A 55,894-nucleotide genomic window follows, 5' to 3' on the forward strand; every position below is an offset into this window, starting at 1 on the left:
ACGTGGTAGTCGCCGAACTGGACGTGCATCAGGCCCGGCACCTTGGACGCCGGGTCGGCGTCCTTGTAGTACTCGACTCCCTGTACCAGCGATGCGGCGCAGTTGCCCACACCGACGATGGCTACGCGAACCGAACCCATTCCGGTTGCTCCCTGTGTGTACGAGTGAGGCCCTGAGTGGGCTCTCACGTGGCGGTGTCGTCGGGCGAATCCGGCCGGGGGGCGTCCCCCGGCCGGGGCAGGTCGCCCGACGCTCCAGATGTGGTGTCACGCGAAGCGGGCTCCCCGGTGGCCGGACCCTTGAGGTCCCGCCCCGCCCGCTCGCTCTCGATGAGCTCGTTCAGCCAGCGCACCTCGCGCTCCACGGACTCCATCCCGTGGCGCTGGAGTTCGAGCGTGTAGTCGTCGAGGCGCTCCCGGGTGCGGGCCAGGGAAGCGCTCATCTTCTCGAGCCGCTCCTCCAGCCGGCTGCGGCGGCCCTCCAGCACGCGCATGCGGACATCGCGTGAGGTTTGCCCGAAGAAGGCGAAACGGGCTGCGAAGGTTTCGTCCTCGTACGCATCGGGCCCGGTCTGCGAGAGCAGCTGCTCGAAGTGCTCCTTACCCTCCGCCGTCAATCGGTAGACGATCTTGGCGCGGCGCCCGGCGAGAGGGGCGGCGAGGGCGTCCTCGGTGGTGTTCCCCGTTTCCTCGATCAACCAGCCGTTGGCGACCAGTGTCTTGAGGCACGGGTAGAGCGTCCCGTAGCTGAACGCACGGAACACGCCCAGTGATGTGTTGAGCCGTTTGCGCAGCTCATAGCCGTGCATCGGAGATTCGCGGAGCAGGCCGAGTACGGCGAACTCGAGGATCCCGGAACGCCGGCTCATCGTCGCCTCCTCTCGCCGCGGTGCGCATGTATCTGTCCGATGTGTCGGGCCGATGTGTCGAGCTGATGTATCGACTCGATACATCACGACGATAGAACGGCCTTCCGGATGCGACAAGAGGGGGTCGGGTGAACGGGGTCACATCACCGATTCATCGGATGCGAGTTGCCTGATTTGAGGTGAACTTGGGGGCTCGGCGGGTTTTGGCGGTGCGTAGTCTGTGCGCCATGCACATCACCGGGAACCGAGTGACGCCTGAGAGCGTCGTCGTCTGCGGTGTAGTACGGGTGCATGCGGGACCGATGAATGCGGAGCCGACCGCATCCGTACTTCGGGGGGACCGGAAACCAGCCGCCGTTTCCAGGCGCGCAGGGGTGCGCCTGCCCGAGGAGTAGTCGTTCGATGAGCGAGCACCGTCGCAAACCGCCGCAGCCGCAGGGAGGCGGACGTGCCGCGGCCCGACGCGGCCAGTCCGGCTCGGCCTCCGGCCGCCGTGCGGCACCGCGAGGCGCCACCGGGTCTCCGTCCGACTCCTATGGGTCGGACTCTTACGACTCGGGGGGTGAGGAGCGTCAGTACGGCGGCCGTGCCGAGGCCCGGCGTGCGGCGCAGAGAAGTACGGGGGGCGGCCGCCGGAGAGCTGCCGAACCGACGAGAGGTGGCCGGCGTGCCGGTCCTGGCGGTCCGAACGGGCCCGGCCGGGGCCGAGGACGCGTGGCCGCCGTTCCCGACAAGAAGCGGATGATCGACTATCCGCGCGCCGGCAAGTACGGCTGGCAGCGCTGGATGCCGTCCTGGAAGCTCGTCTCCGGACTGTGCATCGGCTTCTTCGGCAGCCTGGTGGCCGTGGCGGGCATCGGCTACGCCATGGTGGGCGTCCCCAATGAGGAGAACGCGGCGGCCCTGTCGCAGAACAACGTCTACTACTGGGCCGACGGCACCCAGATGGTCGCGGCCGGTAGCGGTCAGAACCGGCAGAACGTCACGATCGACCGGATTCCCAAGGCTATGCAGTGGGCGGTGATCTCGGCCGAGAACAAGACCTTCTACCAGGACTCCGGTGTCGACCCCATGGGTATCGCCCGTGCCGTGGCGAACATGGCGCGGGGCGGTGACACGCAGGGTGGTTCGACGATCACCCAGCAGTTCGTCAAGAACACCTACCTGACCCAGGAACAGTCGGTCTCCCGCAAGTTCAAGGAGATGTTCATCTCGATCAAGGTGGGCACCAAGCTCAAGAAGAGCGAGATTCTCCAGGGCTACCTCAACACCTCGTACTACGGTCGAGGCGCCTACGGCATCCAGGCCGCCGCGCAGACCTACTTCGGCAAGGAAGCGAAGGACCTCAAGCCGAGCGAGTGCGCCTTCCTCGCCGCTCTGCTCAAGGGCCCGACGTACTACGACCCGGCGGGCAACGAAGGCTACGACAGGACGGCGACCAGAGAAGCCAACACCAAGCGCGCCAAGGATCGTTGGAGCTGGATCCTCGAGCAGATGCACAACGACAAGAGGATCACGGACCAGCAGTACCAGGACGCGATCAAGACCTTCCCCAAGCTCCAGGGCCGCAAGGCGTCCAGGGGCATGTCCGGCCAGATCGGGTACCTGGCGGACACGGCCAAGAAGTACGTCCTGAGCCACTCCAACATCTCCGAGAAGCAGTTCGACCAGGGCGGCTACCAGATCAAGACGACCTTCAAGAAGGCCAACGTCGAGGCGCTGGCGAAGGCCGTCAAGAAGGTCGAGAAGGAGAAGCTCGACCCGAAGAACCGCGAGCTGGACAAGCACGTCCAGTTCGGTGCGGCGTCGGTGAAGCCCAACGACGGCGCGATCGTCGCGCTCTACGGCGGCGCCGGGTACGAGAACGGCCACTTCAACAACAACGCGGACACCTCAGGTGTCCCCGTCGGTTCGACGTGGAAGCCGTTCGTGCTCGCGGCGGCGATGGAACACGGCACTTACAAGAGCGAAGGAGTCGGGGTCTCGCCGCTGAGCAAGTACAACGGCAACGACCATCTCAAGGTCCGGAAGAACGACGGCACCTACGTCCTGAAGAAGGACAACACGCCGTTCTTCCAGGAGAACGAGAGTGACTATCCCTGGGGCTACATCACCTTGCGCAAGGCGATGGAGCAGTCCGTGAACACGCCGTTCGTGCAGCTCGGCATGGACGTGGGGATGAAGAACGTGGCCGACGTGGCCGAGAAGGCCGGCATCCTGGACGGCAGCTTCGCCGAGCTCAACGCGTCGTTCGCGCTCGGTACGTCGACTCCCAGTGCGATCCGTATGGCCGATGCCTACGCGACGTTCGCCGCAGCGGGTAAGCAGGCCGCCCCGTACTCGGTGACCAGCGTCAAGTTCAACGGTGAGGAGATCGACGGCTTCAAGAAGCCGAGGGTCACACGGGCGATGCCCGAGAACGTGGCCAACAACGTCACGGACACTCTGGAGAACGTCATCCAGAACGGTACGGGTAAGAACGCGCTGGCCCTGGGCCGTACAGCGGCCGGCAAGACCGGTACCACGGACGAGAACAAGTCGGCCTGGTTCGTCGGTTACACCCAGCAGCTGTCGACCTCGATCGCGATGTTCCGTGAGGACCCCAAGAGCGCCAAGTTGCTCTCCATGAACGGCACGGCCGGTGAGAAGTCCATCCACGGTGGTGACACTCCCACCGAGGTGTGGACCGAGTACATGAAGGCCGCGCTGAAGGGCGAGCCGGACCTCGGCTTCCCGGAACCCGAAAAGATCGGCGAGATCCAGAACGAGGTGGGTGCCCCGTCACCGACGCCGACGCCCAGTGCGGAGCCCAGCGAGACCGTGACCGAGTCGCCGAGCCCCACGCCCAGCGAGAGCACGTCTCCGTCGCCCACCCCTAGCGACACCTGTGGGTTCTTCGGATGCGAGAGCGACGGTGGCACGGAGAACGGCGGCACGGAGAACGGTGGGACGGACGGCGGAGTGAGCCCCCAGCCCACGCCGACCGGTACCGCCGAGAACGGCGGCAACACCAGAGGCAACGGCAACGGAGGCCTCTTCGGGGGCGCCGAAGGATAGCCGCCGCCGACAGATCGCCCGGCTTGGGTGTTTCACGTGAAACGCGAGGGTGTTTCACGTGAAACAAGGGCCGTCGTCCCCCTTGGGTACGGCGGCCCTCGGCGTTTTCCTGGGGACGTACGGCAGGATGTGCGGCATGCCCAGTGCAGAATCGACGCGAGCGAGCGTCCACGAGCCGGACCCGGTGCGGCCGACCAAGGAGGACGAGGTCGCCGCGGCCGGCAGCGAGCTGATCGGCGGCCCGCTCGGGCGGCGAGCCCTGCTCGGGGCGTCCTGGTGGACTCCCGTGCGGGTGATCGCGTTGGTGGCGATCGGCATGTTCGCCCTCGGACTGGTCCAGAAGGCGCCCTGCTACAACGGCGCCTGGTTCTTCGGCGCCAGCTCCCAGTACACGCATGCCTGCTACTCGGACATCCCGCACCTCTACCAGGGTCGCGGCTTCGCCGACGGGCTCGTGCCGTACTTCGACAGGCTGCCCGGTGACATGCAGTACCTGGAGTACCCGGTGCTCACCGGTGTCTTCATGGAGGTCGCCTCCTGGCTCACCCCCGGCAGCGGCACCATCCAGTACCAGGAGCAGTGGTACTGGATGGTCAACGCCGGAATGCTCATGGTGTGCGCGTCGGTCATCGCCGTCTGCGTGACCCGAACCCACGCCCGGCGTCCCTGGGACGGCCTGCTGGTCGCCCTGGCGCCCGCCGCCGCTCTGACGGCGACCATCAACTGGGACCTGCTCGCGGTCGCTCTGACGGCCGCGGCGATGCTGATGTGGTCACGGGGCCGCTCCCTCGCCTTCGGTGTGCTTTTGGGGCTAGCCACGGCCGCCAAGCTCTATCCGTTCCTGCTTCTCGGGCCGCTGATGGTGCTGTGCTGGCGTGCGGGCAGGTGGCGTGCGTTCGGGACGGCTCTGGGTGGCGCCGCCGCCGCCTGGGTCGTCGTGAACGGGCCGGTGATGCTCTTCGCGTTCGAGGGCTGGTCGAAGTTCTACACGTTCAGCCAGGAACGCGGCGTGGACTTCGGTTCCTTCTGGCTGATCATGGCCCAGAACTCGGACGATCCGCTCAGCACCGACACGGTCAACACACTGGCCACGCTGCTGATGCTGGCGTGCTGCGCGGCTGTCGCGGCGCTCGCACTGACCGCCCCACGCCGCCCGCGGTTCGCCCAGCTCGCGTTCCTGATCGTCGCGGCATTCATCCTCACCAACAAGGTCTACTCGCCGCAGTACGTCCTGTGGCTGGTCCCGCTGGCCGCCCTCGCCCGGCCGAAGTGGCGGGACTACCTGATCTGGCAGGCCTGCGAGGTGGCGTACTTCCTGGGGATCTGGCTGTACCTCGCGTACACGACCAGCGGAGACGCTCACAAGGGGCTGCCCACTGACGGGTACCACTGGGCCATCGCCCTGCATCTGCTGGGGACGCTGTACCTGTGCGTGATGGTCGTGCGTGACATCTTCCTGCCGGAGCGGGACCCGGTGCGGCGGTCCGGTGACGACGATCCCTCGGGCGGCGTGCTCGACGGTGCCGAGGACGTCTTCGTTCTCGGTCCGGCCGCTCGCCCCCGACGGCAGGTGACCGCCCAGTTCGAGGGCCCACCGGTCGAGTGGGGAAAGCCGGGCGCTACGGAGGGTTCGCTCTGAGCGAACGGCGTGAGATGCCGTAGCCGGGACATGCGGAAGGCCGTACACGGCATCGTGTACGGCCTTCTTGCTGCGCTGAGCAGGTCGGTGCCCGTGACGGTCAGCGGTCCATGATCCGGTCGAACTGCGTGGTGGTGTGCCGCAGATGGGCCACCAGCTCGTCGCCGACCTTCGGCTCGGGCGCGTCTGCCGGCACGAACAGGATCGACACCTGCATGTGCGGCGGCTCCGCGAACCAGCGCTGCTTGCCGCCCCAGACGAACGGAGAAAGGTTCCGGTTGACCGTCGCGAGGCCGGCGCGGGCGACGCCCTTGGCACGCGGCATGACGCCGTGCAGCGCCTTGGGGGCCTCCAGGCCCACCCCGTGCGACGTACCTCCCGCCACGACCACCAGGAAGCCGTCGGAGGCCGCCTTCTGCTGCCGGTAGCCGAAACGGTCGCCCTTGGCGACACGCGTGACGTCCAGGACCGCTCCGCGGTACTCCGTGGCGTCGTGGTCCCCCAGCCAGAGCCGCGTGCCGATGCGAGCCCGGAAACGCGTCTGCGGGAACTGCTGCTGGAGCCGGGCGAGTTCCTCGGCCTTGAGGTGGCTGACGAACATGGTGTGCAGGGGCAGCCGGGCGGCACGCAGCCGGTCCATCCAGCCGATGACTTCCTCGACGGCGTCCGAGCCGTCGGTACGGTCCAGCGGCAGGTGGATGGCGAAGCCCTCCAGACGGACGTTCTCGATGGCCGCGTGCAACTGGGCCAGGTCCTGCTCGCTGATCCCGTGCCGCTTCATCGAGGACATCACCTCGATCACCACACGGGCACCGACCAGGCCGTACACACCGTCTATCGACGAGACGGAGCGGATGACCCGGTCCGGCAGCGGTACCGGCTCCTCGCCCCGCCGGTACGGCGTGAGCACCAGCAGGTCCCCGCCGAACCAGTCCTTGATCCGCGCGGCCTCGTACGTCGTGCCGACGGCGAGGACGTCCGAGCCCAGCCGCGTGGCCTCCTCCGCCAGCCGCTCGTGCCCGAAGCCGTAGCCGTTGCCCTTGCAGACCGGTACGAGGCCCGGGAACTGCTCCTGCACGTGCTTGTGGTGCGCACGCCAGCGCGCGGTGTCGACGTAGAGCGTGAGCGCCATGGCCGGACCTGGAACCTTTCTCGCGGTGCCGTGTATCGGCGGTTGCCGTGTATCAGGGGTATAGAAGCACTGAACGGGACATCAGCGACGCGACATGTAGATGTCGAGCGCCTTGTGCAGCAGCTTGTTCAGCGGGAAGTCCCACTCGCCGAGGTACTCGGCCGCCTGCCCGCCGGTACCCACCTTGAACTGGATCAGGCCGAAGAGGTGGTCGGTCTCGTCCAGCGAGTCGGAGATGCCGCGCAGGTCGTAGACGGTGGCGCCGAGCGCGTAGGCGTCGCGCAGCATGCGCCACTGCATCGCGTTCGAGGGCCGGACCTCGCGGCCGATGTTGTCGGAGGCGCCGTAGGAGTACCAGACGTGTCCGCCGACGATCAGCATCGTGGCGGCCGACAGGTTCACGCCGTTGTGCCGGGCGAAGTACAGCCGCATGCGGTTGGGGTCCTCGGTGTTGAGGGCCGTCCACATGCGCTGGAAGTACGACAGCGGACGCGGCCGGAAATGATCGCGCACGGCCGTGATCTCGTACAGCCGCTGCCATTCCTCAAGGTCCTGGTAGCCGCCCTGCACGACCTCCACGCCGGCCTTCTCGGCCTTCTTGATGTTGCGGCGCCACAGCTGGTTGAAGTTCTTGTGGACCTCTTCAAGGGAGCGGTTCGCCAGCGGCACCTGGTACACGTAACGGGGCTGGACGTCTCCGAAGCCGGCGCCGCCGTCCTCGCCCTGCTGCCAGCCCATGCGGCGCAGCTTGTCGGCCACCTCGAAGGCGCGCGGCTCGATGTGGTCGGCCTCGATGTCACGCAGGCGCTTCACGTCCGGGTTCTGGATGCCCTGCTTGATGGAGGGGGCCTCCCAGCGCCGGATGATCACCGGCGGGCCCATCTTCACGGAGAAGGCGCCCTGCTGCTTGAGGTGCGCCAGCATCGGTTCGAGCCATTCCTGCAGATTCGGCGCGAACCAGTTGATGACCGGGCCCTCGGGCAGGTAGGCCAGGTATCGCTTGATCTTGGGAAGCTGCCGGTAGAGAACCAGGCCGGCACCGACCATCTCGCCGGTGCGGTCGTCGAACCAGCCGAGGTTCTCGGAGCGCCACTCCGCCTTGACGTCAGCCCAGGCCGGGACCTGCATGTGGCTCGCCGACGGCAGGCTCTGGATGTATGCCAGATGCTGCTCGCGACTGATGGTCCTCAGGGTCAGGCTCATTTAGGGGCGCTCCTCGGGCTGGTGTGTCCCCATGGGTACAGGGGCTCCGGCTCTCGCGCGAAGCCTACTGCGCCTTGGAAGCGCGCCGGTTGGGCGTACGGGACCTTCGCCCCGGCCCGAGGCCGGCCGGGGCGTGATCCGGTGTTCAGCTGAGGGGGTGTCCTGGCGTCAGCCGATGAGGCCGCCGTGCGCCATGCCCAGGAAGAACCCGACCCCGGAGGCGCCCAGGCCCAGGATCAGGCCGAAGCGCTGCCGGGTCGTCTCCGAGATCCACTGGCCGTACGCACCCGTGAGGATGCCCACCAGGCCGGCCCAGGAGCTGAGCAGATGCAGGTCTTCGTCGATGAGCGCCGTGAGGAACGACAAGAGGCCCAGGACCAGGGTCACGGCAAGCAGGGTGTCCTGGAGGGGATGGGGTTTGCCGTCCGTGGCGAAGAGACCGCCGGCGGTGTTGGGTCGCAATGCCTGTGCCATAGGGCACCTCCTGCGAAAGGCGGCGCATCGTAGCGCCATACACACCCGATGCGTACAGATTGGCTGCCCCGGCGGCCGGATTTCAACCGCAAGCCGCTGTGCGGGTACTCTGTACCGTCCGCACCGGTGTCTGCCCATGTCACGGCAGGGGCTTCTCTCCAGAACCCCTGACTGTCAGTGGTCGCCGATACCGTTGCCTACGCATCACAACCCTCCTGCCACGGAACGACCGTGGCCGCTGAGTCCAAAGGAGGTGGGTTCCACATGCGTCACTACGAGGTGATGGTCATCCTCGACCCCGAGGTCGAGGAGCGCGCTGTCTCTCCGTTGATCGAGAACTTCCTGTCTGTCGTCCGTGACGGCGGCGGAAAGGTCGAGAAGGTCGACACCTGGGGCCGTCGTCGTCTCGCGTACGAGATCAAGAAGAAGCCCGAGGGCATCTACTCGGTCATCGACCTGCAGGCCGAGCCTGCGGTCGTCAAGGAGCTCGACCGCCAGATGAACCTGAACGAGTCGGTCCTCCGGACCAAGGTCCTCCGCCCCGAGACCCACTGAGCTTCCCAGCTCAGCTGATCCCGGGATTCGAGTAGCAAGCAGCCAGAGCAAACCCGCCGAGAGGTTCCCCCATGGCAGGCGAGACCGTCATCACGGTCGTCGGCAATCTTGTCGACGACCCCGAGCTGCGCTTCACCCCCTCCGGTGCGGCGGTCGCGAAGTTCCGTGTCGCGTCCACCCCCCGCACCTTCGACCGCCAGACGAACGAGTGGAAGGACGGCGAGAGCCTGTTCCTGACCTGCTCGGTCTGGCGTCAGGCGGCGGAGAACGTCGCGGAGTCGCTCCAGCGAGGCATGCGCGTCATCGTGCAGGGCCGGCTGAAGCAGCGGTCCTACGAGGACCGTGAGGGCGTCAAGCGCACGGTCTACGAACTGGACGTCGAGGAAGTCGGCGCCAGCCTGCGCAACGCCACGGCCAAGGTCACCAAGACCAGTGGCCGGGGTGGCCAGGGCGGCCAGGGTGGCTTCGGCGGCGGTGGCGGCCAGGGTGGCGGCGGCTGGGGCGGCGGCCCCGGTGGCGGCCAGCAGGGCGGCGGCGCTCCCGCCGACGACCCGTGGGCGACCGGCGCTCCCGCCGGTGGCAACCAGGGCGGTGGCGGCGGCTGGGGTGGAAACTCCGGCGGCGGCCAAGGCGGCGGCTACTCGGACGAGCCCCCCTTCTAGGGACGGGTTCGCACTCACACTTCTTGATCACACAGGAGAAACACCATGGCTAAGCCGCCTGTGCGCAAGCCGAAGAAGAAGGTCTGCGCATTCTGCAAGGACAAGGTCACGTACGTGGACTACAAGGACACGAACATGCTGCGGAAGTTCATTTCCGACCGCGGCAAGATCCGTGCCCGCCGCGTGACCGGCAACTGCACGCAGCACCAGCGTGACGTCGCCACGGCCGTGAAGAACAGCCGTGAGATGGCGCTGCTGCCCTACACCTCCACCGCGCGATAAGGGAAGGGTGACCGACTCATGAAGATCATCCTCACCCACGAGGTCTCCGGCCTCGGTGCCGCGGGCGACGTCGTCGACGTCAAGGACGGTTACGCTCGCAACTACCTGATCCCGCGGAAGTTCGCCATCCGCTGGACCAAGGGTGGCGAGAAGGACGTCGAGCAGATCCGTCGTGCTCGCAAGATCCACGAGATCCAGACCATCGAGCAGGCCAACGCTGTGAAGGCCCAGCTCGAAGGCGTCAAGGTCCGTCTGGCCGTTCGCTCCGGCGACGCCGGTCGTCTCTTCGGTTCCGTCACCCCGGCCGACATCGCTTCCGCGATCAAGGCCTCCGGTGGCCCCGAGGTCGACAAGCGCCGCATCGAGCTCGGCTCGCCGATCAAGACGCTGGGCGCTCACGAGACGTCCGTGCGTCTGCACCCCGAGGTCGCCGCGAAGGTGAACATCGAGGTCGTCGCGGCCTGAGTGCCGCGCGCGTGCTGAAGCAGTAAGCGATGGGCCGCACCCCCGCGGGGTGCGGCCCATTCGTGTCTCCGGGGCTGGCGTCCTCCGAGGGCGCGCGTGTTTCACGTGAAACACCGATTCTGTGGGGCACACCGCGTTCTGTGGGGCAGGGCACACTGCGTTTCACGTGAAACAGGCAGCGTTTCACGTGAAACGGTCAGCGAGTCGCGCCCGTCACGATCCATCGACCCGAGCGAGTGCGAAGCCACAGGGTCAGCATGCGCACCGTCATCATCAGCGTCATCGTGGCCCAGAGCGCGGTGAGCCCGCCGCCCAGTGCCGGGACCAGCAGGGCGGCCGGCGTGAAGACAGCCAGAGTGATCAGCATCGCCCAGGCCAGGTAAGGGCCGTCGCCGGCACCCATGAGGACTCCGTCCAGGACGAAGACGACGCCTGAGATGGGCTGGGAGAGAGCGACGATGATCAGGGCGGGCAGCGCCACATCCTTGACTGCCGGGTCGCTGGTGAACAGGGGCAAGAACGCCGGTCGGGCAATGATCACCAGAATGCCGAGAACGACCCCGACAGCGATGCCCCACTCGACCATGCGGCGGCAGGCTTCCCGGGCGCCCTGGGCGTCACCGGCTCCGAGATACCGACCGATGATGGCCTGCCCCGCGATGGCGATGGCGTCGAGGGCGAAGGCCAGCAGGCTCCACAGGGAAAGGATGATCTGGTGGGCGGCGATGTCGGCATCGCCCAGCCGGGCCGCGACGGCCGTGGCGATCATCAGGATCGCCCGCAGCGAGAGGGTGCGCACCAGCAGGGGCACACCGGCTTGAGCGGAGGCCCTGATCCCGGCGGCATCCGGGCGCAGCGAAGCACCATGCTTGCGTGCGCCTCGCAGAACCACCACGAGATAGACCGCGGCCATGCCGCACTGGGCGATGACGGTGCCCCACGCGGAGCCGGCGATCCCCAGATCGGCGCCGTAGACGAGCCCGGCGTTGAGGGCGCCGTTGGCGACGAAGCCGGCGATGGCGACGTAGAGCGGGGTCTTGGTGTCTTGCAGGCCGCGCAGGACGCCAGTGGCGGCGAGGACCACGAGCATGGCCGGTATGCCGAGTACGGAGATGCGCAGGTAGGTGACCGCGTAAGGGGTCGCAGCGTCCGAGGCGCCGAAGAGGTCCACGAGATGGGGTGCCGTCGGCAGCGCGACGGCGACGACGGCAGCGCCAAGGAGCAGTGCCAGCCAGATTCCGTCCATGCCTTGCCGGATGGCGGCTTGAAGGTCTCCCGCTCCGACGCGACGGGCAACCGCGGCCGTCGTGGCGTAGGCAAGGAAGACGAAGACGCTCACGGCGGTCATCAGCAGGGCCGAGGCGACGCCGAGACCGGCGAGTTGGGCAGTGCCCAGGTGGCCCACGATGGCGGTGTCAGCCATGAGGAAGAGGGGCTCGGCGACGAGGGCACCGAAGGCGGGCACGGCCAGCGCGACGATCTCTCGGTCGTGCTGTCTCCGGCCGGTTCGGCGGCGCGCGGGGGCCTGTGTCATGTGCACCAATCTAATCGTCCACAGGTAAGAGATGCAAAGCTTTTGTGGCCCTTACTTTCCGTCCTGGGGTGTGCACTGCTGTGCACTGTTCGAGGCGATCTTGGTCCGGTTGGGAAAGTTTTTCTTCTGCACAGCCGGTGGACGGCAAACCCGCAGGTCAGGGTGGTTCTCTTCGTGAGATCCGCTGCTTGTTCACAGGCCTGTCCACCGGCTCGTGCACAGGTTTCGCGGAGTTCTCCACAGCATCTGGGCCGTCGTCCACATGGCCTGTGGATAACCAGATTGGCTGACGGTGCCGACAGGCCTACGGTGGTCCGGCGCCCGCTCCGTCCGCCGGTTTTCAAAACGCCACAAAACCGGCGCGTGCCAACCGGAGTTGGGCCTCTTATTTGTCAGTGCCGTGCCGTAGAACAGAGGGGCACGGCTAGGTCTGCTCCGGCGGACGGGAGGAGGTGGCTCGGTGAGCATTTCCGAGCCCTTGGACGATCCGTGGGCCGACAGCGGTCCCAGTGATCGTCTGCCCGCCTCCCGCCGGCGTGGTGACGGAGCCCGCGGCCGTGACGAACAGCACGAGCGCGGCAGGGACAACGGGGCGTGGGACAGCGGATCGGCTCCGTCCTTCGAGCGGGTACCGCCGCAGGACATCGACGCGGAGCAGTCCGTCCTCGGCGGCATGCTGCTGTCCAAGGACGCCATCGCCGACGTCGTCGAGATCCTCAAGGGCCACGACTTCTACAAGCCGGCGCACGAGACGATCTACCAGGCCGTCCTCGACGTCTACGCCAAGGGCGAGCCGGCGGACCCCATCACGATCGCGGCCGAGCTCACCAAACGCGGCGAGATCAACAAGGTCGGCGGCGCTTCGTATCTGCACACCCTCGTCCAGACGGTCCCCACGGCGGCCAACGCGGCGTACTACGCGGAGATCGTCCACGAGCGGGCCGTCCTGCGCCGACTGGTCGAGGCCGGTACCCGCATCACACAGATGGGGTATGCGGCCGACGACGACGTCGACGAGATCGTCAACCGCGCCCAGGCGGAGGTCTACGCGGTCACCGAGCAGCGCACCAGCGAGGACTACCTGCCGCTCGGCGACATCATGGAGGGCGCGCTCGACGAGATCGAGGCGATCGGCTCCCGCAGCGGTGAGATGACGGGCGTTCCCACGGGGTTCACCGACCTCGACTCCCTCACCAACGGTCTGCACCCGGGGCAGATGATCGTCATCGCGGCCCGGCCCGCCATGGGTAAGTCGACGCTCGCTCTGGACTTCGCCCGCGCCGCGTCGATCAAGCACAACCTGCCGAGCGTCATCTTCTCTCTGGAGATGGGGCGCAACGAGATCGCGATGCGTCTGCTGTCCGCGGAGGCCCGCGTCGCCCTGCACCACATGCGGTCCGGCACCATGACGGACGACGACTGGACACGCCTGGCGCGCCGGATGCCCGAGGTCTCGTCCGCACCGCTCTACATCGACGACTCACCGAACCTGTCGATGATGGAGATTCGCGCCAAATGCCGTCGGCTGAAGCAGCGCAACGACATCAAGCTCGTGATCATCGACTATCTGCAGCTGATGCAGGCCGGTGGTTCCAAGCGCTCCGAGAGCCGGCAGCAGGAGGTCTCGGACATGTCCCGGAACCTCAAGCTCCTGGCGAAGGAGCTGGAGGTTCCCGTGATCGCGCTCTCCCAGCTCAACCGTGGTCCTGAGCAGCGTACGGACAAGAAACCGATGGTGTCCGACCTGCGTGAGTCGGGTTCCATCGAGCAGGACGCCGACATGGTGATCCTTCTGCACCGCGAGGACGCGTACGAGAAGGAGTCGCCGCGCGCGGGCGAGGCGGACATCATCGTGGGCAAGCACCGTAACGGTCCGACGGCGACGATCACGGTGGCCTTCCAGGGGCACTACTCACGCTTCGTGGACATGGCACAGACCTGATCCGCGTCCTTCGGACTGACGGCGCGCCGAGTCGCGGTCGCCCGGCTAGGGCTCGGTCCGCCAACGGGTCCGCAGGACCCCGTCGTCGTCGGTCATGACCGCAGTGCACAGGGCCGCGCGTTCGAAGTCGTCATGCGCGGGCCGCTGGATGTACTGCCGTTCTGCCTCCTCGGCTTCGAAGACGGAGGGGGAGGCGTCCAGGCGTTTGCGACGCCCTGTGCCACCGGTCGTGAGACCCTGCACCCGGTCTCACGGGCTCCGGCCCCTGAATGTGCTCGACGCGGGGCTGCCCGGACGGGTGGACTGGGCCCATGACGACATCTCAGGGAGAACTCCTTCCCGCTACCCGTCGCGCTCTGTTGCACCGGATCGCCGTTGCGCAGGCTGAAGGGCGGGCTCCGTCGCTCGTCGCGGCCGTCGTGCGGGACGGGACAACGGTGTGGACGGGTGCCCGGGCCTCGGTGGAAGGGCACGCGCCGGACGAGAACGTCCAGTACCGGATCGGCTCGATCACCAAGACCTTCACGGCCGTCCTGGTGCTGCGACTTCGCGATGAGGGTGCCCTGGATCTCGGGGATCCGCTCGAGAAGCATCTGCCGGGCACCGGTGTGGGGGAGGCGACCGTCGCCGAACTCCTGGCGCACACCGGAGGGCTGGCGGCCGAGACGCCGGGACCGTGGTGGGAGCGGAGCTCCGGATCCCTGCGGCCCGAACTCGCCGACGTTCTGGGTGAGCGGCCCCTGCTGGCCCCGCCCGGCCGCCGGTTCCACTACTCGAACCCGGGATACGCACTGCTCGGGGCGCTCATCGAAAAGCTCCGCGGAGCCCCTTGGGAGGAGGCCCTTCGGCGTGAAGTGCTCGAACCTCTGGGCCTGCACCGCACGAGTGTGCTGCCTCAGGCGCCCCATGCGGGTGGCTGGGCCGTGCATCCCTGGGCCGATGTGATGCTTCCCGAGCCCATCGAGGATCTGGGGCGCATGGCGCCAGCCGGTCAGCTCTGGTCGACGACCGGCGACTTGGCGAGGTTCGCTGCCTTCCTGGTCCAAGGCGATGAGCGGGTGCTGAGCGCCGCGTCGCTGCGGGAGATGAGGACGCCGGCCGCGCCTCACGAGGCGGCGGACGTGGCGAGCGGATACGCCTACTGCCTGGGCATGGAGATCCGGCGACGGAACGGCCGGTCCCTCGTCGGCCACACCGGCTCGCTGCCCGGGTTCCTCGCGTGTCTCATGATCAGCGTCGAGGACGACGTGGCAGCGATCGTCATGGCCAACTCCACCTCCGGGCCGCTGCTGTTCGCCGTCGCCGCCGACCTGGTCCGCATCGTCGCCGAGGCGGAGCCGCGCATCCCGGCACCGTGGAAGCCGCTGGCTGACCCCGACCCGTCGCTGCTGGAGCTGACGGGGCAGTGGTACTGGGGGACGCACGCCTTCGCTCTGCGGCTGACGGCCGACGGACTGGTCTCCCTGGGGCCGCTGTCCGGCGCCGGGCGCCGTTCACGGTTTCGGTCGAACGGCGACGGCACCTGGACGGGGCTGGAGGGCTACTACGCCGGCGAACTCCTGAAGGCCGTACGACGGCCGGACGGGGCCGTGAGCCATCTGGACCTCGGCTCGTTCGTGTTCACGCGTCAGCCGTACGACGAGGGTGCTCCTGTGCCCGGCGGGGTCGATCCCGGGGGATGGCGCGGTATCGGTTAGGCGGTGATATGCCGGGGCGTTGTGTTTCACGTGAAACACAACGCCCCGGCATACCGGTCACAGCTGGAGCTTGAAGCCTGTGTGGGAGGCCGTGAACCCGAGCCGCTCGTAGAAGCGGTGGGCGTCGGTGCGCGTCCTGTCGGATGTCAGCTGGACCAGCTGACATCCCTGCTCCCGGGATGTGTCGATCGCCCACTCGATGAGCTGTGTTCCCAGGCCGCTGCCGCGCTCGTCCGCGTGGATGCGCACTCCTTCGATGATCGACCTGGTGGCACCGCGTCGGGAGAGCCCGGGAATGATCGTGAGCTGGAGCGTGCCGACGACCCGTCCCTGCCGTACCGCAACGACCACACGCTGGTTCGGGTCGGCGCTGAGCCGCTCCAGCGCGGCAAGGTACGGGCCGAGGTCATCCGGTGACTCGCGCTGTGCGCCCAGCGGGTCGTCCGCGAGCATGGCGACGATCGCCGGGACGTCGTCGCAGACGGCGGAACGTATCTCAAGATCTCCCATGTACGCACCCTAAGCAGAGCCGGCCGGTGCGGAGACGTGTATGTCCCGCGCGGGTGCCCTAGGCGGGCACCGGAGCCTTCAGGGTCTCCACGACCCGGACCAGCGGGGCCAGTTCGGGGTTCTTCGCGGCCTCGTCGAGGGCTTCGCGCAGGGCGGCGTCATTGGTCGGCCGCGCCGCCTCCAGTAGTTCGAGGCCCGCTTCGGTGACGTTCGTGTAGATGCCCCGGCGATCCGTGGGGCACAGGTAGCGCTCCAGGAGCCCGCGGTCCTCCAGCCGGGTGACCAGGCGTGTGGTGGCGCTCTGGCTGAGGACGACCGCGTCGGCGACCTGCTTCATCTGCAGATGTCCGCCGTCCCCGTCGTGCTGTCGGCTGAGCACGTCCAGCAGGGAGTACTCGCGCGCGCTGAGGTCGTGCCCGGCCTGTAGGGCGCGCTCGATGTGGGCCTCGATCCTCCCGTGGAGCAGGGAGAGGGCGCACCAGCTCTGGGCGAGAGCGGTGAGCGCGGGGTCCGTCGCTGTCATTGGCGTTTCCTCCGTCCCGGAGCGGCTGCAACCCAGGATAGAGCAGGCCCGCAATTGACGGCGGTTGCACATAGCCCGCGTCTGCAACTATTGTGGACGCTTGTAAAGCGCTCCTGCAATCGTCTGGGAAGGTAACCCTCCATGCCTCTCGCGCTTCTGGCCCTCGCGATCGGGGCCTTCGGGATCGGAACGACGGAATTCGTGATCATGGGCTTGCTGCCCCAGGTCGCGGGCGACTACGGGGTCTCCATCCCCACTGCCGGATACCTGGTGACCGGCTACGCGCTCGGCGTCATGTTCGGCGCGCCGCTGATGACCGTGCTCGGCACCAAGGTCTCCCGCAAGCGGATGCTGATGCTGCTCATGGGCCTGTTCATCGTCGGCAACCTGCTCTCGGCACTCGCCCCGGCCTTCTCCGTCATGCTGATCGGGCGGATCGTCGCCTCGCTGGCCCACGGCGCCTTCTTCGGTATCGGCTCGGTCGTCGCGGCCGACCTCGTCGCCCCCGACAAGAAGGCCGGAGCCATCGCGATGATGTTCACCGGCCTGACCGTCGCCAACGTGGTCGGTGTCCCGCTGGGCACCCTCGTCGGGCAGTCCGTCGGCTGGCGGTGGACCTTCGGCATCGTCGCCGCCCTCGGCGTCGTAGGCCTGGCCGGCATCGCCCGGCTCGTCCCCGACATGCCCAAGGCGGAAGGCGTGCGCCTGCGCCACGAGCTGGCCGCCTTCAAGAACGTGCAGGTGCTGCTCGCGATGGCCATGACCGTCCTCGGCTTCGGCGGTGTCTTTGCGGCCATCACCTACATCGCGCCGATGATGACCCACGTCGCAGGCTTCGCCGACGGCTCCGTCACCTGGCTGCTCGTCCTCTTCGGCCTCGGCATGGTCGGCGGCAACCTCGTCGGCGGCAGGTTCGCCGACCGCGCCCTGATGCCCATGCTGTACGTCTCCCTGGGCGCCCTGGCCGTCGTCCTGGCGCTGTTCACCGTCACCGCCCAGGACAAGCTGCTGTCGGCCGTCACCATCGCGCTGATCGGTGCCCTGGGCTTCGCCACCGTGCCGCCGCTCCAGAAGCGGGTCCTCGACCAGGCGCACGGCGCCCCGACTCTGGCCTCCGCCGTGAACATCGGCGCCTTCAACCTCGGCAACGCGTTGTCCGCCTGGCTTGGCGGCCTCGTGATCGCGGCAGGCCTCGGCTACACCGCGCCCAACTGGGTCGGTGCCGCTCTGGCAGCCGGCGCCCTGCTCCTGGCCCTTGTCTCGGCCGCCCTGGAGCGCCGTGCCGGTGAGCCCAGCACCGTCGTCACGGGCGGCGCACCGGCCGACCAGCGGGCCGCCCTCCACCACTGAGCAACCGGACCACCCCCACCCACGCCATGACCCAGCACCACCAGCACGCCGTCCAGGAGAACTCCCTCATGAACACCACCACCGCCGTCGCCCCGCTGACCACCCAGGACGCCGACGCGCTCGTCGCCGCGGCCCAGCGTGCCGCCGAAGCCGCAGGCGTCACCATCAGCGTCACCGTCCTGGACGCGGGCGGCCATCTACTCGCCTTCCGGCGGGACGACCGCGCCGTGCTGATCTCCGGCGAGACCAGCACCCGCAAGGCCTACACGGCTCTCCAGCTGAACGCGCCCACCGCCGACCTGGTCGACGCGGTGCAGCCCGGGGGCCTCTTCCACACGCTGCCGACCGCACTCGACCGGCCGCTGCTGTTCATCGCCGGCGGCGTACCGGTGCACCGCGACGGCCGGCTGATCGGCGCGATCGGCATCGGCGGCGGCGCCCCGGAGCAGGACCACGGCTTCGCCACGGCCGCCCTGGAGACCCTCGCCTGACCGGACGTCTTCAGCACAACGATGAGGGCTCCCCGGTGTCCGGGGAGCCCTCATCGTCGTATCGAAGCTCCTCAGCCCGCCGCGACCGTGACCGGCGCGAAACGCCGGCTCCAGTCTCCGGGCAACTCGGTGATCCCGTACGACATCACCGAGTTGAAGGCGATGGATTGCAGGCCTCGCTCCTTCACCCACGCGAGGAGCTCTTCGTGCCGCACATCGATGTCCGTGCGCAGCGGACGGTCGGTGCGAGCGGCAAGAGAGGCGATGAGGGCCTGCGCCACCGACGTGTCGCGTGCGATGAGCGGCCCCACGACGTGAGTGTCCATGTTCGGCCAGGCGCCCGCGTACCCGATGATTCGCCCGCCCTCCTCGGCCACGCGCAACTGGTCGGCAAAGGCGGGGAGGCGGGTGACGATGTGAGTGCGGTCGGCCCCGAACACCTGCTCGTCGAGCCGGAGGATCGCGGTCAGGTCCTCGGCGGTGGCGGCGCGCGTGGCGACTGTCGACTCCGGCCCACCGGGAGTGAAGCGCCCGCGGACCATTTCGGCCCGCCCGGTGACCTTGAAGCCGAGTTCCTCGTAGAGGGGCCGGCCGTACGGCGTGGCATGCAGGGTGAGCGGGGTGGCACCCAACGCAGAGACGACGTGGCGCATCAGCCGGCGTCCTACGCCCTGCCGGGCATGCCGTCCGGCGACCAGGACCATGCCGATCGCGGCGAGGGCGGGGTCCTGCGGTCCGTACTCGGTGACGACGCAGGCGCTGACCAGGCCACCGTCGGGGTCGTCGATGCCGTAGCCCTTACCGGCCGTAAGAAGGAAGCCCCACTTGTGCTCCTCCCGTGGCCACCCCCGGTCCTCGGACAAGTCGGCGCAGGCGGCTTGATCGCGGAGCGTCAAACGACGGATGGGCAGGGAGGCAAGGGAAGGAGTCGGCACGCAGGTCAGGCTGTCCGACGCAGGCGCCTGGCGTCCACCTCTTTCCGTGGAGACGTACGAGCTTTTGGCCAGTTGTCGCCACCCGTACACGGCGTGGGCCGGTGCTGGATGTTTCACGTGAAACACGTAAGAACATCGCGTGTCCGATCAGCGCCGGGAACGGTGCTTAACCGCAACACAGTTGACCTCTTGATGATTCGCGCGGTGACCGCATTCGTGGCGAGGGAAGGGGGGACTTGTGTGCACGACGGGGCCCGGTAGGGTCGACTCCGGTTCGCATCCGGGACGGCACACCCCTGTGGGGGCCGAGTGCAGGGCTGTGCAGCCTAACGGGACGGAGAGATCGAAGACCCACGTTTCCGGTTATGCGACGGAAGCGTCCAGGCGGGTGGGAAGCTCGACGAGAGTTACTGCGGCCAATGTCACACTCTCGCCTTACTTGTCCGTACGGGGCCGGAATACGGGTTGAATGTGGCCGCATTGGCCGCGACAAGGATGGGAACGCAGACCGTCCACGGGGGAAAGCAGGCACCTTCCGACTGGGAAGTGCGCAGACCGACCGAAAGATGCTCGAGGCGAGGCACACCATGGACGCTCCGACCACCACGTCGGCCGACAACGGCACTTCTGGCGGCGGGGGCGGCTGGTTCACACCCCGCAAGGACCCCACGACGGCGCCGGACGGCGACGCAAGGACGCCCGACAGGACGGCAGAAGGCCGGCGACCGGCGGCGATCCGCCCGGTGGGCAGGCCCGGAACCGTCCCGGAACCGCCGGCAGACGGCATATCGGCGCCGCCCGGCGCGACACCCGGCAGAGTGAGCACCGGCGGGCCGGAGCGCGGGCGTGAGACCCCCGATGCGATATCGACGCCCGCTCCTGACGCCGCGCAGCACGCCCCTTCTCCCGCGGTCTCCAGCTTCGTCGGCGCTTCCTCGCCGGGCCCCGCACCGACCGCGCTGACCCCCGCGCCCTTCGCCTCCACGCTGGCTCCGCCCCCAACTGCCGCTGCCGAGCAGCCCGTATCCGCCCAGCGGCACCCTCCGGGGTCATCCCCGGGCGAGGCCGCCACCGCCCCGGCCGAAGAAGGCTCCCCGGACGCCCTGCTCATCCGCCGCGCCATGGCCGAGGTGGCCCCGGTCGCGGACAAGGTCACGTCGTACTTCTACGCCCTGCTCTTCGTCCGCCACCCCGACCTGCGGTCGCTGTTCCCTGCCGCGATGGACACCCAGCGGGACCGGCTGCTCAGAGCGCTGCTCACCGCCGCCGAGCACATCGACAACAAGGAAGTCCTCGTCGACTACTTGCAGAATCTCGGCCGGGGGCACCGGAAGTACGGGACGCGGGCCGAGCATTACCCGGCCGTCGGTGAGTGCCTCATCGGTGCGCTGAGCAAATACGCCGCCGGGGTCTGGAACACGGAGATGGAGGCGGCCTGGGTCAGGGCCTACACCACGATCTCCCAGGTCATGATCGACGCGGCGGCCGCGGACGAACTGCGCGCTCCGGCCTGGTGGTACGCCGAGATCGTCACGCACGACCTGAGAACCCCGGACGTCGCGGTCGTCACCGTCCGGCCCGACCAGCCGTATCCCTTCCTCGCAGGGCAGTACACGAGCGTGGAGACGCCCTGGTGGCCCCGGATCTGGCGGCACTACTCCTTCGCCTCGGCGCCCCGCTCCGACGGTCTTCTGTCGTTCCATGTGAAGGCGGTTCCGGCGGGCTGGGTCTCCAATGCCCTGGTGCACCGCGCCCGCCCCGGTGACATCATCCGGCTCGGCCCGCCCGCCGGGTCCATGACCGTGGACCACACCACCGACAGCGGTCTGCTCTGCCTGGGCGGAGGCACGGGCATAGCGCCCATCAAGGCCCTGGTCGAGGACGTCGCCGAGCACGGGGACCGCCGGCCGGTCGAGGTCTTCTACGGCGCCCGCACGGACCACGACCTGTACGACATCGACACCATGCTCCGCCTCCAGCAGAGCCACCCCTGGCTCTCGGTCCGCGCGATCATCGACCAGCAGGCGAACCAGCAGCTGCCGGACGCGATACGCGCCTACGGGCCGTGGAACGAGTTCGACGCCTACCTCTCGGGGCCGCCCGGGATGATCCGCAGCAGTATGAACGCCCTGAGGGACATCGGCATCCCGTCGGACCGCATACGGCACGACTCCGTCGAGGAACTGGTCGCAGCCGGAAGCTGACCAGGTGCCTCAGCCCAGGTCGGGCGCGTGCATGGCGAGTACGCCCTCGATGTTGCCGTCCAGGTAGTGGCGCAGCGACAGCGGCACGAGATGGACGGAGGCGATGCCGACGCGGGTGAAGGGCACGCGCACGATCTCGTACTCGCCGACGGGCTCGTCCACCTCGGGGCCATGGCGCAGCGAAGGGTCCATGGACTCCAGTCGGCAGACGAAGAAGTGCTGCACCTTCACACCGGTCGCGCCGCCGTCCTCCCCGATGTGCTCCATGGTGTCCACGAAGCAGGGCACCACATCGGTGATCTTGGCGCCGAGTTCCTCGTACACCTCGCGGTGCAGGGCGTCGACGACGGTCGAGTCGCTGGGTTCGACCCCGCCGCCGGGGGTGAGCCAGTAGGGATCCACACCCGGCTTGGTGCGCTTGATCAAGATCAGGTCGGCACCGTCCAGCAGAACGGCGCGGGCGGTGCGCTTGACCACGGGTCGGACGGTCATGAGTGAAATGTGGCCCGGCTGGTTCCACGTGAAACATCGCGAAACGTCACCGGCCGAGCTCCCAGAGTGAGGCCCGGTCCCGAGCGCCCCGACACCTACGCCGAGGCGCCCCGGTGCGCCCCCGTCAGGGCGCACCGGAAACTCACCTCACGCAGCTCCAGGGCTGATCGGAAGGGCCTCAGCACCAGTCGGCCGAAGCCCGCTGCAACCACTCGTGGGCCCGTGCGATGTGGGGCATCGCCAGCGTCCCGGTGCGGACCACCAGAAAGTACGTCCGCAGCGGCGGCACCGTCGGCTCGTGCAGGGCGACCACCTCGCCCCGCTCCAGCGCCGGCGCACACAGATAGCGGGGCAGCACCGCCAGGCCGGCGCCGGCGGCCGCGCAGGCCAGGACCGCACGCAGGTCGGGGACGATCACGGTGCCCGGGGCGGCCGGGTGCGAGTCGAAGACGGAGGCCCAGTAGCGGGAGACGAAGGGCAACGACTCGTGCACCTCCACCACGGGCACCTTCTCCAAGGCCGGTTCCGGCTTGTGGTCCGGTTGCCCGGTGCCGATCTCCTCGGCCCAGCGCGGGGCGGCGACCAGGACGTGCTCCTCGTCGCAGAGCGCAGTCGCCGTGAGCAGGGCGCCCCGCGGCTGGGCGGTGCTGATGGCCAGATCGTGATGCCCGGCGGAAAGCCCTTCCAGTGTTTCCTCGGCCGTCCCGAAGGAAGCGCGCAAGGCGAAGCCCTGCCCGTCCTCACCGGTCAGCTCCGTGAGGGCGGGCAGGGCTCGTTCGGCGGTGAACTCCGGAGGTCCTGCGAGGTGCAGCGTCCGTAAGGAGGAGTCGTCGTCGAGGCCGGTCTCGGTGATCTCCACCAGGGCGTCCAGATGGGGCGCGGCCTTGTGGGCGAGTTCGTCGCCGATGCTCGTGGGGGTCACGCCGCGGGCCTGCCGGAGGAACAGGGGGCGGCCCAGCTGCCGTTCTAGCGTGCGTATCTGCGAGGTGACGGCGGGCTGGGAGAGACCGAGGAGGGCGGCTGCGCGGGTGAAGGAGCCGGCCCGGTGCACGGTCACGAAGGTCCGCAGCAAGGCCAGATCCACCGCACACTCCCCTCTCCGGCCTCCGTCACCTGCCCACGGCCGTGCTCAACTATAAATAAGTCGATAGGTCTCTGTCGCTACTGTGATTGGACACTGACAGAGAGTCAACTAGCCTTGGTCGGGCGGTTCTTGCGCGCGGAACCGGGGGACGGTCCGAGCCACGAGGGGGGAGGCTCGGACCGTCCGTGGGAACGGTCAGGCGGCCGACGCGTCCAGTGCACGCAGCACATCCGCCACCAGGTCCTCCGGGTCCTCGGCACCGACCGACAGGCGGATGAAGCCCTCGGGAACCGCGTCCCCGCCCCAGCGCCCCCGCCGTTCGGCCGTGGACCGCACGCCGCCGAAGCTCGTCGCGTCGTCCACGAGCCGCAGCGCGTCGAGGAAGCGGTCGGCATGCGCGCGCGTGGGCAGGGTGAAGGACACCACGCAGCCGAAGCGCCGCATCTGCCGCGCGGCGATCTTGTGCGAGGGGTCGTCGGGGAGGCCCGGGTAGCGCAGCCCCGTCACCTCGGGCCGCTCGCGCAGCGCCTCGGCGACCGCCAGGGCCGTCGCGCTCTGCCGGTCGACCCGCATCTGGAGCGTCGCGATCGAACGGTGCGCGAGCCAGGCCTCCATGGGCCCCGGAATCGCACCGGCGATCTTGCGCCAGCGGCGCACGGCGGCCATGGCCTCGGCGTCCCGGCCGACGACATAGCCCAGCAGGACGTCGCCGTGGCCGGTGAGCTGCTTGGTGCCGCTGGCCACCGTGAAGTCGGCACCGAGCTCCAGCGGACGCTGACCGAGCGGCGTCGCGAGGGTGTTGTCGACGGCCACGAGGGCGCCACGCGCGTGTGCCGCCTCGGCGAGCCGCCCGATGTCGCACACGTCGAGCCCGGGGTTCGACGGCGTCTCGATCCACAGCAGCCTCGCACCGTCGAGGACGTCGAGCTGGGCGTCGCCGCCCGTCGGCGCGGTGCGCACCTCGATGCCGTACGCCTCCAGCTGGGCACGTACCAGCGGCAGCGCCTGGTAGCCGTCGTCGGGCAGGACGCACACGTCACCGGTACGCAGCTGGGAGAACAGCGCCGCCGAGATCGCGGCCATGCCCGACGCGAAGACGAGCGTCTCGGCGTCGTCCCGGCCGGGCGCCTCCAGCTCGCCGACGGCGCGCTCCAGCAGCGTCCAGGTCGGGTTCTCGTCGCGGCCGTAGGTGTAGGGACCGGTCGGGTCGCCCGGCAGGTGGAAGTGGGCGGCGAACACCGGGCCGGGCAGGGTGGGCTCGTGTTTGACCGGCTCGGGCAGCCCGGCCCGCACCGCGCGCGTACCGTCACCGGTTCCCGCGGTCGCCCGTCCGGCGGTGCCCGCCACTTCGTCGCCGCTCCGCGTCGTCCCGCTCGCGTCATCCGTCACGGAATCGCTCATGCCGCCCGTCCCTCCACGTCCTTGCGCACGGCGGCGAGCAGACCGATGCTCGTCGCCTCCACCATCTCAAGGCACTCCGCGAAGCCGTCCATGCCCCCGTAGTAGGGGTCCGGTACGTCGAGGTCGTCTCCCGCAGCGGGATCGTACGAGCGGAGCAGCCGTACCTTCCGGGCGTCCTGCTCCGTCGGCGCGAGGCGGCGCAGCGCCCCGAGGTGGCCGGAGTCGAGGGCGATCACCAGGTCGAGGCGGGAGAACCAGGACGGCCGGAACTGCCGGGCCGTGTGGCCGCCGGCGTAGCCGTTGTCCTCCAGGACGGCCACCGTGCGCGGGTCGGCGCCGTCACCCTCGTGCCAGCCGCCCGTGCCGGCGCTGTCGACCTCCACCAGCCCGTCGAGACCGGCCTCCGCCACACGGGCGCGGAAGACGATCTCGGCCATCGGCGACCGGCAGATGTTGCCCGTGCAGACGAAGCAGACCCGGTACGTCATGTCCGCTCAGTCCCCGTCGGGCAGGACGACGTGCAGCGCCCAGGAGACGACCGAGATGATCAGGCCGCCCACGACAGCCGTCCAGAAGCCGTCCACGTGGAAGCTCAGGTCGAGCTTGTCCGCCAGCCACGAGGTGAGCAGCAGCATCAGCGCGTTGACGACCAGCGTGAACAGACCCAGGGTCAGTATCAGCAACGGCAGACTGAGGAGCTTGACCACCGGCTTGACCAGGAAGTTCACCAGGCCGAAGAGCAGCGCCACGATGATCAGGGTGGCGAACTCCTTGCCCGTGCTGTCACCGGTCAGGGTGATCTTGTCGAGCAGCCATACGGCGACCGCCAGAGCGCCCGCGTTCGCGATCGTCTTGACTAGGAAATTCATCATGTGTCTGATCGTGGCAGACCTGATCGGACACGGGCACAAGAGGCAGGGGCGGACAAGGCGATGAAAGCATTCCGGCTGGACGAACTGGAGGCCGAGCGCGCCGCCAACGAGGGCGCCTACCTGCAGTTTCTGCGGGAGCAGAACATGTCGGTCGGCTTGTACGCCCTCGACGCGGGCGAGCAGGATCCACAGAAGCCGCACAATCAGGACGAGGTCTACTTCGTTGTGAGCGGCCGTGCCGCGATCACCGTCGGCCTGGAGACGACCCAGGTGGCGCGCGGCAGCGTGGTCTACGTGCCGGCCGGCGTCGCGCACAAGTTCCACCACATCACCGAGGACCTGAGGGTGATGGTGGTCTTCTCTCCGCCCGAGAGCTGACGCACCGCCTCAGGGTTCCCTAGGGGATCGGTCAGGGGAGGACAAGGGGTGCGAGGCCCCCGTTCGACCCCCTCACGCACCTAGCATCGAGTGCAGGACATCAGAGATCCAGAAGGACCGACAGGGCCCGGCACTCCAACGGGTGGGAAGGTAAGGACGAGGGCGATGCGAGAGATCTTCACGGGACTGCCGTGGTGGGTGAAGTGGATCGCGGTGCCGGTCATCGCCCTGGTCGTGTTCGGCGGGCTGATCGCCAGTGTGGTCGGCTTCGTCATCGGACTGCTCTTCAAGGTGCTGGTCTTCGTGGCCCTGGTCGGTGGACTGATCTACGTCGTACGGAAGTTCACTTCGAGCTCCTCGTCGCGCAGCGACTGGTGAGGCCGGTGGGAAACCGGTGGGGGTAGCGGGAAACACCTGGAATCACCCGTTCCCTCGGGCGAGGGAAGTTTCCCGTCCGGACCGTCTGCGTGCGGTGGCAGACGAATAGAGTCCGGAACTCGACGCGGGGACTTCCCCGCGAGCGGCATTCATCCCCACCGTGTTCCTCCGCACGGTCTGCCCCCTCGCGTTTCGGGAGAGACCCTTGGTCCCGGCTGACACCGCACCCGTCCAGCTCCACACCGTCCCCGCGCAACCGCGCTCGGCGGCGCCGTCCGGGCCACCACCCCGCTCCGCACCGCCGCCCGCGCCGACTCTCATCGGTTCCGTGCAGCGCGCGATGCGCCTGCTGGAGACCGTCGCCGTACACGAGTACGGGGCACCGGCCAAACAACTGGCCCGTGAGACCGGGTTGGCGCTGCCCACGACGTACCACCTGCTGCGCACGCTCGTGCACGAGGGCTATCTGCGCCGGGACAAGGGCCTGTTCTTCCTCGGCGAGGCGGCCGAGCGGCTGAGCAGCAGCGGAGCACGGCAGAAACGTCGCAGCACGGTCGTCGACGCGCTCGCACACTGGCGGGACGTCCTGGGCGTACCCGTGTACTACGCGGTGTACCGCGAGGGCGAGATCGAGGTCATGTGCGTCTCCGACACCCCGGGCAACCCGGCGGTCGAGGAATGGGCGGACTTCCGTGAGACCGGGCACGCGCACGCCGTCGGGCAGTGTCTGCTGTCCCAGCTGGACGAGGAAGCACGCCGTGACCACCTCGACCGCTACCCGGTGCAGCCCCTCACGCCGTACACGGTGCGCGACAACCACAGTCTGCTCCGGCGTCTGGAGCGGGTCCGGCGGATGGAACTCGTGACCGAGCGTCAGGAGTACGCCCTGGGCGCGGTGTGCGCCGCCATCCCGCTCACCCTCGGCACCACGGCCGCGACGATGGCCATCTCACTGCCCGCACACCAGGCCGACCGACTGCTCCCCGCAGCCCGTCAGTTGCAGACCGAGATCGGGCGGGTGCTCGGCTCGCTCGCGCTCTCTATCAGTATGTGAAAACTCACTCCTTGTGATCTGCTGTGTACGTTCAGCAAGATTCCACCAAGTGTCAGAGGTTCGTTCCCGGCCAGTCACGGCGAATGACGGGGTTATCGATGCGCGAGTCCGTACAAGCAGAGGTCATGATGAGCTTTCTCGTGTCCGAGGAGCTCTCCTTCCGCATTCCCGTGGAGCTGCGCTATGAGTCCAGTGATCCCTATGCCGTCCGGCTGACCTTTCACTTGCCCGGGGACGCCCCGGTGACATGGGCCTTCGGGCGGGAGTTGCTGATCGACGGGGTCGGCCGGCCGTGCGGAGAGGGTGATGTGCGGGTAACGCCCGTCGACCCTGACGCGCTGGGCGAGGTGCTGATCCGCCTTCAGGTGGGCAGCGATCAGGCGCTGTTCCGGTCCTCGACGGCACCGCTCGTCGCTTTCCTGGACCGTACGGACAAGCTGGTGCCGCTGGGCCAGGAGGGCTCGCTCGCCGACTTCGACGCGCACCTCGACGAGGCCCTGGACCGCATCCTCGCCGAGCAGGGCGCTGGTTGAGACATGGGCCCGGCGGCACGGTGGAGTAACGCTTCACCGGATGCCGCCGAGCTGTGCAGGAACGCTTCTTCCTGCGATCTTCGTATGACCCGGCGATCTTCGCGCGGTCCGAGGCGGTCGGGACGAGGCGGTCCGAGGCGTCGAGGCGGTCGGGGCCAACGGGCCGGACGCAGGGGCGTCGGGGCCCCAGGAGTCCGGGCCCGCACCAGGCGCCGGTGCACTCCCTCGTAGCCGACCGCAGCACAGAGGTGTCAGCGCTTGCGGCGCCGGCCCCTCCCCCCGCGCGCCGGGACCGCTGCGGTCTCCGGGGCGGGCTCCGTGCCGGGCCGGTCGGCCGAGACCACCAGTGCCGCCAGGGCCGTGGTGACCGGCACCGAGGCGACCAGACCGATCGAACCGACCAGCGTGCGCACGATCTCCTCCGCGACCAGCTCGCTGTTGGCGACCGTCCCCACACTGCTCTGCGCGATCGAGAAGAGCAGCAGCAGCGGCAGCGCGGCACCCGCGTAGGCGAGGACGAGCGTGTTGACGACCGAGGCGATGTGGTCGCGGCCGATCCGGATACCCGCCCGGTAGAGCCCGCGCCACCCCACCGACGGGTTGGCCTCGTGCAGCTCCCAGACCGCCGAGGTCTGGGTGACCGTCACGTCATCGAGCACGCCCAGCGAGCCGATGATGATGCCGGCGAGCAGCAGACCGCTCATGTCGATCGTCGGGTAGAGCCCGTGGATCAGGCCGGTGTTGTCGTCGGTGTTGCCGGTGAGCGCGGCCCAGTCGATGAACACCGAGCCGAGGATGCCGATCAGCAGCAACGAGATGAGGGTGCCCAGCACCGCCACGGACGTCCGGGCGGACAGACCATGACAGAGGTACAGGGCGATGAGCATGATGGCGCTCGCACCGACCACCGCCACGACCAGCGGGTTCGAACCCTGAAGGATCGCGGGCAGGATGAAGAAGTTCAGCACCATGAAGCTGATGGCCAGCGCGACTAGTGCCATGACGCCCCGCAGCCGCCCGACGACCACGACGGCGACGGCGAAGATGCCGGCGAGCAGAGCCATGGGCAGCCGACGGTTGACGTCGGTGACCGAGTACTGCAGGTCCTTCGGCGCCGACGGCTCGTAGGCGACGACGACCTTCTGGCCCTCGTGCAGCTGCCGGGACTGGTCGGGCTGGACGATCTCGGTGAACGTACGGCCCTTGTCGTCGCCGGTGTCGACCCGGATCGTCGCCCGCTTGCAGGTGCCCTGCTCCTGCTGCACCGCGGAGGAGCCCTCAGCGGTGGAGGTGTCGCCGGTCGGGGGAACGCCCGAAGCGCCGGCCTCCTTGCAGCTCACCTCGACCACTTTGGTGACTGTGGCGTCCTGCGTCTGCCGGTCGAAGCCGACGCCGGTGCGCTCGTGAGCCGGGGCACCGCCCGGCCACAGTACGACGAGCCCGATCAGCACCGCCGCGGCGAAGGGGATCAGGACCGCCGCGATGACCTTGCGCAGGTGCATGGAGACGGGTGTGGCCGGACCGTGGCTGTGCGCATGCCCGTGGCCGCCGCCCGGGGCGGAACCGTGCCCGTGCCCGTCATCGCCGCCCCGGCCATTCCCGTCAGCGCCACCGCGCCCGTGCCCGTCACCTCCGCCATGACCCTGCCCGTCACCGCGCCCGCGCCCGTCGTCTCCGCCATGGCCGTTCGCGCCACCGGCACCGTGACCGTGGCCGTGCCCGTCGCCGCCACCGGGCCCACCACCGGGGCCGTGGCCGGGGCCCTGACCGCCCGTGGGCGCACCGTGACCACTCGAAGAACCGGCACCCGGGCCGCCACCGAAGCCCGGTCCGTACTCACCGCCGCCCGAGGGGCCGAAACGCCCGTCACCCCGGTCATGCCCGTATCCGGGCCCGGGGCGCTGCCGCCTGGCTTGACCCTGCCCGCCTCCGGCGGCGAAGTCATGGCCGTCACCACGGCCGTTGCCGTTTCCGGCGCCGGATCCGCGGGGCGGCTCGGGCGGTGGGTAGGGGGGACGCTGCGTCGTGGTCACCGACCGATCATCGCAAGAACGAGGGGGGCCCTCTGTTCACCGCGCCAGAATTGCCGCTAGCGTGGAGGCACCTTTTGTACACGCGGGAGCTCGGAGCACCGGGCTGAGAGGGCGCTGACCTCCGTCCCAGCGATGTTTCACATGAAACATCGCCGGAGTCGAGTGATGTTTCACACGAACCATCGCCGGACGGAAACCGCTGCGTCGACCGCCGAACCTGTTACCGGGTAATGCCGGCGTAGGGAGTAGGTCTGATGACCAACAAGGACGCACGCACGCCTGCCTCCGTTCAGGACGAGAAGTCCGAGGAGGCCGGGAAGTCCGTCGGCTGGCACAAGGCGTACATCGAGGGCACCCGCCCCGACCTGCGCGTGCCGGTCCGTCAGGTGCACCTCACCAACGGCCAGTCGGTCACGCTGTACGACACGTCGGGCCCGTACACCGATCCCGTCGTCGACACCGACGTCCGCAGGGGCCTGTCGCCACTGCGCGAGAACTGGATCATCGCCCGCGGTGACACCGAGGAGTACGCGGGCCGCCCCGTCCGTCCCGAGGACGACGGCATCAAGCACACCTCGCCCCGCGGCGGCCTCCGCAACCTGGACGCCGTGTTCCCCGGCCGGCCGCGCCTGCCGCGCCGTGGCAGGGCGGGGCAGGCGGTCACGCAGCTCGCGTACGCCCGCCGCGGCGAGATCACGCCCGAGATGGAGTACGTCGCCATCAGGGAGAACGTGGCGCCGGAGGTCGTGCGGGACGAGATCGCCGCGGGCCGGGCCGTGCTGCCGGCCAACGTCAACCACCCGGAGATCGAGCCGATGATCATCGGCAAGCGGTTCCTGGTGAAGGTCAACGCCAACATCGGCAACTCGGCCGTGACGTCCTCGATCGAGGAGGAGGTCGAGAAGATGACCTGGGCGACCCGCTGGGGCGCCGACACGGTCATGGACCTCTCCACCGGCCGCAACATCCACACCACGCGCGAGTGGGTCCTGCGCAACTCCCCCGTCCCCATCGGCACCGTGCCGCTCTACCAGGCACTGGAGAAGGTCGACGGCCGGGCCGAGGAACTGACCTGGGAGATCTACAAGGACACCGTCATCGAGCAGGCCGAGCAGGGCGTGGACTACATGACGGTCCACGCGGGCGTGCGCCTGGCCTATGTGCCGCTGACCGCGAACCGCAAGACCGGCATCGTCTCCCGCGGCGGCTCGATCATGGCTGCCTGGTGCCTCGCGCACCACAAGGAGTCGTTCCTGTACGAGAACTTCGAGGAGCTCTGCGAGATCCTCGCCGCCTACGACGTCACGTACTCGCTCGGGGACGGCCTCAGGCCCGGATCCATCGCGGACGCCAACGACGAGGCACAGTTCGCGGAGCTGCGCACGCTCGGGGAACTCAACCGGATCGCGAAGCGTTTCAACGTACAGACCATGATCGAAGGCCCGGGCCACGTCCCGATGCACAAGATCAAGGAGAACATCGACCTTCAGCAGGAGATCTGCGATGAAGCTCCGTTCTATACGCTCGGCCCGCTGACCACGGACGTCGCCCCGGCGTACGACCACATCACCTCCGGCATCGGTGCCGCGATGATCGCCTGGTGGGGCACGGCGATGCTCTGCTACGTCACGCCCAAGGAACACCTGGGCCTGCCGAACCGTGACGACGTCAAGACCGGCGTCATCACCTACAAGATCGCCGCCCACGCAGCCGATCTCGCCAAGGGACACCCGGGTGCCCAGGAGTGGGACGACGCGCTGTCCGACGCCCGCTTCGAGTTCCGGTGGGAGGACCAGTTCAACCTGGCCCTCGACCCGGACACGGCACGGGAGTTCCACGACGAGACCCTGCCCGCCGAGCCCGCCAAGACGGCTCACTTCTGCTCGATGTGCGGTCCCAAGTTCTGCAGCATGAAGATTAGCCAAAGCATCACAGAGCGGTTCGGTGGTACGGCGGCTGAGGGAGCCTCGTCCGAGGAGATCGCCGAGGGGATGCTCCAGAAGTCGAAGGAGTTCGCGGCGAGCGGGAACCGGGTTTATCTGCCGCTGGCTGATTAGTCGGAACCGTGTGGGACGGCCCGCGGCTCGTGGAGTCGTGGGCCGTTCTGTCCGGCCTGTGGGTGCACGGATCTGCCTACGTGCTCAACGGCAGAGCGTCTGTTGAGGGGCTGGACGACGACGTCAGTTCGCTGGGGCGTGGACCGGGTGCGATACCTGTGAGCCGGCTCCTGGTTCTCGACTCCATCTAGACGGCTCCTAGATAGAGCCTCGCCAGACGGGGCAGTCGCCGATACATCTCATTCGCGTCGTCGAAGTCGAAGTCTTCCCCCATGTCTGTTGCATCAGCGTCCTGATGAGCGACTGACCGGTACCTGGCCCAAGCCTCGTAGAAGGCATCCGGGTTTCCCGTAAGGCGTTCGAAGGCGCCGACGGCGGCGTAGTTCACGTCCTCGTAGAACAGTGCCTCGTCGCGGTGGGCGCTCGCGGCTGCGATGACAGTGGGGTGCTCGGCGAGGTTGTCCGGATCAAGAGCTGTGCGCTCGTACCAGCCTCGCCCCAGCGCGATCACTCCTGCTCGGAAGTCCATGAAGCTGTCGTCGGAGCAGCCGCCGCCGATGAGGTACGCCGCAGCCCAGACGTCCCAGCGGTACAGAGCGTCGTGTACCTCATCGAACCGTTCGGCGTACTCCAGGATCTCCTGCGGAGGGTTACCGGCGAGCAGTTCCACCAAGGCTTCGTCGAAGGCCACGCCAGAGATGGCGGCCGACGAACGCGCGGACTCGATGATGTTCCAGAACCGGTCAGTTTTCATGGTGGTGCACTGTGCCATCCGCGTAAGACAACGAGGCGGCGCGACTCCGGTCTGGACTTGTCCAGCATGAAAATTAGCCAAAGCATCACAGAGAGGTTCGGTGGTGCGGCGGCTGAGGGAGCCTCGTCCGAGGAGATCGCCGAGGGGATGCTCCAGAAGTCGAAGGAGTTCGCGGCTAGCGGCAACCGGGTATATCTGCCGGTCGTTGACTGATCAGCCCATGGCGCTGGGCGGTGGAGTTAGTGATCTCTGCCGCCCAACAGGGGCATGCGGCACAACGAAGGTCATTAGTGCTGGAGGAGCCGAGTGGTACTGGTGCTCTGCACTCCGCTCCGCGGCCCTCGCGCACTACCCCCTGCGCCAGGTCCCTGAGGTTTGTCAGCGTCCGAGTACCCAGGAAAGGTGCGCTGTGTAACGCTAGGCATCTGATCGCACGTCACCAATGGGGGTCATGTGTCGGAGATTGCCAAGCGCGGGGTCGCTGCCGCACTTACGGTTGTGGCGGCTTCTGCAACGGGATTGGTCACCAACGTGATCACGGACCAGGCAGCGTGGGGTTGGTGGGTCACACTCATCGTCCTCGTACTACTCGGCTCAGCACTGCAGTACTACCTCAGTCGTACTCCCGGCTCTGGGCAGCCTGCCGTGGCAGCGACGGGTGCCGGCTCAGTTGTTGTGGCTGGCTCGTCCCGCGCGACGATCACGACGAGGGTGAGTGATGCGACGGCAACATCTGCCAGCCATCCGCAGTCTCACGGTGTCACAGCGGCAGGGGCTGGCTCAGTAGCTATCGGCGGGGACGCGGAAGGCTCCATCGAGACCAATTACAGCGGTGAGTCTAGTGGGGCATCTTGATGCGGCGCAGCGTCGAGTCTAGTGGTGATGCTTCGGTCGCCATTGGCGGAGAGAGTAGCGGTCCGGTCCTAACTAACCCAACGTTTATAAACTTCTCAATGGGAGACGGGGAACGGCGAACGATCACCCCCCAGTTGCATCTTCTCCCGCCAGACGTTTCAGATTTTACTGGCCGTGAGGAGGAGATTCGTTGCATCGAAAACCAGGCTCCTGGAACAGTGACCCTGATCACCGGAAAGCCTGGCGTTGGAAAAACTAGCCTGGCCGTCCATGTTGCCTACAAGACAGCTGAGACGTACACGGAAGGCAATCTCTATGCAGATCTGCGGGGCGCGGACGAAAAGCCAGCATCGCCTGAAGAGGTCATGGCAAGATTCATCCATGCACTTGGAATCCCAGAGGATGAGATTCCAACGGATCCGCATGCCCGTCTAGACAAGTATAAAAGCGTAACGGCAAACCGGTCTCTGATCGTTGTTCTCGATAATGCAGCAGATGAATCTCAAGTGCGCCCTCTCTGCCCCCCCGGCGGATCCGCCCACGTTCTGGTAACTAGTCGAAGTCGATTGCGTGGCCTTGAAGGAGCCGCACGCATCGACTTGGAAACTTTCCCCTCAGAGACAGCGAAAGACTTTCTTCAACGGGTAATCGGGCAGAGCGCGAAAGATTCTACCCCCGAAGCTATACGTGCTGTCGTTGATGCATGTGGCAGTCTCCCCCTGGCGCTAAGAATTGCGGCAAATAGGCTAACATCCACGCCTGGCATGAAAGTGTTGGACCTCGCGGCCGAGTTGAGCGATCAACGAAACATTTTGGGAAGCCTTGAAGCCGGAGATCTAGCCGTACGCGCAGCGTTCAATCTCTCTTACCGCAGACTCGGGAAGAGAACCAAGAACGCGTTCAAGCGACTGTCGCTAGCGCCTGGGGAGGACTTCGGGCCGGGGGTTTGCTCAGCACTCATTGATTGTAGCGAGCTAGAAGCCCGGAGGACGCTTGAGAAATTGAGCGAGGCGAACTTAATTGAATCTTCCTCCACCTACGGCAGATTCAGGTTCCATGACTTGCTAAAGGTTTATTCGCGTGAGAAGAACCTCAAAGACTCAGAAGCGAAGAGAGCCGCTTCAATTCATCGAATGCTGGAGTGGTTTCGTAACTCGGCCTTGAGGGTCAACTTTGCTTTCATTGGTAAATTCGGCGAACTGGAGGCGCCAACCAAGTATTACGCGGATATTGAAACCGTTGACTCTGCCATCACCTGGGCTCGCGCTGAACTGCTGAGCGCTACTGCGGCAATCAGTTTGTCCCTGGAGCACGAGGGGCCAAGCAATGCAGAAATCCTAGCTATGCCTCTCTGCGCCATTTGTGAATTTCTCGGCGAGTGGCAGGTAGTAGAGGAGGTCGTTAGCCTTGGACTCAAGGCAACAGATGTGACTGAGTCGTATGACGTAGAGCTTTCCCTGCTGAACGCCAGAGTCAATTTGGCGCGCCATCGGCGAGAATTTTTCTACGGTCATGAGGTTGCGGAAATGGCTTACGAGCGTGCAGTCGAATCTGGGAAAGACTTCTCGATATCTATAGCCTCCAATCTACTGGGATGCCTCAAGATGGAGTGTGGTGATCTTGAGGGGGCGAAACCTCTAATTGAGCAGGGTATCGAAATTTCGAAGCGGCTCGGGGTGAAGAATCAACTGGGTCAAGGCCTGTACAACCTCGGCACGGTGCATAGGGCTCTGGGTAACTCCCGTGAGGCGATTAACTGCTTCAAGCAGGATCTTCAAGTTTGTATGGAGCTTGGGGATGAGCTAGGAACGGCAGAGACACTAAACACAATAGCTTTGGTGCTCGTGGAGTTTGGGGAATTTGAAGAGGCGGAGCAGTTTCACAGAAGATCTCTCGATAGATTCGAAAGGATAGGTAATCTCGACAAGGTAAGTATGGTTCTGAATGACCTGGGTATTGCGCTAAGGTGGCAAGGTCGGGATGATGAAGCGCTTGAGTTGCACTTGCGGGATATCGAGCTATCAAGAACCCTCGGAGACATCTCAGGGGCGGCTCTAGCTCAGTCTAATGCGGCAGAGGTTCTTCATGCTCTTGGGCGGTCAGAGGAGGCAGAGAGGCTATATCTAGAAGCTGTCTCTGTCTTTACGCATCTAGGTGATGCTGAGCGGCTTGCGCGAACAACGATGTCGCAGGTCCCATTGCTCTTTTCGGTCGGTAAGGTGGAGGAAGCTGCAAAATATGCCGACGCGGCTATTCGATACCTTTTGGATCACGGTGAAGTGCGTGATGCCGCAGCTGCACATCAGATGATTGCGGAGCAATACCTAAAAGTAGACATGAACGACAGGGCGCTCTTTCATGCAACGGAAGCTATTCGGATCGGCAAGTCATTCAGCGCCCCCTATTTTAGGGCGATTAGCTATGCGAGTGCGGTGAGGGCTAATCTGGCTATGGGGAATAGCGATGAAGCCGAGAAATTCTTCACTGAGTTGCGCTCGGTCAATTTGATTAGCGGCAACGCAGTGGGTGAATTGCTTGAAGAGCTGGACCGAGAGCGGGAAGGGGGTACCGGGTAGGCGTTTCTCGTGCTGAAGCCGTGTCCTTGGGTACGGTCAACGTGTGTCTGGCGTACGTGGGTTGGTCACCCAAAGGCGTGCGCTGGTTGATCGCGCACGACTAGGGGAGCTGGTACGGGCATGGCGCTTGACGCTGCTCGATCGCAAGAGGGGTTCACTTCGACGAGGGCCGCGCAGGTGATGAGCGCGGCCTGCCTGGCGGCCGGGTTGGACGACAGAGGGGCAGAGCTGATCCGGCTGGGAGAGAACGCGCTCTTCCGCCTGGACGCAGAGCCAGTGATCGTGCGAGTGGCGCGGGGAGAACCGTGGCTGCCCAAGGCACGCGTTGAGGTTGCGGTGTCACAGTGGTTGGCCGAGGAGGGGTTCCCTGCCGCGCGCCTAGTCGACGGGCTGGAGCAGCCGTTCCTGATCGATGGCCATCCGGTGACCTTCTGGCGGCTCATCGTCGAGGGCAGCCGCAAGGCCACGTATGGGGAACTCGGCGGCATCCTGCGAGACCTGCACTCCATGACGTTGCCCGTTGGCCTGGAGCTGCCCTCGTTCAACCCGTTCGACAAGCAGGAACTGCGGATCAGCCAGGCAGCGATCCCGGAAGATGACAGGGTCTTCCTCCGCAAGCGGTGGAGTGAGCTGCGGGACCAGTTCGAGGGCTTGCGGTTCGAGACGCCCAAGGGGCCGGTCCACGGTGATGCTCACGTGCAGAACCTCATGGTGAACGACCGGGGGGAAGTCATCCTGATCGACTTCGAGGCATTCTGCTTCGATCACCCTGAGTGGGACCTGATGGTTACGGCCACGGAGCACCACAGCCTGCGGTGGCAGACCGACGAGCAGTACGCCGACTTCGTGCGGACATACGGGCGCGACCTGCACGACTGGCACGGCTACGACACGCTCCGGCGGCTCCAAGAGTTCGGCATGACCACGTGGCTGATGCAGAACGTGCAGGAGGACGAAGGGACGGCGGCCGAGTACCGCCGGCGCATCGCAGGCTTGCGGAACGATGATGCACCGCGTGACTGGCGTCCCTGTTAGCCGCTACTCGTCCTCGTCCAGACGGGCGAGCGCTTCGTTCACCTGCTCGTTGAAGGCCACGACGGCGGGGTTGGCCGCGTACGCGCTGACCTCCGCCTGAAAGTCGGTCACGTACCGCTGGAAGCGGGAGGACTGGAGGGAGTCGCCGCCGTCCACGGCAAGGCTGGCTGTGGTGACGGCGGCTTCCAACTCTCCGTTCAGGAGCTGGCTCTGTGCGAGCACCATGCGGCAGAAACCGAGGGTGCGGGCGTACTGCGGATCAGTGCTGTCCACAGCGCGCTGTGCGTGCTCGACCGCCTCACGGCGCATCCTCAGATCGCGGAAGCAGTGGCAGAACTCGCCCAAGAGTTCCGCGTCGTCGAAGTAGCTCAACCACGGCGGGTCATCGGCACTGTCAGACCGCTCGAAGTGGCGCTCAGATTGGTTCATGGCAAGTGACGCCCCGGTTCGATCACCGGCGTTGGAGAGCGCTCGGGCCTCCATCGCCCAGTAATTCGCCATGGCACGCGGGGTTGCCCGGCCCTTGGCCCCCTCGACTGCGGCGCGGGCTAGCTGGATGGCCTGGGTGTGGTTGCCGAGATAGTTCGCCTGGTGGCTGAGGTTGCCCAGGATGCGGGCGCCGAACATGCGGTCGTCGATGACCTGGGACAGTCGCAGTGTCGACGTGAGATAGCGGTGGGCGAGCCGGTGGTTTCCGGAGTCGTATGCGGTCCAAGCGAGCAACTGGGAGACCTCGGCGGCGGCGCCGAACAAGGCCGTGCCCACCTTCTCGCTGTAGCTGGCGCTGAGCAGGGGCAGGACCTCATGGCGGAAGTAGTGGCGCAGTGCCTTGTGGCCGTGGCCTCCGCCGTACTTGAAGTCGAGTTGCATGAAGGTGGCGGCGGCGTCCCTGATTGCCCGGACGTCGCGCATGCCGACTCGCTGCTGAGCGGGCCTGTCGGTCTGGATGCCGTCCGGGCGCGCGATCATCCACGACAGGACGGCGGAGCTGAGATCTGAGTCCGAGACGATCAGTTGCTCGGATGTGGCGGTGTCGGCCCGTTTCTGGGCGAGTCCATCCAGCATCGACAGCACGTCGGGGACCGTACTGGGATAACCGAGCGGTTCGGGAGTGGCCGGCCGTGTGTGATCGAAGAAGCCGAGATCGCCGGGAGTGATGCGGCGGCCGAGTTTGGCGCTCAGCACCTCGGCCATGAGTGCCGCTGTCTGAGGCTGGATGCCCGCGCCGTCCCGCCATCGCTGGACTGATACGTGCGTTGTTCCAAGACTGATGCGCCGTTGAGCGGCGGCGTCCTTCATGCGCTTCGCCAGGCCCTTGTTCGAGACCTTCGCCTCGTCCATGACGGCGATTAACTGCGCGTTCGGCTCTCGGCTCATGCTCCCCTGCCAACCCGAGAATGACGGCGAGTGTTCATCGTGTCACAGCAGTATCAACCGTGGGGGTTCATTGATGAACCCCCTTTGCCTTTGCCCGTGTTCACGTGAACCCCCTGGTGAACGCTCCCGGTCACGCCCGTCTCGCCGTGTACTGGCTTGCGTGATGCAAGCGGTGCCGTGAGAGCCGCGGGGCCTCGGAAGGGGAAGCGATGGATGCCGGGAAGACTGAACGGTTGGCGGGTGAGCTTGACGCGTACGCGCACTGGTTCGTGACACCGGAGCCGTCCTCCGACGGCCACTTCCTGACGCTGACGCTCTTTGCCGAGTTCGGTGACACAGCGCGCGTCGCTCGCGACATGACGGCTGTGTTCCTTCGGGGCGCTGGCGCTGATGCGGTCGTGGACGACGCCCGGTTGGTCGTCTCTGAGCTGGTCGGCAACGTGGTGAACCATGCCGTGCCAGACCAACACCTGTCCGCCCCCGGTGCCTGCCGACGCATCGACGTGATCTTCAAGATGTTTCCGAAGTGGCTCTTCATCGGTGTCGCTGATGAGGACTCGACCCCTCCGCTGCTTCCGGTGGGAGAGGTGTTCTCTCCCGGGCTGATCGGAGATCTGTCTGAGGCGGTGCTTCCCGACAGCGGTCGTGGACTGCTCATCGCCCAGCGTCTGGCAGCGGCGGTCTGGTGGACACCGGAAGAGCGCGGCGGAAAGACGGTCTGGTGTCGCTTCGACTTGAACGACGGAATGGAGTCCGTACCGCGCTCGTGATCTCCGGGCCGTCGCCCTCGTTTCGCTCCCTCGCGATCGGGAGCGAGGCGGCGGCCCGGTAACCGGCCGGAGTCTGACCCCTTCGGCCAGGGCGCGGCTCCTCCGGCTTCTGGGAGCTCCCCTCCTCACCGGAGGGCCGCGCCTGACAACCACAAACCGAGACCGGGCCACCCCATCTGCCCTGGAAAGCGAAGGGTGGCCCGGCTGGGAACGCGGCGGTTCCCGGTGCCTGATGGTACCGGGGCCGCCGTGCTGCGTTTGTGCCCTGGTCCAAGGAAGTTGACGATCCGTTACTAGATCAGGGCAGAGGTGGCAACGTGACTGGCTCGGGTGAGGACTGGCTGAGCGACGGTCTGAACGTGACGGGCGCGGACTCCGGTCTCTGGGTGTCCGGGGTCGACTACATCGCGGGATGGCGTGAGGCGCGAGTGGCGGCCGATCGCCTGAACCGAGCGCTTCTGAGCGTGGGTTTCGAGCTGTCCGCCGTACGGGCCGTCGCCTCGACGAACGAGGACGGACGCGGTGTGGTGCGGCTGGCGGGCTGGCCGGACACCGTGGATCGCCTCGCTCAGCTCCTGGAAGCGCGCTCGGATGGCGACGGTGGTGCAGCATGAGGCGCCTTTTCGCTGGTGAGTGGGGCGCGTGGGCAAGTCGCCGGCCGGAGAGACTTTGGGCTGGAGCTGCCATGGGGCGAGTGAACAGGGGGCCTTACGCTGGCCCGGCGAATCGGGCAGGCAGTTGCCCTGCCCGTTGTAGTGCCCGATTGGCCCCCTGTTCTTCGAGGCTCGCCCCATGGTGGCTGCCTAAAGTCTCGGAGGCCGTCGACCCCCAGCCCACCACGCCCCTGCCCGCGACAGTGGGTCGACGCCATGACTCCTTGGGCGTGCTGAGGGCGGGGGCGCCCGGCGACCGGACGGGACCGGCGTCCACGCCGCACGCCCGGCCGGGGCGGCCGGGTGGCCCGGCGCGCCGCAGGCACGCCCTTGAGGAAGTAAAGGATGTTTCGACCGATGCCGGTTGCCGCTCAGGTGCGGGCGCGTCGCGCGGGCTGCTTGTCGGCGGTGATCCGGTAGGCGAGTTCGGCACGGTCCGCGCCGATGCGGAGCTCTTCGAGGGTGAGCGGGCGATCGTCGGCGCCGTGTGCGACGCGGGCGACATGAAGGATCGGGGTCGCGTCGGGGAGCTGGAGTGTGGTCCGCTCGTCGGGCAGCGGCATTCGGGCGCGGACCGTCTCCGACCACCACAGCTTGTGTCCGTCCTGGGTGAGCACTCGGTAGATCGCTACCGGGGGCTGGCACGGCTCATCAGCGAGCACTGGAACCGCCTCGGCGACTTCGAACGGAATCAGCGTGCGGTGCATTGCGCGGGCACCCGTGGCCGCGTCGATCAAGAGCCGGTCGCAGCCGAACACGGCCTCTTCCTCAGCGAGTCCGAGCAGTCGTCCTGTGGCCTTCGTGGTCCGGGTGCGGTAGGTGCTCGGCTCCTCGGCCTCCTGCCAGGCGTCGCCGTTGGGCATGACGAACTTGCTGTCGGTAGTGCGGCTGATGCGGCGTTCGAGGGTGAGCGTGGGCTGGCCGCTGGAGCGTACGAAGCTGCCCTTGCCGTGGCGCACGTCGATCAGACCTTCAGCCCGCAGTGCGGCGATGGCGTTGCGGACCGTGGGGCGGGAGACGCTGTAGCGGGCCATGAGCTGGGCTTCCGATGGAAGCAGGGAGTCGGGGGCGAACTCACCCGACAGGATCGCTGCGCGGATGGCGGCGGCGACTTGCTGGTAGAGGGCTCCGGGGCGCTGGATCTCCGTCATCTCGGCAATCTCCGGGTGAGGTCGTAGGTACGTCGCACGCGCGACATCACTCGTCAGCATAAGTAGTTGCACCCCTGCCGTACAGCGCTCCATAGTCGTAACTCGTAAGGACAAGTGACGTCAGTATCTCGCTGGCGTCCCGACTGGCCAGGGAGGCCAAAAACAATGCAGTCCATTCCCGTGGACACGGCGCGGCTCGGCGTACTGCGGTGTGCCAACGCGCCCGAAGTGAAGTTCAGCAACTCCGAGACGCAGGAGGTGAAGAAGGACCGGGACGGCAATCCGGTCTACAGCGTGGCCGTCACCGTGCGGCCGGACGGACGGCGTATCTCCGTGATCGAGATCGCCGTGAGCGGTGAGCCTAAGGGGCTCGAAGCGGGCCAGGTCGTCAAGGTCACCGGGCTGACGGCGTTCGTCTGGTCGATGGGCGACCGCAACGGCGTCAGCTTCCGCGCCGACACGATCACGCCTGCGCACGGATCGGCGGCACAGGGCAAGGGCGGTGACGCGTGATGGGGCCGACCCTGCTCGCGCTCGCCCTGGCGGTACTGGCCTGGGTGCTGGTCGTCGGTGACCTGGTTCGGCGCCACCGTCCGGCCTGGCACTGGTACGTGGTCGGGTACCCCGTGACCGCGTGCCGGGTGGTGTTCACCTGGCGCAGGGTTGCCCTGCTCAACGACCTGTCCGTCTCGCGCCTTCCGGCGCGAACGCTCATCGGGCACCTGCTGGTCAAGGGGGATCCGGTTCGGCCGGCGGCTCCGCGGCTCTCGTTTCCGCGGGCTACCCGCATGGGGTTGACCGTTGCTGTCCAGTTGCACGCGGGGCAGACTCCGGCGACCTACCTGAAGGCGGCCGACGCGTTCGTCCATGCCTGGAAGGTTCACGCGGTGCGCGTGACCTCGCCGGAACGCGGGCTCGTCCTGCTGACGGCGATGGCCAGTGATCCGCTACAGCGGCCCGGATTAGCCACCGCCCCAGCCGAACTGCTCTCCGCGCTCATCGGCGCACTGGAGAGCGGCGGCGCCTGGGTGATGAACCTGCGGCTCGTGCCGCACTGGCTCATCGTCGGGGCCACACGGTCCGGCAAGTCCACCCTGCTGGCCCGGCTGATCAACCAGCTCGCGCCGCAGCCCGTCGCCCTGGTCGGCATCGACTGCAAGGGCGGCATGGAACTCGGCCTGTTCGCCGGACGGCTGAGTGCACTGGCAACCAGCCGACGGGAAGCGGTCGCGGTGCTCGGCGCGCTCGCCCTCGATATGCAGGAGCGAATGAGCGTGTGCCGGTCGGCCGGCGTGCGCTCCATCTGGGAGCTGCCCGACAAGCTTCGGCCGGTGCCGGTCGTCGTGATCGTTGACGAGATCGCAGAGCTGTACCTGTCCGACGGTCGCCGCGAGAGCAAAGCGGAAACCGAGCAGTGCTCCACGCTGCTGCTGCGCCTGGCCCAGCTCGGGGCAGCACTCGGCGTCCACCTGGTGGTGGCCGGACAGCGGGTCGGCTCCGACCTGGGGCCCGGCGTCACCGCCCTGCGGGCTCAGCTCGGCGGCCGGATCTGCCACCGGGTGAACGATCCCGGCACGGCAGAGATGACCCTGGGCGACCTGAACAAGGACGCCGTGGCTGTCGCACAAGCCATCACGGCAGAGGAACGGGGCGTGGCCGTGTGCACCGGCCCGGACGGCAGCTGGAGCCGCGCCCGTTCCCACCTCACGCCCACGGAAGAGGCCGTCTCGACGGCTCGGAAGCACGCAGCACTCACCCCGGATCTGCCCGCGCTCAACCGTGCCCTTGCGGCGCCGGAAGGAGACGACAAGTGATCAGCGAAGGTACGGCGTTCACGTTCGCGGTGGTCTTCGGGATCATCACCGTCCTCCTCGTCCGCTCCCGTGACGTGCGGGCCTGGGAAGCGGTCTGCGTCGGCCTCTTCGGCCTCTACCTCGGCCAGACCCCGGTGATCTACACCGTCCACGGCCTCGTCACGTGGCTGATCAACGGCTTCTCCCACACCTGACCAGAGAAGGGAACGCAACGGCATGCCCATGCCCCGCGTGAGGTGCCCCCACTGTAAGGGCGACGGAGCCCGCAGGACCTGGACCGGACGACAGCGGCGCTGTCGCGTCTGCCGGGGCACCGGAACCATCCGCTGAACTTCGCTCCGCCCGACCCCACAAGGAAGGCGATCCCCATGACCGACAACGCGCACCTACCCACCCACCGTGCCGCTGCGGCGGCCCACCCCGGAAGGTCCCCACCATCACACCGGAGCTCACCCCGGCTGACAGGCGCGCCGTCCTCAACCGCGCGGCGCGCCTGCGTCAGCTGTCCGAAGCAGACCGCGACGCAATCGGCCTCGCCCAAGACCTCAAATTCCCCCGCCTGCTGGAGCAGATCACTGCCACCGGTGGCTGCTCCCGCCCCGTCCACCTCTCCGGCTCCACCACCACCCTGGACGGCACAACCGGCGAAATCCTCCGCCACTACGACACAGGCACCGAACCCGGCGAACGCCTTCTGGTCCGCTGCCGCAACCGCCGGGCAACCGTCTGCCCCGCATGCTCACGCCTCCATGCGGGCGACACCTTCCACCTCGTCCGTGCGGGCCTCCTCGGCGGCAAGAACGTCCCTCCCACAGTCCGCCACCGGCCCCGGCTCTTCGTCACCCTGACCGCCCCGTCCTTCGGCCACGTGCACCGCACCGGAGAGCTGTGCCGCCCCCGCCGTGACCGTGGGACATGCGAGCACGACCGTCCTCGGAGCTGCGGCGCTGTCCACGGCCCCGATGATCCCTCTGTCGGCAAGCCCCTGTGCGCTGACTGCTACGACTACACCGGCCACGTGCTGTGGCACGCGCATGCGTCGAAGCTATGGGATCGGTTCGTCATCGACGTCCGACGGCGGCTTGCCTCCTCGGTCGGTCTCGTACAGTCCCGCTTCCGGGATCACGCCCGGCTGTCCTTCGCCCGGGTCGCCGAGTACCAGAGGCGGGCGGCCGTCCACGTGCATGCGGTCGTCCGCCTCGACGGCCCGAACGGACCGGCGGACGAACCTCCGCCCTGGGCCGCGCGCCTGCTCATCGAGGCCGTGCGCACCTCCGCTCGCCGCGTCCTGGTCCGTACGCCGTACAGCCCCGCCGTGGGCGAGTTGGTTCTGCGCTGGGGAGACCAAGTCGACGTGCGCCCACTACACGCCGGGGGCGACGGGCCTGACGATGATGCCGTAGCCGCCTACGTAGCCAAGTACGTCACCAAGGGAGCGAGCGAGACAGGCGCCGGCATCGACTACAGGGCCACCACCTGGGACGACATCGAGGCAGCGTCCGTGAACGAACACGTCCGCGCCCTCATGCGGACCTGCTGGCGCCTGGGCGGCCTGCCCGAGTACGAACCACTGAACCTGCGCACGTGGGCTCACACGCTCGGCTACCGGGGCCACATCCTCACCAAGTCCCGCGCCTACTCCACCACCTTCGCGGCACTGCGGGCCGAACGCGCCCAGCACGTAGGCGGTGTCGACGTCCCCGGGGCGGTCACGGACAGGCACTGGCGCTACGTCGGCTCCGGCCATACCCCGGGCGCTGCGCTCATCGCCGCCGGAATCGCAGATGACATCGCTGAGAACCGCGCCGTCGCGCGGGAAGCTCTTCGAGCTGGCGGTGATGCCAACTGAGTACTACTTCGGCTAAGGCCAGCGCTGAGCGCGAGGAAGCAGCAGTACGAGCGTGGATCGAGCGGCAGCTACGCGACTCTCCCCCACTCTCCGATGACCAGCTGCGGAGCGTGGGGGAGATCCTCGGACTTCAGCTCATTCGGAAGTCCGCCACACAGGCTTGAGAAGCTCAGGGTCGAATGTCCTGTTGCCCTTGCCACCCGGCACTGCGACCACGGCGCTCAGAACCTTCTTGATCGCCTCGCGCTTCTGCGTGAGCGTCTTCGACCCCCACGAGATCCTGACGTCTTCCTTGGCCTCCTCGGCCTCCGCCTTCAGAGCTTCGTGCGCCCGCTGATCTGCACGAAGCTCCTTGATCCGACGTTCGAGGACCGGGAGATTGCGGAAGAACGTCTCATCATCGATGTCCGTGTCCTCGTCGTCGTGCCAACGCCGCTCCAGCTCGTTGCGGCTCCTGACGGCTCGCTCCAGGGCATCGGCCTTGTCCCAGTCCGGAACGTCCTGGGCCTTGCTCGCCGCATCGCGCTCCAGCTTGGCGATGACAAGTTCCTCGATGGCCATGTCCGTCTTGTCGCCCCGCTTGTAGGTCTTGTTGCAGCCGCCGTCCACGGTCTTCTTGCACATGTAGGCGTGCCGGTACTTGAGCCAGTCGTTCGCCTTGATTCCGATCATCTTGTTGTTGCAGACCGTGCCGTCCTCCAGCACGTGGCCACATCGCAGGATGCCGGTCAGCAGGTACTTGTGGACCAGGCCACCGCGCGGCATCCCGGTTCCTCGGCCACGCTCCCTGATCTTGGCCGTGACCGCGAACCACTCCTTCGGAGTGATGATCGGCTCCCACTCGCCCACGATGGGCTGATCGTCGCCGTCACGTACAAGCTCGCCCTTGATCTCGCGATATCCACACAGCCGCGCGTTCACCAGGACCTGCTTGACGGTCTGGTACTGGAAGGCGTTCCCGCGGCTCGTGATGAAGCCGGCCTCCTTCCACCGGCGCGTGATCTCGGAAATGGAGGCACCCGCGATCACGTCCTTCACCGCCTGACGGATGGCTTCTGCCTCGTCCGGGCGCAACGAGACCTTGTCGTCCTCCCATCCGAAGGGGCGCCATGCCGCTACCGACTGCCCACGGATCGCCCGGCTGCGGTGGCTGTTCCTGCTCCGACGCTCCTTCTTCCTCGTCTCGCTGAGGGACATGGCGACCCCCAGAAGCCCCTTGATCTCGAACCCTTCGGCGTAGAGGTCCTGGATGCCGTTCGAGTCGTGGTAGACCCGTCCTTCCTGCGTAGTGAACGCCTTCAGGTACCGCTCCCAGTCACTCGGGCGCCGGTACAGCCGGTCGTCGTTGACGGCCATGACGCCGTGGATCGGGTACCCGTCCGGCGTCGTCCCGGCAGCAAGATCGGCGAGCAGCTGCTCGAAGTCATCGCGAACGATGTTCTCCTTGCTCGCGCTCTTGTCGTTGTCCGTGTAGCGGTAGACGACGAGCCATCCGAACCTGCGGGCGGTCTCGGTCATGTCCCGGTGCTGGTCCTCGACGCCGTGGGCGTCCTTCACCCGGCCGTCGAACGAGATTCGTGCGTAGCAGACGACGCACTTCAGCTCCGGGTCGGAAGCCAGCATGGCGCGCACTTCCTCGACGGACGGCAGTCCCTCGGGCGTACCTCGCAGCTTGCTGACCAACTCCTCGCGCTTGCCCACGTGTTCCCCCTCGGTCCATGGCTGGGCTGCTGGAACGACCGTAGCGCATGTGGGGGTTCTAGTAATGCTCTACAGCATGAAGATCTCGCAGGACATCCGCCGTGAACACGGCGGTACACGGACCGAGATCGAGGAGGGCATGGCCCTGAAGTCGAAGGAGTTCGCGGCGAGCGGGAACCGCGTGTACCTGCCCATCGCGGACTGACCCGGTCGCGCACAGGCCCGGGGGCTGATGGTCCCCCGGCCTGTGGGTTCGCCCACTCGGGTCGGCCCACTCGGGTCGGCCCGCTCGGGTCGGCCCGCTCGGGTCGGCCCGCGTGATTCGTCGCTCGGGCGGGCTCCGGCGGGTGCTACTCCGGCTGGTGCTCCGGCCCTCCGAAGTCCGGGCTGGTGTAGTCCGGGCTGCTGAAGCTGGGGCGCGAGCCGCGGTCGCCGTCGTCCGGGCTGGTGAACCCCGGGCGGCCGTAGCCGAGGTGCGGCATGCGGCTGACCGGCGTGGACGAGGGCGTGTGATGCAGTGCTGCCGCCGAGCCGGGGTCGACGAGGGCTTCCCGCAGGAAGGGCAGGATGCCACGTTCCAGCAGGGCCTCGTGCCAGGCCTCCTTGGCCTGGGCGACCTCGCCCTGAAGCTCGCCGTACGGTCCGCCTTCCGCCGTGGGCTTGTTCCGCAGGGCCGTGAGCAGCAGTCCCACCGCGGCGACGAGGATCGCCACCGCGGTCACGGCGCCGAACACCCAGCCCGTGGTGAGCATGGTCCGGGCGAATCCCTGATCCGGGTTGAGCATCCGCAGGATGTAGCCGACGAGGAGGAAGATCGCCGCGGCCGTTCCTGCGAGGACGGGCGCGAGGACGGCGACGACGGCGACGGCGCCAGCGCCGGCGGTCTCGGCGACCCCGTCCATGGTGGCGGCGAGCCCCGACGCGCCGGTGCCCGGATCGGCGGAACCCGACTCGCGCACGGCCTGCGGGCCGGCCGACGCCGGCTGTCGCAGTTCGTCACGGACCTTGACGTAGTGCTGGTACTCGGCCGACGCGGCCGCCGTGATGAGTGCGGTCGCGTTCAGCGCCATGGTGCGCAGTTGTTCGGGGTTGAGCCGCTGACCGACAGCGGCCAGTTCGGGACGGTGTGGTGCGGAGCGCAGCGCCTCATCGAGGATCCGCTCGTATTCCTGGCGGTCCTCGCTCAACAAGTGCTGCGGAACGCTGTTCATGTGCATCCCCCGATGCTCCGTAGGGCTTGTGGCTCGGCATGCTGACGAGCCGTCGGGCAGAAACGGAGGGGAGCCTGCTACGGATAAGCCGATGGTAGAGCGGTGACGGTATGCGGTGACAGGGGGTTTACCGAAATTGACCCGTCACCGGCCCAGTCCTCCGAAGGGGAACGCCTGCCCGGTGAACGTTCACGTCTCCAACGGCAGTTGCTGGACCAGCAGCTTTCCGGCCATGGTGACGCCGCCGTCCATCGCGATGGCGAGTCCGTCGGCGTAGACGTGCGGTCCCTCGATCACGGGGTCGCGGTTGTCCTCGTCGTCCTCGGAGCCGACCTCGCCCAGCAGATACGGAATCGGGCTGTGCCCGTGAACGATGCGGGTGCCCCCGTACGTATCGAGCAGGGAGCGCACGGCGTCCGCGCCGCCCTCGTCGCGGAAGGAGAACCGTTTGGTGAACTTGCGGAACAGGTCCCAGACCTCGTCCGCGTCGTTGCGGGTGATCGTCTCGCGGACGGTGTCGTTGACGTCTTCGATGGAGCGGCCGTAGTCGAGGTAGGCGGTGGTGTCGGAATGGACGAGCAGGTGGCCGTCGACCTCCTCGATGGCGTCGAGGCGCGACATCCACTGCAGGTGGTGATCCTGGAGGCGGTCCATGTCGGTCTTCTGGCCGCCGTTGAGGAGCCACGCCGCCTGGAAGGTGGCGGTACCGGCGCCGGAGTTGACGGGGGTGTCGCCGAAGCGCTTGGCACCGAGCAGCAGCAGCTCGTGGTTGCCCATGAGCGCCTTGCAGTAGCCGCCGGCCGCGGCGGCTTCGGCGGACAGCCGCATCACGAGGTCGATGACGCCGATGCCGTCCGGCCCGCGGTCGGTGAAGTCGCCGAGGAACCACAGCCGGGCGGTGCCGGCGCACCAGTTTCCGGCGGCGTCGAGCAGGCCCTTCTCCTGGAGGGCCGACACCAGCTGGTCGAGGTAGCCGTGCACGTCACCCACGACGTACAGCGGGCCCTGCCCGGTGGTGGCCTGGGGGGCGGCGGCGGTCTCGGGGTCCACGGTCACCTGGACAGTGTCACCCCGGTTGATGACGGGAAGGTCGCGCTCGGTCGGCGTGTACCCCTCGGGGTAGGCCTCCTCGGGCGGCGGGGCGACGTCGCCGGGGTGGACGCTGTGGACGTACGGACCGGTCTCGTGGACGTACGCGGGCACCCGGAAGTCGCGCAACGTCGCCGTCCGCTCCACCTCGGGTCCCTGACCGGCCCCCTGAGTCATCGACCCCTCCACCATCGCGCCGCATTGCACCGCATCGGACTGCCTGGTCGTAGCGGCCCGCGGGTGTCGTGGGCCCATCATAGGAATGCGGATCGCGCCATGTGATGACCCAGGGGTGGTGAATCAGAGCAAGAGTCCAGTTCACCGCGGCTTTCGCCCCGATTGGGCCGGGCTTTGACCACCGTGTGACCGTCCTCGCTCTTCTGCTCTTCGCGAGAACGATCGCTTCTCTCCGGGGGACCGGCCCTGTTTCTCCCCAGGAGTACGACCTTCCCTTCACCCGCGAGCGGGACCTACGTCTCCTCGGGTGATCGCGGCGGGCTGACCGTCGTGCGCGGCGAGCGTCGCTGGGACGAGGTGCGCACGATCAGCTCCGTCGGTATGACCTGCTCCACCGGCCGGTCGGACTCCACTCCCTCGATGGCGTCGATGAGGAGCTGCACCACCGCCGTGCCGATGCGGCGCGGCTTCAGGGAGAGCGTGGTGATCGGCGGCTCGGTGTTGGCGTACACGGTGGACTCGCTGCAGCAGACCAGCAGCAGGTCGTCCGGGACGCGCAGGCCGTAGCGGCGGGCCGCGGCGAGCAGGTCGGTGCCGTTGGGGTCGAACAGTCCGTAGACAGCGTCGGGCCGGTCGGGCCGGGCGAGCAGCCGGTCGGCGGCCACGGCTCCCGCGCACGGATCGTGCGCCGGGTAGGCCTCGTACACCGGATCCTGGCCCACCCGCTCGCACCAGCGCAGGTAGGCCGTGGTCGACAGGTGGGTGTACGTGTCCGTCGACGTGCCGGTCAGCAGGCCGATCCGGCGGGCGCCGGCGTCGGCCAGGTGGTCGAGGATGCCGAGGACGGCGGCCTCGTGGTCGTTGTCGACCCAGGCGGTGACCGGCAGCGCGCCGGCCGGGCGCCCGTCGGAGACGACCGGCAGACCCTGCCGGACGAGCTCGCTGACGACCGGGTCCTGGTCGGAGGGGTCGATGACGACGGTGCCGTCCAGGGCGACGTTCGACCACACGTCGTGGCGGGAGGTCGCGGGCAGGATGACGAGGGCGTAGCCGCGGGCGAGTGCGGCGGAGGTTGCGGCCCGCGCCATCTCCGCGAAGTACGCGAACTCCGTGAAGGTGAAAGGTTCATCCCCGTACGTGGTCACGGTCAGGCCGATGAGTCCCGACTTGCCGGTACGGAGAGTCCGGGCGGCGGCCGAGGGGCGATAGCCCAGCCGGTCGGCTACCTCGCGGACATGGCGCCGGGTGGCGTCCGGGAGCCGGCCCTTGCCGTTGAGGGCGTCGGAGACGGTCGTGATGGAGACTCCGGCTGCGGCGGCCACGTCTCTGATGCCCGCCCGACCCGGCCTGCTGCCTCGCCGTGAGGTTTCCGCGCGGCTCACCTGGTGCTTCCCTGCTGCTGTCATGGCGAGCCGATAGTAGGGCTCATGCGGTGGGGTAGTGCGGACGCATATGCACGCGTTGACAGGCACGTTTCTGCATGATCATTTACTGGTAATTGCTTTGGAAACCAAGGGTGTTGAGCGCTCTCATGGCAGTACGTGTCTCGTCGGCGCGCACGAGCCTGCCAAGGGGGCGATGTTGCGAAGAGGTCTCAACTCACCTGCACGAGGGATGCGCGCCACGGCGTGCACCACCGGCGCGTAGATATATGTGAGGCGCGCCCCCGGATTCGTACGCCTTGGTGCGGTGATGCCCCCGATGCCGGTGGGAAGGGGAGCCCTGAGCCCGCTGCTCGGTCGTTGCTATACGCAGCGGCGCCGAATCCTCATAAGGTGAGGAGTATTGGATGTCGGCGGCGGTCATGGGCCGCCGGTCTTCACGAGGAGGACTGCGGTGAGCGAGACGAGCCCCAAGCTGCGCGCCGAGCTGGAGGGGATCCCCACCTACAAGCCGGGCAAGCCCGCTGCGGCGGGTGGTCCGGTGGCCTACAAGCTGTCCTCCAACGAGAACCCGTACCCGCCGCTGCCTGGCGTGATGGAGACGGTGACGGCGGCGGCCTGCGACTTCAACCGCTACCCGGACATGGCCTGTACGGCGCTGATGAACGAGCTGTCCGAGCGGTTCGGCGTGCCCCTCTCCCACCTGGCCACCGGTACGGGTTCGGTCGGTGTCGCCCAGCAGCTGATCCAGGCCACTTCCGGCCCGGGTGACGAGGTGATCTATGCCTGGCGCTCGTTCGAGGCGTACCCGATCATCACCCAGATCAGCGGCGCGACGTCGGTCCAGGTGCCGCTGACGCCCGGGGACGTGCACGACCTCGACGCCATGGCCGACGCGATCACCGACCGGACGCGGCTGATCTTCGTCTGCAACCCCAACAACCCCACGGGCACGGTGGTGCGGCGGACTGAGCTGGAGCGCTTCCTGGACCGGGTCCCGAGCGATGTGCTGGTGGTCCTCGACGAGGCCTACCGCGAGTTCATCCGCGATCCCGAGGTTCCGGACGGCGTCGAGCTCTACCGCGACCGGCCCAACGTATGCGTGCTGCGGACCTTCTCGAAGGCGTACGGCCTCGCCGGCCTGCGTGTCGGTTTCGCCATCGCCCACGAACCGGTGGCCGCGGCGCTGCGCAAGACGGCGGTGCCGTTCGGCGTGAGTCAGCTGGCGCAGGAGGCGGCGATCGCCTCGATGCGGGCCGAGGACGAGCTGTTCGGCCGGGTGGGCTCGCTGGTGTGCGAGCGCACGCGCGTGGTCGACGGGCTGCGCTCGCAGGGCTGGACGGTGCCCGAGACCCAGGCCAACTTCGTGTGGCTGCGGCTGGGGGAGCGCACCGTCGCGTTCGCTCAGGCGTGTGAGCAGGCGGGTGTGGTGATCCGGCCGTTCCCGGGTGAGGGTGTGCGGGTCACGGTCGGGGAGGCCGAGGCGAACGACATCTTCCTGAAGGTGTCGGAAGGGTTCCACAAGGAGCTGTAGCCCGTCTCAGCGGGCTGGATCAGGCTTCCAGAAGTTCCACGCGTACGGGTTCGCCGTCCCGCACTGTCGCGAGCAGACCGGGGTCGCCGTCGAGGCGGCCCAGGACGTTGCACGGGCTTGCGAGGCGGCACTCGTCGCCCCGTGAGATCGGTGTGGGCCCATAGGGGAGGGCGAGGGCGTCGCCGTCGGTCCAGAAGGCGACGGTGCCCGGCTCGACGACCTCGCGGGCGCCGGTTTCACGTGAAACCGAAACTCCCGTGTCGAAGTACACCTCCTCGCCCCAGGTGCGCGCTGTCGAGACGAGGGGCAGCGCTTTGGCGAGTGCCTGGCTAGTCGGGGTGTCGTCGAGCGACGCCGTGAGATGGCCCGCCGGCCAGGAGATCCGTATCCGTAGTGGTGTCGGTGTCTGCATGCCCTCGATTCAACAATATGTTGAAGTTCGGGCCAAGAGGCCGGTTGTGACCGGCGCGACAGGGGACCCCCTCCTGGGCTCGAAAGTCCGTGCTGCATAATGGCTTGTGAATGTGAACGCTTTCACAAGCGTAAGTAAGGAGCGGCGACGTGGACCTGGCTTTGGCGCCGGAGACCCTGGCGCGGTGGCAGTTCGGCATCACCACCGTCTACCACTTCCTGTTCGTCCCACTGACGATCTCCCTGGCCGCGCTCACGGCCGGTCTGCAGACGGCATGGGTGCGGGCGGGCAAGGAGAAGTACCTCCGGGCGACGAAGTTCTGGGGCAAGCTCTTCCTGATCAACATCGCGATGGGCGTGGTCACCGGCATCGTGCAGGAGTTCCAGTTCGGCATGAACTGGTCGGACTACTCGCGCTTCGTCGGTGACGTGTTCGGTGCGCCGCTGGCCTTCGAAGCCCTGATCGCCTTCTTCTTCGAGTCGACCTTCATCGGCCTGTGGATCTTCGGCTGGGACAAACTGCCGAAGAAGATCCACCTGGCCTGCATATGGATGGTCTCGATCGGAACGATCCTGTCGGCCTACTTCATCCTCGCTGCCAACTCCTGGATGCAGCACCCGGTGGGCTACCGGATCAACGAGGCGAAGGGCCGGGCCGAGCTCACCGACTTCTGGCTGGTGCTGACCCAGAACACCGCCCTCGCCCAGGTCTTCCACACGCTCACCGCGGCCTTCCTGACCGGTGGCGCCTTCATGGTCGGCATCGCCGCCTTCCACCTGGTCCGCAAGAAGCACGTCCCCGTGATGAAGACGTCCCTGCGGCTGGGTCTGGTCACCGTCGTCATCGGTGGCCTCCTCACCGCGATCAGCGGCGACGTGCTCGGCAAGATCATGTACCAGCAGCAGCCGATGAAGATGGCCGCGGCCGAGGCGCTGTGGGACGGCGAGAAGCCGGCTCCCTTCTCGGTCTTCGCCGTCGGCGACGTCGACAAGGGCCACAACAAGGTCGCCATCGAGATCCCCGGCCTGCTGTCCTTCCTCGCCAAGGACGACTTCAGCTCGTACGTGCCCGGCATCAACGACGTCAACAAGGCCGAGCAGGAGAAGTACGGGCCCGGTGACTACCGGCCCAACATCCCCGTCGCCTACTGGGGTTTCCGGTGGATGATCGGCTTCGGCATGACGTCGTTCGCCATCGGCCTGGCCGGGCTGTGGCTGACGCGCAAGAAGTTCATGCTGCCGCAGCACCTGCGGGTGGGCGGCGACGAGGTGCCGCATCTCGTGCTGCTGCCGAAGAAGGCGCTCGGCCCGACCCTCACCAAGTGGTACTGGCGTATCGCGATCCTCACGCTGGGCTTCCCGCTGATCGCCAGCTCCTGGGGCTGGATCTTCACCGAGATGGGCCGCCAGCCGTGGGTCGTCTACGGCCTGTTCCAGACGCGTGACGCCGTCTCCCCCGGTGTCTCCCAGGCCGAGGTCATCACCTCCATGGTCGTCTTCACCACGCTGTACGCGATCCTCGCCGTCATCGAGGTCAAGCTGCTGGTCAAGTACGTCAAGGCGGGCCCGCCGGAGCTCACCGAGGCCGACCTCAACCCGCCCACGAAGATCGGCGGCGACTCCCGTGACGCCGACAAGCCGATGGCCTTCTCGTACTAGGCCGAGGGAGCTGCACAGTCATGGAACTGCACGACGTCTGGTTCGTCCTGATCGCCGTCCTGTGGACCGGCTACTTCTTCCTGGAGGGCTTCGACTTCGGGGTCGGCGTGCTCACCAGGCTGCTCGCCCGCAACCGGCCCGAGAAGCGGGTGCTGATCAACACCATCGGCCCCGTCTGGGACGGCAACGAAGTGTGGCTGCTCACGGCGGGCGGCGCGACCTTCGCCGCCTTCCCCGAGTGGTACGCCACGCTCTTCTCCGGCTTCTACCTGCCCCTGCTGCTCATCCTGGTCTGTCTGATCGTCCGGGGTGTCGCCTTCGAGTACCGCGTGAAGCGGCCCGAGGAGAACTGGCAGCGCAACTGGGAGACGGCGATCTTCTGGGCCTCGCTGCTGCCCGCGTTCCTGTGGGGTGTGGCCTTCGCGAACATCGTCCGCGGCGTGAAGATCGACCAGGACTTCAACTACTCCGGCGGCGTCCTGGACCTGCTCAACCCGTACGCGCTGCTGGGCGGGCTGGTCACGCTGTCGCTGTTCACCTTCCACGGGACGGTGTTCGTCGGGCTCAAGACGGTCGGGGAGATCCGGGAGCGGGCGCGGAAGCTGGCGCTGCGCGTCGGGCTGGTGACCGCCCTGCTGGCCCTCGCCTTCCTGCTGTGGACGCAGACCGACCGGGGTGACGGTTCGTCACTGGTGGCGATGGTCGCGGCCGTGGTGTCGCTCCTCATCGCCCTGGCCGCAGCACGGGCCGGGCGGGAGGGCTGGGCGTTCGCCCTGTCGGGACTCACCATCGTGGCCACCGTGGCGATGCTCTTCCTGACGCTCTTCCCGAACGTCATGCCGTCGACGCTGAACCCGGACTGGAGCCTGACGGTCACCAACGCCTCGTCCAGCCCGTACACATTGAAGATCATGACCTGGTGTGCCGGGATCGCCACACCGGTCGTCCTGCTCTACCAGGGCTGGACGTACTGGGTCTTTCGTAAGCGGATCGGTACGCAGCACATCGCCGAGACCGTGCACTGAGGTGTGTTTCACGTGAAACCAATCGATCCGCGTCTGCTCCGGTACGCCCGTGCCACCCGGTTCTTCCTGGCGGCGGTCGTGGCCCTGGGCACCGTCGGGGCGGCGCTGGTCATCGCGCAGGCGATGCTCATCGCCGAGGTGGTGGTCGGCGCGTTCGAGCACCGCATGGCGGTGTCCGAACTGGGCACTCCCCTGTTGCTGTTGGCCGCTGCCGCCGTCGGCCGGGCGCTGGTCGGCTGGCTCACCGAGCTCGCCGCGCACCGGGCGAGCGCGGCGGTGAAGTCCGAGCTGCGGGGGCGGCTCCTGGAGCGTTCCGCCGAGCTGGGGCCGGGCTGGCTGAGCGGGCAGCGGACCGGTTCGCTGGTCGCCCTGGCCACCCGGGGGGTGGACGCCCTCGACGACTACTTCTCCCGGTACCTGCCGCAGTTGGGTCTCGCGGTGGTCGTGCCGGTGGCGGTGCTGGCGCGGATCGTCACCGAGGACTGGGTCTCCGCGGCCATCATCGTGGGCACCCTCCCGCTCATCCCCGTCTTCATGGTGCTCATCGGCTGGGCGACCCAGTCCCGGATGGACCGTCAGTGGCAGCTGCTGTCGCGGCTGTCCGGGCACTTCCTGGACGTCGTCGCGGGCCTGCCGACCCTGAAGGTCTTCGGCCGGGCCAAGGCGCAGGCCGAGTCGATCCGGCGGATCACCGGCGCGTACCGGCGGGCGACCATGCGGACGCTGCGGATCGCCTTCATCTCCTCCTTCGCCCTGGAACTGCTCGCGACGATCTCGGTGGCGCTGGTCGCCGTGACGATCGGCATGCGGCTGGTGCACGGAGAGATGGACCTGTACATCGGGCTCGTCATCCTGATCCTCGCGCCCGAGGCGTATCTGCCGTTGCGGCAGGTCGGGGCGCAGTACCACGCGGCGGCCGAGGGGCTCGCCGCCGCCGAGGAGATCTTCGAGGTCCTGGAGACGCCCGTGCCGGCGTCCGGTTCCGCGGTCGTGCCGGAGGGTGCGCTGTCCTTCGAGGGTGTGACCGTCCGGTATCCGGGGCGGTCGGCGGACGCCGTCTCGGACG

The 55,894-nt window shown here is 67.5% G+C and carries 53 protein-coding genes (2 of these 53 only partly in view); 29 read left to right on the plus strand and 24 right to left on the minus strand.

Going from position 1 to position 55,894, the window contains the following annotated elements; translation table 11 throughout:
* Positions 1-140, minus strand: the 5' portion of a protein-coding gene (locus tag GTY56_RS10300) for an inositol-3-phosphate synthase (protein ID WP_161364674.1). 943 nt of this gene lie to the left of the window's left edge; the window shows 140 of its 1,083 coding nt (coding positions 1-140); the start codon lies at positions 138-140; its stop codon lies beyond the left edge, outside the window.
* Between the two features lie 44 nt (positions 141-184).
* Complete coding sequence (locus tag GTY56_RS10305; RefSeq protein ID WP_062927885.1) at positions 185-868, minus strand: PadR family transcriptional regulator; 684 nt, start codon at positions 866-868, stop codon at positions 185-187.
* A 402-nt stretch (positions 869-1,270) separates the two neighbouring features.
* Between GTY56_RS10305 and GTY56_RS10310 the strand changes: the two genes are divergently transcribed.
* Together GTY56_RS10310 and GTY56_RS10315 are read left to right on the plus strand one after the other, a co-directional pair.
* Positions 1,271-3,925, plus strand: a complete 2,655-nt coding sequence (locus GTY56_RS10310) for a transglycosylase domain-containing protein (RefSeq protein WP_524540091.1) — start codon at positions 1,271-1,273, stop codon at positions 3,923-3,925.
* A gap of 127 nt (positions 3,926-4,052) precedes the next feature.
* Positions 4,053-5,564 carry a glycosyltransferase family 87 protein gene (locus GTY56_RS10315; RefSeq protein ID WP_161364792.1) on the plus strand — a complete coding sequence of 504 codons (1,512 nt, stop codon included), beginning with the start codon at positions 4,053-4,055 and terminating at the stop codon, positions 5,562-5,564.
* 100 nt (positions 5,565-5,664) lie between these two features.
* On the opposite strand, the gene GTY56_RS10320 is transcribed toward GTY56_RS10315, so the two are convergent.
* From GTY56_RS10320 to GTY56_RS10330, 3 genes are all read right to left on the minus strand, one after another.
* On the minus strand, positions 5,665-6,696 hold the full coding sequence (locus GTY56_RS10320) for an alanine racemase (protein ID WP_030847092.1): 1,032 nt from the start codon (positions 6,694-6,696) through the stop codon (positions 5,665-5,667).
* Positions 6,697-6,777: 81 nt separating this feature from the next.
* Entirely contained in the window at positions 6,778-7,899 is a 1,122-nt protein-coding gene (gene femX, locus GTY56_RS10325) for a peptidoglycan bridge formation glycyltransferase FemX (RefSeq protein WP_031137685.1), read from the minus strand.
* A 168-nt stretch (positions 7,900-8,067) separates the two neighbouring features.
* Positions 8,068-8,373, minus strand: a complete 306-nt coding sequence (locus tag GTY56_RS10330; RefSeq protein WP_161364676.1) for a hypothetical protein — start codon at positions 8,371-8,373, stop codon at positions 8,068-8,070.
* Positions 8,374-8,637: 264 nt separating this feature from the next.
* Here GTY56_RS10330 and rpsF point away from each other — a divergent pair, with 264 nt between their 5' ends.
* The 4 genes from rpsF to rplI all read left to right on the plus strand — a co-directional run bounded on the left by rpsF (position 8,638) and on the right by rplI (position 10,337).
* Positions 8,638-8,928 (plus strand): 30S ribosomal protein S6, encoded by a 291-nt coding sequence (rpsF, locus tag GTY56_RS10335; protein WP_030847098.1) that lies wholly within the window; start codon positions 8,638-8,640, stop codon positions 8,926-8,928.
* Positions 8,929-8,999: 71 nt separating this feature from the next.
* Positions 9,000-9,590, plus strand: coding sequence for a single-stranded DNA-binding protein (locus GTY56_RS10340; RefSeq protein WP_033309882.1), 591 nt, complete (start codon positions 9,000-9,002; stop codon positions 9,588-9,590).
* Between the two features lie 45 nt (positions 9,591-9,635).
* Complete coding sequence (gene rpsR / locus GTY56_RS10345; RefSeq protein ID WP_003949403.1) at positions 9,636-9,872, plus strand: 30S ribosomal protein S18; 237 nt, start codon at positions 9,636-9,638, stop codon at positions 9,870-9,872.
* An 18-nt stretch (positions 9,873-9,890) separates the two neighbouring features.
* Entirely contained in the window at positions 9,891-10,337 is a 447-nt protein-coding gene (gene rplI / locus GTY56_RS10350) for a 50S ribosomal protein L9 (protein WP_033309881.1), read from the plus strand.
* A gap of 196 nt (positions 10,338-10,533) precedes the next feature.
* Here rplI and GTY56_RS10355 read toward each other — a convergent pair whose 3' ends face one another.
* Positions 10,534-11,871 (minus strand): MATE family efflux transporter, encoded by a 1,338-nt coding sequence (locus GTY56_RS10355; protein ID WP_161364678.1) that lies wholly within the window; start codon positions 11,869-11,871, stop codon positions 10,534-10,536.
* Between the two features lie 460 nt (positions 11,872-12,331).
* On the opposite strand from GTY56_RS10355, the gene dnaB reads away from it, so the two are divergent.
* Positions 12,332-13,813, plus strand: coding sequence for a replicative DNA helicase (gene dnaB / locus GTY56_RS10360; RefSeq protein ID WP_161364680.1), 1,482 nt, complete (start codon positions 12,332-12,334; stop codon positions 13,811-13,813).
* Between the two features lie 45 nt (positions 13,814-13,858).
* Here the strand turns inward: dnaB and GTY56_RS39865 are convergent, their stop codons facing one another.
* Positions 13,859-14,056, minus strand: a complete 198-nt coding sequence (locus GTY56_RS39865) for a hypothetical protein (RefSeq protein ID WP_202509982.1) — start codon at positions 14,054-14,056, stop codon at positions 13,859-13,861.
* A 68-nt stretch (positions 14,057-14,124) separates the two neighbouring features.
* Here GTY56_RS39865 and GTY56_RS10365 point away from each other — a divergent pair, with 68 nt between their 5' ends.
* Positions 14,125-15,510 carry a serine hydrolase domain-containing protein gene (locus tag GTY56_RS10365; protein ID WP_161364682.1) on the plus strand — a complete coding sequence of 462 codons (1,386 nt, stop codon included), beginning with the start codon at positions 14,125-14,127 and terminating at the stop codon, positions 15,508-15,510.
* Between the two features lie 57 nt (positions 15,511-15,567).
* Here the strand turns inward: GTY56_RS10365 and GTY56_RS10370 are convergent, their stop codons facing one another.
* Positions 15,568-16,020: a GNAT family N-acetyltransferase gene (locus GTY56_RS10370; RefSeq protein ID WP_161364684.1), complete on the minus strand. Its 453-nt coding sequence runs from the start codon at positions 16,018-16,020 to the stop codon at positions 15,568-15,570.
* Between the two features lie 58 nt (positions 16,021-16,078).
* Positions 16,079-16,543 carry a MarR family winged helix-turn-helix transcriptional regulator gene (locus tag GTY56_RS10375; protein ID WP_107456502.1) on the minus strand — a complete coding sequence of 155 codons (465 nt, stop codon included), beginning with the start codon at positions 16,541-16,543 and terminating at the stop codon, positions 16,079-16,081.
* A 141-nt stretch (positions 16,544-16,684) separates the two neighbouring features.
* Here GTY56_RS10375 and GTY56_RS10380 point away from each other — a divergent pair, with 141 nt between their 5' ends.
* Both GTY56_RS10380 and GTY56_RS10385 read left to right on the plus strand, forming a co-directional pair.
* Positions 16,685-17,893, plus strand: coding sequence for an MFS transporter (locus GTY56_RS10380; RefSeq protein ID WP_161364686.1), 1,209 nt, complete (start codon positions 16,685-16,687; stop codon positions 17,891-17,893).
* Between the two features lie 68 nt (positions 17,894-17,961).
* Positions 17,962-18,384 carry a GlcG/HbpS family heme-binding protein gene (locus GTY56_RS10385; protein ID WP_161364794.1) on the plus strand — a complete coding sequence of 141 codons (423 nt, stop codon included), beginning with the start codon at positions 17,962-17,964 and terminating at the stop codon, positions 18,382-18,384.
* Between the two features lie 71 nt (positions 18,385-18,455).
* On the opposite strand, the gene GTY56_RS10390 is transcribed toward GTY56_RS10385, so the two are convergent.
* Positions 18,456-19,319 carry a GNAT family N-acetyltransferase gene (locus GTY56_RS10390; protein ID WP_161364688.1) on the minus strand — a complete coding sequence of 288 codons (864 nt, stop codon included), beginning with the start codon at positions 19,317-19,319 and terminating at the stop codon, positions 18,456-18,458.
* 587 nt (positions 19,320-19,906) lie between these two features.
* Here GTY56_RS10390 and GTY56_RS10395 point away from each other — a divergent pair.
* Entirely contained in the window at positions 19,907-21,523 is a 1,617-nt protein-coding gene (locus GTY56_RS10395) for a globin domain-containing protein (RefSeq protein WP_202509983.1), read from the plus strand.
* 9 nt (positions 21,524-21,532) lie between these two features.
* On the opposite strand, the gene GTY56_RS10400 is transcribed toward GTY56_RS10395, so the two are convergent.
* From GTY56_RS10400 to GTY56_RS10420, 5 genes are all read right to left on the minus strand, one after another.
* Complete coding sequence (locus tag GTY56_RS10400; RefSeq protein ID WP_033309872.1) at positions 21,533-22,015, minus strand: NUDIX domain-containing protein; 483 nt, start codon at positions 22,013-22,015, stop codon at positions 21,533-21,535.
* Between the two features lie 178 nt (positions 22,016-22,193).
* Positions 22,194-23,099 (minus strand): LysR substrate-binding domain-containing protein, encoded by a 906-nt coding sequence (locus GTY56_RS10405; protein ID WP_161364692.1) that lies wholly within the window; start codon positions 23,097-23,099, stop codon positions 22,194-22,196.
* Positions 23,100-23,294: 195 nt separating this feature from the next.
* Positions 23,295-24,500, minus strand: coding sequence for a cystathionine gamma-lyase (locus GTY56_RS10410; RefSeq protein WP_202509984.1), 1,206 nt, complete (start codon positions 24,498-24,500; stop codon positions 23,295-23,297).
* Positions 24,497-24,988: a low molecular weight protein-tyrosine-phosphatase gene (locus tag GTY56_RS10415; RefSeq protein WP_161364693.1), complete on the minus strand. Its 492-nt coding sequence runs from the start codon at positions 24,986-24,988 to the stop codon at positions 24,497-24,499. Before GTY56_RS10415 ends, GTY56_RS10410 begins: the two co-directional genes overlap by 4 nt.
* Before the next feature lie 6 nt (positions 24,989-24,994).
* Complete coding sequence (locus tag GTY56_RS10420) at positions 24,995-25,372, minus strand: phage holin family protein (RefSeq protein ID WP_161364695.1); 378 nt, start codon at positions 25,370-25,372, stop codon at positions 24,995-24,997.
* A 60-nt stretch (positions 25,373-25,432) separates the two neighbouring features.
* Between GTY56_RS10420 and GTY56_RS10425 the strand changes: the two genes are divergently transcribed.
* The 4 genes from GTY56_RS10425 to GTY56_RS10440 all read left to right on the plus strand — a co-directional run bounded on the left by GTY56_RS10425 (position 25,433) and on the right by GTY56_RS10440 (position 27,715).
* On the plus strand, positions 25,433-25,750 hold the full coding sequence (locus GTY56_RS10425) for a cupin domain-containing protein (RefSeq protein ID WP_033309867.1): 318 nt from the start codon (positions 25,433-25,435) through the stop codon (positions 25,748-25,750).
* A gap of 165 nt (positions 25,751-25,915) precedes the next feature.
* Positions 25,916-26,128: a DUF5326 family protein gene (locus GTY56_RS10430; RefSeq protein ID WP_020271174.1), complete on the plus strand. Its 213-nt coding sequence runs from the start codon at positions 25,916-25,918 to the stop codon at positions 26,126-26,128.
* Between the two features lie 319 nt (positions 26,129-26,447).
* Positions 26,448-27,182, plus strand: coding sequence for an IclR family transcriptional regulator (locus GTY56_RS10435; RefSeq protein ID WP_524540093.1), 735 nt, complete (start codon positions 26,448-26,450; stop codon positions 27,180-27,182).
* A 98-nt stretch (positions 27,183-27,280) separates the two neighbouring features.
* Positions 27,281-27,715 (plus strand): SsgA family sporulation/cell division regulator, encoded by a 435-nt coding sequence (locus tag GTY56_RS10440; protein WP_030849994.1) that lies wholly within the window; start codon positions 27,281-27,283, stop codon positions 27,713-27,715.
* A gap of 251 nt (positions 27,716-27,966) precedes the next feature.
* Here the strand turns inward: GTY56_RS10440 and GTY56_RS10445 are convergent, their stop codons facing one another.
* Positions 27,967-29,217: a YibE/F family protein gene (locus tag GTY56_RS10445; protein ID WP_202509985.1), complete on the minus strand. Its 1,251-nt coding sequence runs from the start codon at positions 29,215-29,217 to the stop codon at positions 27,967-27,969.
* 785 nt (positions 29,218-30,002) lie between these two features.
* Here GTY56_RS10445 and thiC point away from each other — a divergent pair.
* Positions 30,003-31,805, plus strand: coding sequence for a phosphomethylpyrimidine synthase ThiC (gene thiC / locus GTY56_RS10450; protein ID WP_161364698.1), 1,803 nt, complete (start codon positions 30,003-30,005; stop codon positions 31,803-31,805).
* Positions 31,806-31,992: 187 nt separating this feature from the next.
* Here thiC and GTY56_RS10455 read toward each other — a convergent pair whose 3' ends face one another.
* On the minus strand, positions 31,993-32,559 hold the full coding sequence (locus GTY56_RS10455; RefSeq protein ID WP_161364700.1) for a DUF4240 domain-containing protein: 567 nt from the start codon (positions 32,557-32,559) through the stop codon (positions 31,993-31,995).
* Between the two features lie 953 nt (positions 32,560-33,512).
* On the opposite strand from GTY56_RS10455, the gene GTY56_RS10460 reads away from it, so the two are divergent.
* Positions 33,513-35,990, plus strand: a complete 2,478-nt coding sequence (locus tag GTY56_RS10460; protein WP_161364702.1) for an ATP-binding protein — start codon at positions 33,513-33,515, stop codon at positions 35,988-35,990.
* Between the two features lie 120 nt (positions 35,991-36,110).
* Complete coding sequence (locus tag GTY56_RS10465; protein ID WP_161364704.1) at positions 36,111-37,025, plus strand: aminoglycoside phosphotransferase family protein; 915 nt, start codon at positions 36,111-36,113, stop codon at positions 37,023-37,025.
* Between the two features lie 3 nt (positions 37,026-37,028).
* On the opposite strand, the gene GTY56_RS10470 is transcribed toward GTY56_RS10465, so the two are convergent.
* On the minus strand, positions 37,029-38,402 hold the full coding sequence (locus GTY56_RS10470) for an NsdA family TPR-like regulatory protein (protein ID WP_161364706.1): 1,374 nt from the start codon (positions 38,400-38,402) through the stop codon (positions 37,029-37,031).
* A 209-nt stretch (positions 38,403-38,611) separates the two neighbouring features.
* Here GTY56_RS10470 and GTY56_RS10475 point away from each other — a divergent pair, with 209 nt between their 5' ends.
* Positions 38,612-39,172 (plus strand): ATP-binding protein, encoded by a 561-nt coding sequence (locus GTY56_RS10475; RefSeq protein ID WP_161364708.1) that lies wholly within the window; start codon positions 38,612-38,614, stop codon positions 39,170-39,172.
* A gap of 317 nt (positions 39,173-39,489) precedes the next feature.
* A complete protein-coding gene (locus GTY56_RS10480; protein WP_003991455.1) occupies positions 39,490-39,786 on the plus strand; it encodes a hypothetical protein in 297 nt (98 codons plus the stop codon).
* A 410-nt stretch (positions 39,787-40,196) separates the two neighbouring features.
* On the opposite strand, the gene GTY56_RS10485 is transcribed toward GTY56_RS10480, so the two are convergent.
* Positions 40,197-40,976, minus strand: a complete 780-nt coding sequence (locus tag GTY56_RS10485; RefSeq protein ID WP_003991454.1) for a GntR family transcriptional regulator — start codon at positions 40,974-40,976, stop codon at positions 40,197-40,199.
* A gap of 165 nt (positions 40,977-41,141) precedes the next feature.
* Here GTY56_RS10485 and GTY56_RS10490 point away from each other — a divergent pair, with 165 nt between their 5' ends.
* The 4 genes from GTY56_RS10490 to GTY56_RS10505 all read left to right on the plus strand — a co-directional run bounded on the left by GTY56_RS10490 (position 41,142) and on the right by GTY56_RS10505 (position 44,639).
* Positions 41,142-41,489, plus strand: a complete 348-nt coding sequence (locus GTY56_RS10490) for an SCO3933 family regulatory protein (RefSeq protein WP_003991453.1) — start codon at positions 41,142-41,144, stop codon at positions 41,487-41,489.
* Positions 41,489-42,790: an FtsK/SpoIIIE domain-containing protein gene (locus GTY56_RS10495; RefSeq protein ID WP_161364710.1), complete on the plus strand. Its 1,302-nt coding sequence runs from the start codon at positions 41,489-41,491 to the stop codon at positions 42,788-42,790. The genes GTY56_RS10490 and GTY56_RS10495 overlap by 1 nt, the downstream gene beginning before the upstream one ends.
* Entirely contained in the window at positions 42,787-42,984 is a 198-nt protein-coding gene (locus GTY56_RS10500; protein ID WP_003991451.1) for a hypothetical protein, read from the plus strand. The genes GTY56_RS10495 and GTY56_RS10500 overlap by 4 nt, the downstream gene beginning before the upstream one ends.
* A gap of 299 nt (positions 42,985-43,283) precedes the next feature.
* Complete coding sequence (locus GTY56_RS10505) at positions 43,284-44,639, plus strand: replication initiator (RefSeq protein ID WP_161364800.1); 1,356 nt, start codon at positions 43,284-43,286, stop codon at positions 44,637-44,639.
* 135 nt (positions 44,640-44,774) lie between these two features.
* Here the strand turns inward: GTY56_RS10505 and GTY56_RS10510 are convergent, their stop codons facing one another.
* Complete coding sequence (locus tag GTY56_RS10510; protein WP_346345458.1) at positions 44,775-46,340, minus strand: recombinase family protein; 1,566 nt, start codon at positions 46,338-46,340, stop codon at positions 44,775-44,777.
* Between the two features lie 76 nt (positions 46,341-46,416).
* Between GTY56_RS10510 and GTY56_RS41110 the strand changes: the two genes are divergently transcribed.
* On the plus strand, positions 46,417-46,545 hold the full coding sequence (locus GTY56_RS41110; protein ID WP_272923355.1) for a hypothetical protein: 129 nt from the start codon (positions 46,417-46,419) through the stop codon (positions 46,543-46,545).
* Between the two features lie 145 nt (positions 46,546-46,690).
* Here the strand turns inward: GTY56_RS41110 and GTY56_RS10515 are convergent, their stop codons facing one another.
* The 3 genes from GTY56_RS10515 to GTY56_RS10525 form a co-directional block, all read right to left on the minus strand.
* Positions 46,691-47,557 carry a hypothetical protein gene (locus GTY56_RS10515; protein WP_161364712.1) on the minus strand — a complete coding sequence of 289 codons (867 nt, stop codon included), beginning with the start codon at positions 47,555-47,557 and terminating at the stop codon, positions 46,691-46,693.
* 183 nt (positions 47,558-47,740) lie between these two features.
* A complete protein-coding gene (locus GTY56_RS10520; protein WP_272923354.1) occupies positions 47,741-48,832 on the minus strand; it encodes a metallophosphoesterase in 1,092 nt (363 codons plus the stop codon).
* A gap of 278 nt (positions 48,833-49,110) precedes the next feature.
* Positions 49,111-50,223 (minus strand): LacI family DNA-binding transcriptional regulator, encoded by a 1,113-nt coding sequence (locus GTY56_RS10525; RefSeq protein ID WP_161364716.1) that lies wholly within the window; start codon positions 50,221-50,223, stop codon positions 49,111-49,113.
* A gap of 430 nt (positions 50,224-50,653) precedes the next feature.
* Here GTY56_RS10525 and hisC point away from each other — a divergent pair, with 430 nt between their 5' ends.
* The gene (gene hisC / locus GTY56_RS10530; protein ID WP_161364719.1) at positions 50,654-51,733 is read left to right on the plus strand and encodes a histidinol-phosphate transaminase; all 1,080 of its coding nucleotides are present in this window, start codon (positions 50,654-50,656) and stop codon (positions 51,731-51,733) included.
* A gap of 19 nt (positions 51,734-51,752) precedes the next feature.
* On the opposite strand, the gene GTY56_RS10535 is transcribed toward hisC, so the two are convergent.
* Positions 51,753-52,145 carry a cyclophilin-like fold protein gene (locus GTY56_RS10535; RefSeq protein ID WP_161364721.1) on the minus strand — a complete coding sequence of 131 codons (393 nt, stop codon included), beginning with the start codon at positions 52,143-52,145 and terminating at the stop codon, positions 51,753-51,755.
* Between the two features lie 149 nt (positions 52,146-52,294).
* On the opposite strand from GTY56_RS10535, the gene GTY56_RS10540 reads away from it, so the two are divergent.
* The 3 genes in view from GTY56_RS10540 to cydD are tightly spaced (at most 20 nt apart) and all read left to right on the plus strand, a layout consistent with a single transcriptional unit that may run on beyond the window.
* Entirely contained in the window at positions 52,295-53,803 is a 1,509-nt protein-coding gene (locus GTY56_RS10540) for a cytochrome ubiquinol oxidase subunit I (protein ID WP_161364723.1), read from the plus strand.
* A 20-nt stretch (positions 53,804-53,823) separates the two neighbouring features.
* Entirely contained in the window at positions 53,824-54,828 is a 1,005-nt protein-coding gene (cydB, locus tag GTY56_RS10545) for a cytochrome d ubiquinol oxidase subunit II (protein ID WP_161364725.1), read from the plus strand.
* Positions 54,829-54,840: 12 nt separating this feature from the next.
* Positions 54,841-55,894: the beginning of a thiol reductant ABC exporter subunit CydD gene (gene cydD, locus GTY56_RS10550; RefSeq protein WP_161364727.1), read on the plus strand. The gene runs 2,462 nt beyond the window's last position; the window shows 1,054 of its 3,516 coding nt (coding positions 1-1,054); the start codon lies at positions 54,841-54,843; the stop codon falls past the right edge of the window.

Origin of the sequence: Streptomyces sp. SID5643, assembly GCF_009872555.1 — a bacterium.
Taxonomy (GTDB): Bacteria; Actinomycetota; Actinomycetes; order Streptomycetales; family Streptomycetaceae; genus Streptomyces; species Streptomyces iakyrus.

Coding starts and splice junctions, on each gene's coding strand:
- GTY56_RS10305 (WP_062927885.1), bottom strand. CDS start 868: ATGAGCCGGCGTTCCGGGATCCTCGAGTTCGCCGTACTCGGCCTGCTC.
- GTY56_RS10310 (WP_524540091.1), top strand. CDS start 1,271: ATGAGCGAGCACCGTCGCAAACCGCCGCAGCCGCAGGGAGGCGGACGT.
- GTY56_RS10315 (WP_161364792.1), top strand. CDS start 4,053: ATGTGCGGCATGCCCAGTGCAGAATCGACGCGAGCGAGCGTCCACGAG.
- GTY56_RS10320 (WP_030847092.1), bottom strand. CDS start 6,696: ATGGCGCTCACGCTCTACGTCGACACCGCGCGCTGGCGTGCGCACCAC.
- femX (WP_031137685.1), bottom strand. CDS start 7,899: ATGAGCCTGACCCTGAGGACCATCAGTCGCGAGCAGCATCTGGCATAC.
- GTY56_RS10330 (WP_161364676.1), bottom strand. CDS start 8,373: ATGGCACAGGCATTGCGACCCAACACCGCCGGCGGTCTCTTCGCCACG.
- rpsF (WP_030847098.1), top strand. CDS start 8,638: ATGCGTCACTACGAGGTGATGGTCATCCTCGACCCCGAGGTCGAGGAG.
- GTY56_RS10340 (WP_033309882.1), top strand. CDS start 9,000: ATGGCAGGCGAGACCGTCATCACGGTCGTCGGCAATCTTGTCGACGAC.
- rpsR (WP_003949403.1), top strand. CDS start 9,636: ATGGCTAAGCCGCCTGTGCGCAAGCCGAAGAAGAAGGTCTGCGCATTC.
- rplI (WP_033309881.1), top strand. CDS start 9,891: ATGAAGATCATCCTCACCCACGAGGTCTCCGGCCTCGGTGCCGCGGGC.
- GTY56_RS10355 (WP_161364678.1), bottom strand. CDS start 11,871: ATGACACAGGCCCCCGCGCGCCGCCGAACCGGCCGGAGACAGCACGAC.
- GTY56_RS10365 (WP_161364682.1), top strand. CDS start 14,125: ATGACGACATCTCAGGGAGAACTCCTTCCCGCTACCCGTCGCGCTCTG.
- GTY56_RS10370 (WP_161364684.1), bottom strand. CDS start 16,020: ATGGGAGATCTTGAGATACGTTCCGCCGTCTGCGACGACGTCCCGGCG.
- GTY56_RS10375 (WP_107456502.1), bottom strand. CDS start 16,543: ATGACAGCGACGGACCCCGCGCTCACCGCTCTCGCCCAGAGCTGGTGC.
- GTY56_RS10380 (WP_161364686.1), top strand. CDS start 16,685: ATGCCTCTCGCGCTTCTGGCCCTCGCGATCGGGGCCTTCGGGATCGGA.
- GTY56_RS10385 (WP_161364794.1), top strand. CDS start 17,962: ATGAACACCACCACCGCCGTCGCCCCGCTGACCACCCAGGACGCCGAC.
- GTY56_RS10395 (WP_202509983.1), top strand. CDS start 19,907: ATGGACGCTCCGACCACCACGTCGGCCGACAACGGCACTTCTGGCGGC.
- GTY56_RS10400 (WP_033309872.1), bottom strand. CDS start 22,015: ATGACCGTCCGACCCGTGGTCAAGCGCACCGCCCGCGCCGTTCTGCTG.
- GTY56_RS10410 (WP_202509984.1), bottom strand. CDS start 24,500: ATGAGCGATTCCGTGACGGATGACGCGAGCGGGACGACGCGGAGCGGC.
- GTY56_RS10415 (WP_161364693.1), bottom strand. CDS start 24,988: ATGACGTACCGGGTCTGCTTCGTCTGCACGGGCAACATCTGCCGGTCG.
- GTY56_RS10420 (WP_161364695.1), bottom strand. CDS start 25,372: ATGATGAATTTCCTAGTCAAGACGATCGCGAACGCGGGCGCTCTGGCG.
- GTY56_RS10425 (WP_033309867.1), top strand. CDS start 25,433: ATGAAAGCATTCCGGCTGGACGAACTGGAGGCCGAGCGCGCCGCCAAC.
- GTY56_RS10430 (WP_020271174.1), top strand. CDS start 25,916: ATGCGAGAGATCTTCACGGGACTGCCGTGGTGGGTGAAGTGGATCGCG.
- GTY56_RS10440 (WP_030849994.1), top strand. CDS start 27,281: ATGCGCGAGTCCGTACAAGCAGAGGTCATGATGAGCTTTCTCGTGTCC.
- GTY56_RS10445 (WP_202509985.1), bottom strand. CDS start 29,217: ATGCACCTGCGCAAGGTCATCGCGGCGGTCCTGATCCCCTTCGCCGCG.
- thiC (WP_161364698.1), top strand. CDS start 30,003: ATGACCAACAAGGACGCACGCACGCCTGCCTCCGTTCAGGACGAGAAG.
- GTY56_RS10455 (WP_161364700.1), bottom strand. CDS start 32,559: ATGAAAACTGACCGGTTCTGGAACATCATCGAGTCCGCGCGTTCGTCG.
- GTY56_RS10460 (WP_161364702.1), top strand. CDS start 33,513: ATGGGAGACGGGGAACGGCGAACGATCACCCCCCAGTTGCATCTTCTC.
- GTY56_RS10465 (WP_161364704.1), top strand. CDS start 36,111: ATGGCGCTTGACGCTGCTCGATCGCAAGAGGGGTTCACTTCGACGAGG.
- GTY56_RS10470 (WP_161364706.1), bottom strand. CDS start 38,402: ATGAGCCGAGAGCCGAACGCGCAGTTAATCGCCGTCATGGACGAGGCG.
- GTY56_RS10475 (WP_161364708.1), top strand. CDS start 38,612: ATGGATGCCGGGAAGACTGAACGGTTGGCGGGTGAGCTTGACGCGTAC.
- GTY56_RS10485 (WP_003991454.1), bottom strand. CDS start 40,976: ATGACGGAGATCCAGCGCCCCGGAGCCCTCTACCAGCAAGTCGCCGCC.
- GTY56_RS10490 (WP_003991453.1), top strand. CDS start 41,142: ATGCAGTCCATTCCCGTGGACACGGCGCGGCTCGGCGTACTGCGGTGT.
- GTY56_RS10495 (WP_161364710.1), top strand. CDS start 41,489: ATGGGGCCGACCCTGCTCGCGCTCGCCCTGGCGGTACTGGCCTGGGTG.
- GTY56_RS41110 (WP_272923355.1), top strand. CDS start 46,417: ATGAAGATCTCGCAGGACATCCGCCGTGAACACGGCGGTACACGGACC.
- GTY56_RS10515 (WP_161364712.1), bottom strand. CDS start 47,557: ATGCACATGAACAGCGTTCCGCAGCACTTGTTGAGCGAGGACCGCCAG.
- GTY56_RS10520 (WP_272923354.1), bottom strand. CDS start 48,832: ATGGTGGAGGGGTCGATGACTCAGGGGGCCGGTCAGGGACCCGAGGTG.
- GTY56_RS10525 (WP_161364716.1), bottom strand. CDS start 50,223: ATGACAGCAGCAGGGAAGCACCAGGTGAGCCGCGCGGAAACCTCACGG.
- GTY56_RS10535 (WP_161364721.1), bottom strand. CDS start 52,145: ATGCAGACACCGACACCACTACGGATACGGATCTCCTGGCCGGCGGGC.
- cydB (WP_161364725.1), top strand. CDS start 53,824: ATGGAACTGCACGACGTCTGGTTCGTCCTGATCGCCGTCCTGTGGACC.